Annotated in this window: 47 protein-coding genes (2 of these 47 only partly in view); 22 read left to right on the forward strand and 25 right to left on the reverse strand. The window is 71.1% G+C overall.

All coding sequences use genetic code 11. The features are described 5' to 3' along the window. The 3 genes from MYF83_RS12175 to MYF83_RS12185 all read right to left on the reverse strand — a co-directional run. Nucleotides 1-256, reverse strand: partial view of a tannase/feruloyl esterase family alpha/beta hydrolase gene (locus tag MYF83_RS12175; RefSeq protein ID WP_248960371.1) — the 5' end (the start) only. It extends 1,238 nt beyond the left edge of the window; 256 of the gene's 1,494 nt are visible here — the first part of the coding sequence; its start codon is at nt 254-256; the stop codon falls past the left edge of the window. 737 nt (nt 257-993) lie between these two features. Beyond that, entirely contained in the window at nt 994-1,095 is a 102-nt protein-coding gene (locus MYF83_RS12180) for a helix-turn-helix domain-containing protein (protein ID WP_248960372.1), read from the reverse strand. 87 nt (nt 1,096-1,182) lie between these two features. Beyond that, a complete protein-coding gene (locus MYF83_RS12185) occupies nt 1,183-2,013 on the reverse strand; it encodes an ATP-grasp domain-containing protein (RefSeq protein ID WP_248960373.1) in 831 nt (276 codons plus the stop codon). A 520-nt stretch (nt 2,014-2,533) separates the two neighbouring features. On the opposite strand from MYF83_RS12185, the gene MYF83_RS12190 reads away from it, so the two are divergent. Both MYF83_RS12190 and MYF83_RS12195 read left to right on the forward strand, forming a co-directional pair. Further along, entirely contained in the window at nt 2,534-3,871 is a 1,338-nt protein-coding gene (locus tag MYF83_RS12190) for a xylan 1,4-beta-xylosidase (protein ID WP_248960374.1), read from the forward strand. 184 nt (nt 3,872-4,055) lie between these two features. Beyond that, nucleotides 4,056-4,415 (forward strand): hypothetical protein, encoded by a 360-nt coding sequence (locus MYF83_RS12195; protein WP_248960375.1) that lies wholly within the window; start codon nt 4,056-4,058, stop codon nt 4,413-4,415. A 32-nt stretch (nt 4,416-4,447) separates the two neighbouring features. Here the strand turns inward: MYF83_RS12195 and MYF83_RS12200 are convergent, their stop codons facing one another. Further along, the gene (locus MYF83_RS12200) at nt 4,448-5,362 is read right to left on the reverse strand and encodes an SDR family oxidoreductase (RefSeq protein WP_248960376.1); all 915 of its coding nucleotides are present in this window, start codon (nt 5,360-5,362) and stop codon (nt 4,448-4,450) included. Between the two features lie 255 nt (nt 5,363-5,617). Between MYF83_RS12200 and MYF83_RS12205 the strand changes: the two genes are divergently transcribed. From MYF83_RS12205 to MYF83_RS12220, 4 genes are all read left to right on the forward strand, one after another. Continuing rightward, the gene (locus MYF83_RS12205) at nt 5,618-6,352 is read left to right on the forward strand and encodes a TetR/AcrR family transcriptional regulator (protein WP_248960377.1); all 735 of its coding nucleotides are present in this window, start codon (nt 5,618-5,620) and stop codon (nt 6,350-6,352) included. Then, a complete protein-coding gene (locus MYF83_RS12210; RefSeq protein ID WP_248960378.1) occupies nt 6,349-7,032 on the forward strand; it encodes a DNA alkylation repair protein in 684 nt (227 codons plus the stop codon). Before MYF83_RS12205 ends, MYF83_RS12210 begins: the two co-directional genes overlap by 4 nt. Before the next feature lie 153 nt (nt 7,033-7,185). After that, on the forward strand, nt 7,186-8,007 hold the full coding sequence (locus MYF83_RS12215) for an SAM-dependent methyltransferase (RefSeq protein WP_248960379.1): 822 nt from the start codon (nt 7,186-7,188) through the stop codon (nt 8,005-8,007). 33 nt (nt 8,008-8,040) lie between these two features. Next, on the forward strand, nt 8,041-8,673 hold the full coding sequence (locus tag MYF83_RS12220; protein WP_248960380.1) for a MerR family transcriptional regulator: 633 nt from the start codon (nt 8,041-8,043) through the stop codon (nt 8,671-8,673). Between the two features lie 107 nt (nt 8,674-8,780). Here the strand turns inward: MYF83_RS12220 and MYF83_RS12225 are convergent, their stop codons facing one another. Beyond that, the gene (locus MYF83_RS12225) at nt 8,781-10,052 is read right to left on the reverse strand and encodes an amidohydrolase family protein (protein ID WP_279339426.1); all 1,272 of its coding nucleotides are present in this window, start codon (nt 10,050-10,052) and stop codon (nt 8,781-8,783) included. A gap of 61 nt (nt 10,053-10,113) precedes the next feature. Between MYF83_RS12225 and MYF83_RS12230 the strand changes: the two genes are divergently transcribed. Beyond that, nucleotides 10,114-10,635 (forward strand): MarR family winged helix-turn-helix transcriptional regulator, encoded by a 522-nt coding sequence (locus tag MYF83_RS12230; protein WP_248960381.1) that lies wholly within the window; start codon nt 10,114-10,116, stop codon nt 10,633-10,635. A gap of 116 nt (nt 10,636-10,751) precedes the next feature. On the opposite strand, the gene MYF83_RS12235 is transcribed toward MYF83_RS12230, so the two are convergent. Next, the gene (locus tag MYF83_RS12235; protein ID WP_248960382.1) at nt 10,752-11,417 is read right to left on the reverse strand and encodes a ThuA domain-containing protein; all 666 of its coding nucleotides are present in this window, start codon (nt 11,415-11,417) and stop codon (nt 10,752-10,754) included. Nucleotides 11,418-11,550: 133 nt separating this feature from the next. On the opposite strand from MYF83_RS12235, the gene MYF83_RS12240 reads away from it, so the two are divergent. The 4 genes from MYF83_RS12240 to MYF83_RS12255 all read left to right on the forward strand — a co-directional run bounded on the left by MYF83_RS12240 (nt 11,551) and on the right by MYF83_RS12255 (nt 17,031). Beyond that, on the forward strand, nt 11,551-12,756 hold the full coding sequence (locus tag MYF83_RS12240; RefSeq protein WP_248960383.1) for a serine hydrolase domain-containing protein: 1,206 nt from the start codon (nt 11,551-11,553) through the stop codon (nt 12,754-12,756). A gap of 201 nt (nt 12,757-12,957) precedes the next feature. After that, on the forward strand, nt 12,958-15,438 hold the full coding sequence (locus MYF83_RS12245) for a serine/threonine-protein kinase (RefSeq protein ID WP_248960384.1): 2,481 nt from the start codon (nt 12,958-12,960) through the stop codon (nt 15,436-15,438). Nucleotides 15,439-15,868: 430 nt separating this feature from the next. Then, the gene (locus tag MYF83_RS12250; protein WP_248960385.1) at nt 15,869-16,222 is read left to right on the forward strand and encodes a VOC family protein; all 354 of its coding nucleotides are present in this window, start codon (nt 15,869-15,871) and stop codon (nt 16,220-16,222) included. Between the two features lie 59 nt (nt 16,223-16,281). Beyond that, entirely contained in the window at nt 16,282-17,031 is a 750-nt protein-coding gene (locus tag MYF83_RS12255; RefSeq protein WP_248960386.1) for a glucose 1-dehydrogenase, read from the forward strand. On the opposite strand, the gene MYF83_RS12260 is transcribed toward MYF83_RS12255, so the two are convergent. After that, entirely contained in the window at nt 16,971-17,447 is a 477-nt protein-coding gene (locus MYF83_RS12260) for an ATP-binding protein (protein WP_248960387.1), read from the reverse strand. The genes MYF83_RS12255 and MYF83_RS12260 overlap by 61 nt on opposite strands. Before the next feature lie 300 nt (nt 17,448-17,747). On the opposite strand from MYF83_RS12260, the gene MYF83_RS12265 reads away from it, so the two are divergent. After that, on the forward strand, nt 17,748-19,343 hold the full coding sequence (locus tag MYF83_RS12265) for an NsdA family TPR-like regulatory protein (RefSeq protein WP_248960388.1): 1,596 nt from the start codon (nt 17,748-17,750) through the stop codon (nt 19,341-19,343). A gap of 48 nt (nt 19,344-19,391) precedes the next feature. Here MYF83_RS12265 and mptB read toward each other — a convergent pair whose 3' ends face one another. Both mptB and MYF83_RS12275 read right to left on the reverse strand, forming a co-directional pair. Next, nucleotides 19,392-20,882: a polyprenol phosphomannose-dependent alpha 1,6 mannosyltransferase MptB gene (gene mptB, locus MYF83_RS12270; RefSeq protein WP_248960389.1), complete on the reverse strand. Its 1,491-nt coding sequence runs from the start codon at nt 20,880-20,882 to the stop codon at nt 19,392-19,394. 646 nt (nt 20,883-21,528) lie between these two features. Continuing rightward, on the reverse strand, nt 21,529-23,307 hold the full coding sequence (locus MYF83_RS12275; RefSeq protein WP_248960438.1) for a phosphatidylglycerol lysyltransferase domain-containing protein: 1,779 nt from the start codon (nt 23,305-23,307) through the stop codon (nt 21,529-21,531). A gap of 174 nt (nt 23,308-23,481) precedes the next feature. Here MYF83_RS12275 and MYF83_RS12280 point away from each other — a divergent pair, with 174 nt between their 5' ends. Beyond that, the gene (locus MYF83_RS12280) at nt 23,482-24,666 is read left to right on the forward strand and encodes an alpha/beta hydrolase (protein ID WP_248960390.1); all 1,185 of its coding nucleotides are present in this window, start codon (nt 23,482-23,484) and stop codon (nt 24,664-24,666) included. Between the two features lie 10 nt (nt 24,667-24,676). Here MYF83_RS12280 and MYF83_RS12285 read toward each other — a convergent pair whose 3' ends face one another. Next, nucleotides 24,677-25,327, reverse strand: coding sequence for a PaaI family thioesterase (locus MYF83_RS12285; protein ID WP_248960391.1), 651 nt, complete (start codon nt 25,325-25,327; stop codon nt 24,677-24,679). Nucleotides 25,328-25,612: 285 nt separating this feature from the next. On the opposite strand from MYF83_RS12285, the gene MYF83_RS12290 reads away from it, so the two are divergent. Both MYF83_RS12290 and MYF83_RS12295 read left to right on the forward strand, forming a co-directional pair. Beyond that, nucleotides 25,613-26,398 carry a CHAP domain-containing protein gene (locus MYF83_RS12290; protein ID WP_248960392.1) on the forward strand — a complete coding sequence of 262 codons (786 nt, stop codon included), beginning with the start codon at nt 25,613-25,615 and terminating at the stop codon, nt 26,396-26,398. An 81-nt stretch (nt 26,399-26,479) separates the two neighbouring features. After that, complete coding sequence (locus MYF83_RS12295; RefSeq protein WP_248960393.1) at nt 26,480-26,920, forward strand: hypothetical protein; 441 nt, start codon at nt 26,480-26,482, stop codon at nt 26,918-26,920. A 66-nt stretch (nt 26,921-26,986) separates the two neighbouring features. Here MYF83_RS12295 and MYF83_RS12300 read toward each other — a convergent pair whose 3' ends face one another. Together MYF83_RS12300 and MYF83_RS12305 are read right to left on the reverse strand one after the other, a co-directional pair. Continuing rightward, nucleotides 26,987-27,523, reverse strand: a complete 537-nt coding sequence (locus MYF83_RS12300) for an NUDIX hydrolase family protein (RefSeq protein ID WP_248960394.1) — start codon at nt 27,521-27,523, stop codon at nt 26,987-26,989. 183 nt (nt 27,524-27,706) lie between these two features. Then, nucleotides 27,707-29,923 carry an MMPL family transporter gene (locus MYF83_RS12305; RefSeq protein WP_248960395.1) on the reverse strand — a complete coding sequence of 739 codons (2,217 nt, stop codon included), beginning with the start codon at nt 29,921-29,923 and terminating at the stop codon, nt 27,707-27,709. A 189-nt stretch (nt 29,924-30,112) separates the two neighbouring features. Here MYF83_RS12305 and MYF83_RS12310 point away from each other — a divergent pair, with 189 nt between their 5' ends. From MYF83_RS12310 to MYF83_RS12325, 4 genes are all read left to right on the forward strand, one after another. Beyond that, a complete protein-coding gene (locus tag MYF83_RS12310; protein ID WP_248960396.1) occupies nt 30,113-30,667 on the forward strand; it encodes a TetR/AcrR family transcriptional regulator in 555 nt (184 codons plus the stop codon). Nucleotides 30,668-30,670: 3 nt separating this feature from the next. Further along, entirely contained in the window at nt 30,671-33,394 is a 2,724-nt protein-coding gene (locus MYF83_RS12315; RefSeq protein ID WP_248960397.1) for a helix-turn-helix transcriptional regulator, read from the forward strand. Between the two features lie 64 nt (nt 33,395-33,458). Next, complete coding sequence (locus tag MYF83_RS12320) at nt 33,459-33,611, forward strand: hypothetical protein (protein WP_248960398.1); 153 nt, start codon at nt 33,459-33,461, stop codon at nt 33,609-33,611. Between the two features lie 341 nt (nt 33,612-33,952). Then, on the forward strand, nt 33,953-35,263 hold the full coding sequence (locus MYF83_RS12325; RefSeq protein WP_248960399.1) for a glucose/sorbosone family PQQ-dependent dehydrogenase: 1,311 nt from the start codon (nt 33,953-33,955) through the stop codon (nt 35,261-35,263). Between the two features lie 52 nt (nt 35,264-35,315). Here the strand turns inward: MYF83_RS12325 and MYF83_RS12330 are convergent, their stop codons facing one another. From MYF83_RS12330 to MYF83_RS12355, 6 genes are all read right to left on the reverse strand, one after another. After that, entirely contained in the window at nt 35,316-36,980 is a 1,665-nt protein-coding gene (locus MYF83_RS12330) for a hypothetical protein (protein WP_248960400.1), read from the reverse strand. Between the two features lie 118 nt (nt 36,981-37,098). After that, nucleotides 37,099-39,798: a hypothetical protein gene (locus MYF83_RS12335; protein WP_248960401.1), complete on the reverse strand. Its 2,700-nt coding sequence runs from the start codon at nt 39,796-39,798 to the stop codon at nt 37,099-37,101. 175 nt (nt 39,799-39,973) lie between these two features. Next, nucleotides 39,974-40,507, reverse strand: a complete 534-nt coding sequence (locus tag MYF83_RS12340) for an OmpA family protein (RefSeq protein WP_248960402.1) — start codon at nt 40,505-40,507, stop codon at nt 39,974-39,976. Between the two features lie 94 nt (nt 40,508-40,601). After that, entirely contained in the window at nt 40,602-41,246 is a 645-nt protein-coding gene (locus MYF83_RS12345) for a hypothetical protein (protein ID WP_248960403.1), read from the reverse strand. A 78-nt stretch (nt 41,247-41,324) separates the two neighbouring features. Next, nucleotides 41,325-44,189: an AfsR/SARP family transcriptional regulator gene (locus tag MYF83_RS12350; protein WP_248960404.1), complete on the reverse strand. Its 2,865-nt coding sequence runs from the start codon at nt 44,187-44,189 to the stop codon at nt 41,325-41,327. Nucleotides 44,190-44,192: 3 nt separating this feature from the next. Further along, on the reverse strand, nt 44,193-45,737 hold the full coding sequence (locus tag MYF83_RS12355) for a serine/threonine-protein kinase (RefSeq protein ID WP_248960405.1): 1,545 nt from the start codon (nt 45,735-45,737) through the stop codon (nt 44,193-44,195). Nucleotides 45,738-46,017: 280 nt separating this feature from the next. Between MYF83_RS12355 and MYF83_RS12360 the strand changes: the two genes are divergently transcribed. After that, on the forward strand, nt 46,018-47,400 hold the full coding sequence (locus tag MYF83_RS12360; protein WP_248960406.1) for an alkyl sulfatase dimerization domain-containing protein: 1,383 nt from the start codon (nt 46,018-46,020) through the stop codon (nt 47,398-47,400). Between the two features lie 67 nt (nt 47,401-47,467). On the opposite strand, the gene MYF83_RS12365 is transcribed toward MYF83_RS12360, so the two are convergent. From MYF83_RS12365 to dxr, 7 genes are all read right to left on the reverse strand, one after another. Further along, on the reverse strand, nt 47,468-47,893 hold the full coding sequence (locus tag MYF83_RS12365; protein ID WP_248960407.1) for a DUF3037 domain-containing protein: 426 nt from the start codon (nt 47,891-47,893) through the stop codon (nt 47,468-47,470). After that, on the reverse strand, nt 47,890-48,642 hold the full coding sequence (locus tag MYF83_RS12370; protein WP_248960408.1) for a HipA family kinase: 753 nt from the start codon (nt 48,640-48,642) through the stop codon (nt 47,890-47,892). Before MYF83_RS12370 ends, MYF83_RS12365 begins: the two co-directional genes overlap by 4 nt. 74 nt (nt 48,643-48,716) lie before the next feature. Beyond that, nucleotides 48,717-49,559 (reverse strand): GNAT family N-acetyltransferase, encoded by an 843-nt coding sequence (locus tag MYF83_RS12375; RefSeq protein WP_248960439.1) that lies wholly within the window; start codon nt 49,557-49,559, stop codon nt 48,717-48,719. A 47-nt stretch (nt 49,560-49,606) separates the two neighbouring features. After that, nucleotides 49,607-51,187 carry an alpha/beta hydrolase gene (locus MYF83_RS12380; protein WP_248960409.1) on the reverse strand — a complete coding sequence of 527 codons (1,581 nt, stop codon included), beginning with the start codon at nt 51,185-51,187 and terminating at the stop codon, nt 49,607-49,609. Nucleotides 51,188-51,355: 168 nt separating this feature from the next. Beyond that, nucleotides 51,356-52,507, reverse strand: a complete 1,152-nt coding sequence (locus tag MYF83_RS43725; RefSeq protein WP_248960410.1) for a PP2C family protein-serine/threonine phosphatase — start codon at nt 52,505-52,507, stop codon at nt 51,356-51,358. A 138-nt stretch (nt 52,508-52,645) separates the two neighbouring features. Beyond that, nucleotides 52,646-53,815: a flavodoxin-dependent (E)-4-hydroxy-3-methylbut-2-enyl-diphosphate synthase gene (ispG, locus tag MYF83_RS12390; RefSeq protein WP_248960411.1), complete on the reverse strand. Its 1,170-nt coding sequence runs from the start codon at nt 53,813-53,815 to the stop codon at nt 52,646-52,648. An 84-nt stretch (nt 53,816-53,899) separates the two neighbouring features. Beyond that, on the reverse strand, nt 53,900-55,153 hold the full coding sequence (gene dxr / locus MYF83_RS12395; RefSeq protein ID WP_248960412.1) for a 1-deoxy-D-xylulose-5-phosphate reductoisomerase: 1,254 nt from the start codon (nt 55,151-55,153) through the stop codon (nt 53,900-53,902). 279 nt (nt 55,154-55,432) lie between these two features. Here dxr and MYF83_RS12400 point away from each other — a divergent pair, with 279 nt between their 5' ends. Both MYF83_RS12400 and MYF83_RS12405 read left to right on the forward strand, forming a co-directional pair. Next, a complete protein-coding gene (locus MYF83_RS12400; protein ID WP_248960413.1) occupies nt 55,433-56,542 on the forward strand; it encodes a trypsin-like serine peptidase in 1,110 nt (369 codons plus the stop codon). Between the two features lie 51 nt (nt 56,543-56,593). Next, nucleotides 56,594-57,671, forward strand: the 5' portion of a protein-coding gene (locus MYF83_RS12405; protein ID WP_248960414.1) for a trypsin-like serine peptidase. It continues 38 nt past the right edge of the window; only the first 1,078 of its 1,116 coding nucleotides appear in the window; its start codon is at nt 56,594-56,596; the stop codon falls past the right edge of the window.

A 57,671-nucleotide genomic window follows, 5' to 3' on the forward strand; every position in this document is an offset into this window, starting at 1 on the left:
CGACGAACCGGCCGTTCCAGCCGGTGGTGGGCAACGACACGCCGATGTTGATCTGTTCCGGGACGACGAGGTTGACACGGCAGACACCTGTGACGGTGGTGTCATCCGTAGAGGTGACCTTCGTTCCGTCGGTGAAGGTCACCTGCTGCAGGCTGGCGCAGGTCCTGACGGGAGCCGAAGTCCCGGCCGTGGCGGATGATGCGGACGCCGACGGGCCGAAGGCACCGGCTCCGATCAGCAGAAGTACTCCCAGCATGAAGGCGCCCCAGCGGGCTCTTCGGAACGGTCTCAACACAGTTCTCCCTCCTTGGGGGGTGGGCGGGGGGCGGAGAAGCGTGGATGGGTGGTGCGGAGAGACGCGTGAGCTGAAAGGTGCGAGTCGGCGGCCCATGGCGATCTGGAGGTTCTCCTCGACGGTGAGCGGCGCGAAGACCCGTCGTCCCTGCGGGACGAGCCGACTCCGCTGCGGGCGACAAGAGCCTCGATGGCCAGCAGGTCTGTCATGTCGTGCCTCCGGCGTCGAGGAGGCTGGTCCGCCACACGTAGCCGGGGCCGAGCCCCGAGCCGCCGCACCCAGTGAGCGCGAGCGTGCCCACAGCGAGGAGGGCGGCCAGTCGGGCTCTCCCTGTCGGAGGGGGGAGGGAGGAGAGGACGCCCATGGCGGCTCCTAGGGGTGGGACGGCGTTGGACGCCGGCAGTGCGCACATAATCTACATATGTGAAGTGATGCGTCAATAGTTTGTATAGATTGGAGTCATCGATCATGGCCACCACCAGGGCACAGCCCAGCACCAGAAGCCATCGCCCCGACAAAAGACAACGTCAGGCATCTGGTACGGAACCTTAACGTCGACTAATGCTGTACGTGCTGGCGCTCGACGGCCCAACCGGTCGCTGATTCGCCCGTTGAGTACCCGGCCATGGACGCCGACGAGCTCGGAGATGGTCACGAGCTGGCGGGTGGGCGCGGCCGACTTGCTCTTACCCGACCTTCTACTTGCGCACCGTGGTCTCGGTGGTGCCCAGATGCACGGCAATGCGCGCCAGCGGCCAGCGCTGCGCGGCCAGCAACACGATCCGCGCCCGCAGCACCATGACCTGCGGACTGGACGGCCGGTTGACTCGATCGACAATTCTCGCGCCTCCGATCCTCCGGGAGGCGCGAGCCGCGCTCGTTCGCGGTTACAGCAGGTCGCGGAGGGCGGTGGTGAAGCGGTCGGCGGCCGCGGGGGCGTCGGTCAGGTACAGGTAGGGCTCGGTCAGCTCAAGCTCGATGAGGGCAGGGGTGCCGTCGGCGAGGCGGACAAGGTCGACCCGGCCGTACAGGATCGGCTCGGGGACCGCGGCCAGGACGCGCTCGGCGAGGGCGAACTGGTCGGGGGCCGGGTCACGGAGATCCACCCCGATATGGCCGGCCCGAGGGGAGCGGGTGCCGTTCGCCAGCATGGGGACACGGCGCAGGCTGTGGCTGAACCGGCCGCCGAAGTACAGCAGCGAGGTCTCCCCCTCGCCTTCCACCATGTCGAGGTACGGCTGGACCATCGCGACCTTGCCCTTGGCCACCAGGTTCTTCGCGTGCAGTTCGGCCTCGGCGACGTCGGCCGTGCGGATGGTGTCCCGCGCCCCGGCCGAGACGTTCGGCTTCACGACGTAGTCCTCCCACGCGGGAAGGTCGATCGGGTCCTCCGGACCGACCCAGTGCGTCGGGACGGTCGGGATACCGAGCCGTGCCAGCTCACGGAGGTAGGTCTTGTCGGTGTTGCGCTCCAGCACCTCGGCCGGGTTCAGCAGCCGCGTCGCACTCGCCGTCCGGTGCGCCCAGTCGACGAAGTCCTGGCGGCGGTCCACGTAGTTCCACGTCGAGCGGACCACCGCCGCGTCGAAGGCCGCCCAGTCGGCGGCCGGATCGTCCCAGCGCACCGCCGCGCCCTCGATGCCCGCCCGCTCCCAGGCGGCGAGCAGCACCTCACGGTCGTCGTCCGGACCGTCATAGGTGACATAGGCGATCTTCACGGCACTCCATCCCATTCTCGACAAGTCAGTACCGTGAGCATCGTACGGACATGTCACACAAGAGGGACCACCCGCACCGGACGGCAGCCGGCCCGCAATCCCAGCGGAGCGGGATGGAGCCGCGGAACGAGGAGTCACCGCCTCACGCCGAGCTCTCAGGCGACCGCCGCGATCGCCAACTCGTCGGCGTCCAGAGCACTCCGGTCGATGGTGCCGCGTTCGTATGCGATGAGCACATTGGTATCAAGGATCAGACGTCGGCCCACGGGTCGCTGAAGGGAACCCGACCGCCGACTGGCCCGACACGTCCCGTCACCAAGACTCCGCGCAGGGACACGGACACGCGAAGCGCGGGTCGGTTCTCCTTACGGTGGCCATAACACTTGCGTGTGAATCTTGCTCCTGAATCGCCGTATTTGCGTTGCCCATGGAACGCTCTCGTCACGGCGGACGGTGAGGGTCAGGTGGGGGTTAGGTGTCATCGAGTGGCGGCGGATCGACATGGTGGCGTCCCGGTCGGATGATCTCCTCGGCTGCGGGGATCGTGATGATGGCGCTGGTCGTGGCGGCCTGCTCTTTCGGCGGCGCCGAGGACCGGGCGGCTCCTGCCGCGCAAGGGTCCACCGCCCCGTCACCGGCGGGGTCCAACACCAAGATCCAGAAAGCGCCGCCGGTGGATCCCGCGTGGCCTCGCTGGGGGTTCACCCACACAGGGATCAGCGCCAACAACGTCACCGAGCGGTTCGAGCAGGACGTGAGCCGGACGCTCGCGCGAACCCCGATGCTGCAGAACCAGCACATCATGGGGTTCGGGGCGCTCAACCCCCAACCGCGCCCGCAGGAGTTCTACTGGGAGGACCTCGACAGCCGGACGAACCTCATGAAGCAGTCCGGCGGCACGCAGATCATCACGCTCTGCTGCGCCCCCGACTGGATGAAGGGCGGCCCTGAGGGCCCGACCCAGGAGTCCGCCTGGAAGGAGCACCTGGAGGACGCCCCTTATCCGGAGCACTTCGACGACTTCGCCAAGTTGTCGGCGGCCGTCGCCGAGAAGTACCCCGATGTCAAGTACTTCATGGTCTGGAACGAGCTCAAGGGCTTCTGGAAGGACCACTCCAAGCCCGCGGACTTCAAGGGCTACACCGAGCTGTACAACAAGGTCTACGACGCGGTGAAGGCGGTCAGGCCCGACGCCCAGATCGGCGGCCCCTACATCGGCTTCGACAGTAACAAGTCCGGCAAGTCCGAGCTGCGTGGCCCGTGGGGAGTCGTCAACCAGAACGTCCTCGACGCCTTCGAGTACTGGTTCAAGAACAAGAAGGGCGCCGACTTCGTCGTGGTCGACGGCGCCTCGCTGACCGACGCCCACGAGTTGCTGCCCGACGCCTTCGGAGCGCTGAGCAAGTTCAGCGCGGTCACGACCTGGCTGCGCGCGAAGACCGGTGACCTGCCGGTCTGGTGGTCTGAGTGGTACTTCGTACCCGAGGACGGCACCACGTGGTCCCAGCCCATGCGGCTCGCCGTCCAGGCCGCCTCGATGATCGAGTTCGCCAAGAGCGGCGCCGCCACGGCACTGTACTGGAATCCGCAGGCCAAGGACGGCTCCTGCCAGGGCTGCATGTGGGACCCGCGGACCGGCGCCGCCCTGCCGGCCGGACAGCTGGTGAGCGATTTCGCCACGTGGTTCCCGGCCGGAGCCGAGCTTGAGCAGGTCCGCTCCTCCAACCCCAAGGTCCGGGTGCTGGCGCAGCCGCGGCGGCTCGTGATGGTCAACACCACCGGCGCGCAGATCGCCGCGACCGTGGACGGCAAGGAGTTCACCCTGCGGCCTTACGAGATCAAGTGGAGCGACCGCTAACCCTCTCCGCGAGTACTTCGGCTCCCCGGGAACGGACCTCCTTCCCGTCGGTCACGCGCCTTCCACACGAAGCTGAGTGCGTCAGCGGCGGCGACCGTCTCCTGAGGCGCCAGGTGTCCGATTTGCCGGGAGGGTTCTTCGAAAGGCGCTACGGCGGGTAAGAAGGTCATGACTGGGGGAAGTCATGAAAATGATCACGACGGCCGTCGTGCTCGCCACGACGACGATGTTCGGCACCGTCGCGGCCGGCGGGCCGCCGGAGCAAGATGACAGGCAGTCGGTGAGCGAGGACCAGTACAAGATCCTGGTCCGTCAGTGCCGCTACGCCGACACGGCGCAGGCCAGGCAGGACTGCCTTTCGGAGGTCGAGCGGAAGTACCGTGTCGGCGAGGAGGCGACGGATCTCGACTGCCGCACCTATTCCGGCGTCACCGTGTGCGGCGTGCTCAAGCTGAGCCCGCGAGAACGGCAGTGCGTGCAGGACTCGGTCGACAAGGGCCTTTCCTATCGCCGCGCGGAGGTGGAGTGCTACGCCTTCCTGTGACGGCGTGCCGGTTCCCGTGACGGCGGCGGCGCTCAGCCGAGCGCCGTCCCGTACACCGGGTCGGCGATGGGGGCGGAGGCCAGCAGCTTGGCGACGGCCTCGCCGATCTCCCCGACGGTCCACCGCCCGCCCTTGTCCACGCCCGGCCCGTGATGCCAGCCGGTCGCGATCGAGATCATGCCGCCCTCGACCTCGAAGACCCGCCCGGTCACGCCCGCGGACTCCGCCGAACCGAGCCACACGACCAGGGGGGCCACGTTGGCCGGGTCCATGATGTCGAACCCCGTCTCCGGCGGGGCCATCATCGAGGCGAAGACCTCCTCGGTGATCCGCGTGCGGGCGGAGGGCGCGATCGCGTTGACGGTGACGCCGTAGCGTCCGAGCTCGGCGGCGGCCGTGTGGGTGAGCGCGACGATCCCGGCCTTCGCCGCCGCGTAGTTGCTCTGCCCCACGCTGCCCAGCAGCCCGGCGCCGGATGAGGTGTTGACGACCCTCGCGTCCACGGGCTCGCCGGCCTTCGCCCGCTCCCTCCAGTACGAGGCGGCGTGCCGCAGGGGCAGGAAGTGACCCTTGAGGTGGACGCGGACGACGTCGTCCCACTCCTGCTCGGTCATCGAGACGAGCATGCGGTCGCGCAGGAAGCCCGCGTTGTTGACCAGCACGTCCAGCCGGCCGAAGGCGCTGAGGGCCGTCTTGACCAGCCGCGCCGCGCCGTCCCAGTCGGCGACGTCGTCGCAGTTGGCGACGGCCTGGCCGCCGAGGTCGCGTATCTCCGCGACGACGGCCTGTGCCGGGCCTCCGGAACGGCCCGCGCCCTGCGGCCCGGTACCGAGGTCGTTGACGACCACCTTCGCGCCCTGCCGGGCGAACTCCATGGCGTGCTCGCGCCCGATGCCGCGTCCGGCACCGGTCACGACGACGACCCGTCCCTCACAGAGACCGCTCATTCACCGTTCCCTTTTTCGGTTAGACCACCGAAACTTTCCCTAAAACTGGAGGTATATGCCCAGATGGTAAAAATCGTCGGCCGTCAGGGTCCTGGTGCTCCGCGACGCGCGCCGCCGGCGGCGCTCCCCTTTCCCGGCGGCCTGGTCCTGGTGGCTCAGCAAGCGCTTGGTCGAGCGTGGAACGTATGGTGAGCAGGTGACTCACCACAGCCGTAAAGTGAACAAGCGATTGTCCGGAGGCCCATAATGGAGGACGTGAACACGCGAAAGAACTCCGGCGGCGCGCCGGGGGTCGCGGGCGCGACCGGCGGGGTCGCCTCACGGGGCGACTCCAGGGCTAAGCGCCAGGGCACCCCGCGGCGCGCCTCCGCGACCGGCCCCGCCTCCGAGCGCCGCGAGCACCTCGTGAAGCTCGCCGCCGAGCTCTTCGCCCGCAAGGGGTTCCAGGCGACGACCGTGCGGCAGATCGCCGATGAGGCGGGCATCCTCTCAGGAAGCCTCTACCACCACTTCGACTCCAAGGAGACGATCGTCGACGAGGTCCTGTCGACGTTCCTCGAGGACCTTATCGGGCGCTACCGGAAGGTCCTGGAGAGGGAGGGCGAGGCCGACGCCCGGGCGATCCTGTCGGAGATGGTGCGCATCGGCTTCGGCACCTTGGAGCCGCACCGAGCGGCCATCACCGTGATGCAGAACGACTGGAACTACCTGCGCTCCTTGCCCGGCGACCGCTTCGACTACCTGATCCAGGCCGAGGACGAGGTCGAGCGCATGTGGATCGGGCAGATCAAGCGCGGCCAGGCCGACGGCCAGTTCCGGACCGACATCGATCCCAAGCTCACCTACCGCATGATCCGCGACAGCATCTGGGTCGCCGTGCGCTGGTTCCGCCCGGGGGGCAGGCTCGACACCGCCGCCCTCGCCGAGCACTACATCACCGTCCTGTTCGACGGTCTCGCCACGGGGGAACGGACCAGCCAGAAAGCATGACCCCGCTGCACAAGGCCGTCCGGATGGCGCTCACCGAGGTGGCCGATCCGGCCAAGGCGCCCGCCATGCAGGCGTACATGAAGTCCACCATGCCCTTCCTCGGCGTCCAGGCCGTGCCACGGCGAGCGGCGCTCAGGAAGGTCCTCGCCGAGCAGCGCATCGAGAGCGCGCCCGAGTGGCGTAAGACCGTGCTCGCCATGTGGCGCGACGCCGAGTACCGCGAGGAGCGGTACGCCGCGATGGAGCTGTCCGCCTTCCGCTACTACAAGAGTTTCCAGACTCTCTACACCGTGCCGATGTACGAGGAGATGATCGTCACCGGCGCCTGGTGGGACTACGTCGACGACCTGGCGATCAACCGCGTCGGGGCGCTGCTGCGGGCCTATCCCGACACGATGCGCCCCCTCATGCTCGAATGGGCCGGCGACGGCGACCTGTGGCGGCGGCGCACCGCCATCCTGTGCCAGAACACCTTCAAGGACCGCACCGACGCCGGCCTGCTGTACGCCTGCATCGAGCCGAGCCTCTCCGACACCGACTTCTTCGCCCGCAAGGCCATCGGCTGGGCCCTGCGCGAGTACGCCAAGACCGATCCGCGCGAGGTGGTCCGCTACGTCGACCACAAGGGGCTGACCGGGTTGAGCCGCCGCGAGGCGCTGAAGAACCTGCCGGTGACCTGACGGCGCAGGCCGCGCCCTCCTTGTGACCATTCGCCAGCAAACCAGACGAAAAATCGTCACATGATCAATGTTGTCAGAGGTTTCGTCTATATTCTGGCCCAGGAGGGTAAACCAAAGGGCGGTTGTCTCCGGACGGCGAGGCGAGGGGCTTGGATGAGCGAGCAGGACGAGGCTCCACCCGGGATCGACCCTAGTACACCCAGCGTGGCGCGCATGTACGACTACTACCTCGGCGGTAAGGACAACTTCGCCTCCGACCGCGCGGCCGCCGAGAAGGTCATGCGCATGCTGCCGAACGTCAGGCACATCGCCCGAGAGAACCGCGCCTTCCTCGGCAGGGCCGTACGCCACCTCACCGAGATGGGGATCGACCAGTTCCTCGACATCGGCACCGGGCTGCCCACCCGGGAGAACGTCCACCAGGTGGCCCTGGAAAGGTCGCCGGACGCCCGCATCGTCTACGTCGACAACGACCCCATCGTGCTCACCCACGCCCGAGCCCTGCTCGCCGACAACCCGCGGACCACCGTCATCGACGGCGACCTGCGCGACGTCAAGGCCATCACCGAGCACCCGGAGGTCCGCGCCGCCATCGACTTCGACCGGCCCTTCGCCGTCATCCTCTGCGCGATCGTGCACTTCATCGGGGACGACGACGAGGCCAGGAGCATCGTGGCGCACCTGCGCGAAGGCCTGCCGCCCGGCGGCGCCCTGGTGCTCTCCCATGGGTTCAACGGCGACCTCAGCGACCGGGCGATCGCCGACGCTGAGGCGGTCTACTCGACGACCAAGGGTGCGCTGAGGGTACGCGACCGCGAGACGATCGCGGGGTACTTCTCCGGGCTGGAGCTGGTGGAGCCCGGGCTGGTCCACGTGGGGGCGTGGCGCCCCGAGCACGATCTGGAGGAGGACCAGACCGCGGCCGGCGTCCTCGGCGCCGTGGGACTGGTGCCACCAGCCCGGCACGCTGGATAGCTTTGCTATCCAGTTCATGGGTACCATGCCTCCATGCGGATCTCCCAGCTCAGCGCCGCCTCGGGGGTGCCGATCCCGACGATCAAGTACTACCTGCGCGAGGGTCTGCTCCCCCAGGGTGAGCAGACCGCCGCGACCCGGGCGGAGTACGGCGAGACCCACCTGCGCAGGCTGCGGCTGATCCGGGCGCTGCTTGAGGTCGGCCGCCTGCCGGTCGCCTCGATCGGCAAGATCGTGGCGGCGGTGGAGGACGAGGAGACTCCGGTCCACCAGATGCTCGGCACGGCGCACTACGCCCTGGCGACACCGGTCGAAATCGACCCTGACGACACGGAGCAGCGCGCCGCACGCGAGCGCGTCGACCACCTGATCACCGGCCTCGGCTGGAACGTCGCCCCCGAGGCGCCGACCCGGGACGAGCTGGCCCAGGTGCTGGTGAGGCTGGACCAGCTCGGCATGCCGGCCACCGAGGAGAGCCTGCGCTTCTACGCGGACCTGCTGATGCGCCTGGTAGCGGAGCACGAGATGGGCAAGATCCCCCTGAACGGGCCCCGCGAGACCGCCGTCGAGTCGCTCGTGGTCGGCACCGTCCTGTACGGCAAGGTGTTCGACGTGATCAGAAGGCTCGCCCAGGAGTCGGAGTCCGCCCGCGTGCTCGGCGCCTGAGCCCCGCGGCGGCCGCACTCGCGCGGCGAGACGGGGCCGCCGCGTTCAGATGGCGAAACGAGGGCCCGTGTTCGGAAACGAGGGCCCCGCGACGGAGGCCGCTGTGTTCAGGCAGTGAGACGGGCGGCGGACTCGCCGAGGGCGGCGACCAGGGACGGCACGTCGTGGTGCACCAGCCTGCCGTCGCGCTTGACGACGCCCCCGCCGACGAGCACCGTGTCGACCGCCCGGGTGTCGGCGGACAGCACCACGGCGCCGATCGGGTCGTGGACGGGCGCGTGGCCGAGCGCGTCCATGCGGAGCACGACGATGTCGGCCTGCTTGCCCGGACGCAGCGATCCGGTCACCTCGCCCAGCCCCGCGACCTCGGCGCCCTCGATCGTCGCCATCCGCAGCACGTCCCGGGTGGTGAAGTCCATGCCCAGGCCGTCGGGGCGGGCGCGCTCCAGCGCGTACGCGACCCGCATCACGCTGAACATGTCGCCCGGGGCGCTCGCCACGGTGTCGCCGCCGAGTGCGGTCGGGATCCCGCTCGCCCGCGCGCGGCCCGTCGCCGGGTAGCCGATGCCGAGTTCGGCCTCCACGAGCGGGGACACCGAGGCCGTGCCCCCGCTGCCTGCGATGCGCTTGAGCGCGTCGCCGGTGTAGCAGTTCGGGTGGATGTAGGTCGTGCCCGGGTCGAGCAGGCCGTTCTCGTGCAGGAACGCGAGGCCGCGCTCGGCGCTCTCCGCGCCGTGCCCGCCCATGTGCACGGTGACGGGTAGATCGAGGTCGCGGGCGAGCCGCCACTCGTCGAGCGCCTGCCGCGGGCTGACGATCTCGGGGCCGAGCGCCGCCAGCGCCATCGTGAGCAGGCCGCCGGGCAGCGCCTCGCGCACCCGCCGGGCCTCGGCCGCCATGCTCTCCGGCCCGCCGTCACCTCCGTGGCAGTAGCCGAGGACGGCGCGGATCCCCGCGTGCTCCAGGGCCTCGATCACGGCATCGGTGTGCGCGGGCGTGAAGTTGATGTGGCACCAGTCGACGAGCGTCGTGATCCCCGCGTCGAGGCACTCCAGGGCGCCGGCGAGGTTGCCGAGGTAGACGTCCTCGGGCCGGTAGCGGGGAGCGAGTTCGCCCAGCACGCGTTCGAGGTATCCGGTGAAGGTGATGTCGGGGGCGGCCGAGCGGATGCCGGCCTGCCAGGTGTGCCGGTGGGTGTCGACGAAGCCGGGCATCACGATGCGGCCGGTGGCGTCGATCACCTCGGCGCCGTCGGCGGCGGGCAGATCGGGCCCCACCGCGGTGATGACGCCGTCCTCGACGAGGACGTCGCCCGGGCGGGCGGCGACGGGGTCGGTGTCGATCAGCATGCCGTTGCGGATCAGAAGGGAGTTGGCCATGGTTATTAACTTAGAAGAAAGCTTTTTAGAAAGCAATCTGGATGGACGATAGCCTTCTAACGTGCAGCAGGACGACGGACAGGAACCTCGCGACGAGGTCGACGCACTGGTCCCCGCGTGGGCGGGCCTCCCCGCCTCGCTCGTCGCCGCCTTGGAGCTCAGCAAAAGGGTCGCGCGCATCGACGGACTGTTCGGGCAGGCCACCCGGGCCGAGATAGCCCAGCTGGGCCTCACCTACGCCGAGTTCGACGTGCTCGCCGCCCTGCGCCGCGAGGGGGAGCCGTACCGTCTCAGGCCGAGCGAGCTGACCCGCTCGCTGTTCCTCACCTCGGGCGGCACCAGCAACGTGCTGCAACGGCTGGCGAAGGCAGGCTACGTCGAACGGGAGGCCGACACCGGCGACGCCCGCAGCAGGTGGGTGCGGCTCACCGCGCAAGGCCTGCGGGTCACCGACGCGGCGCTCGCGGCGTCCGGGAAGGCTCACCTGGAGGTCATCGCCGGCGTGCCCGAGGAGGATGTGCGCGAGGCGGCCGACGCCCTGCGAAAGATCCTCGCCGTCATCGGCAAGCGCCGCGTCCACTGACCGCTCCCGGCCGCCGACCGGCCTGGCCGCCGACCAGCTTGGCCGCCGACCGGCCCGACCGCCGACCGGTTCGGCCGTCGACCGGCCTGGCCGCCGAACCGTCCCGGCCGTCCGGCCTACGCCTGCGGCGGGCGGTCCAGGAGCCAGTGGGCGGCGCGGCGCAGCATCGCGCGGTGGGCGGGGCTCTCGTAGGACCGCACGTCGTGGCCGAGCGCGTCGTACACCAGGCGCCCCCTCCGGACGGGGCGCGCCCACACCAGCGGCTGCCCCATCGACGAGGCCAGGGGACGAACCTCAGGGAGGACGTCGAGGTCGCTGTAGATCTCGTCGACCAGCTCGAAGTCGTCCAGGCCGTCCACGATCGGATGGCCGCCGTGCACCTTGACCTCCGCGCGGCCGAGGGGCGGGTGGTGGGAGGTGCCCCAGACCCAGGAGGCCCCGAGCAGCCGCCGCCACGCCGGCCAGTCGTCGAAGCAGATCGACGCGGCGTGCACCGCGAGCACTCCCCCGCCCCGGTCGAGATGGTCGAGCAGCGCCGCCCGCGCGGCGCGAGGCAGCGCGAACGACGCCCCGCCCACGCTCTCCGACCAGCCGCCGTCGTCGTGGCAGCGCAGCGCGTTCACGGTGATGAGCCGGTGGCGGGGGCCGCGGCCGAGCGCCCCGGCGATGTCCTCGGTGATCCGCGACTCGACTCCGGCCTCGGCGAGGACCCCGGCGAGCGCCGCGGACGTCGCCGCGAAGTCATGTGCCACTCCCCCGGAAAGGATCATGTTCGTCGCCACGGGCCCAGCTCATCACGAAGCCGCCGCCCGCGCCACCGTTCAGGATTCGGGACGGCCGGCGCCCCCCCTGGGCCGAACGACGTTCTGGTTGCTACGCTCGACGGCCCAAGCCCCATGTCCATCGGAGGTCCGGATGAGCGCTCACGGCGACTGCGATCCACGGTTCACCAGGGTGCGGGAGGTCTTCGAGGGACACTTCGCCAAAGGTGAGGAGCTGGGCGGAGCCTTCGCCGTCTATCTCGACGGCGAGCCGGTCGTCGACCTGTGGGACGGCATCGCCGACCGGCACACCGGGCGCCCCTGGGAGCGCGACACCCCCGCGCTCGCCTACTCCTGCACCAAGGCCGTCACGGCGACCGCGCTGCTCGTCCTCGCCGAGCGGGGACTGGTCGACGTGCGCGGACCGGTGGCCGAGGTGTGGCCGGAGTTCGCGGCGAACGGCAAGGAGAAGGTGACGGTCGAGCACCTGCTCACCCACCAGGCCGGGCTGCCGGTCATCGAGCGCGAGGTGCCGGTCGAGGAGTTCGAGGACCAGCCCGCGATCGCCGCGCGGCTGGCCGAGCAGGCACCGATCTGGGAACCCGGCACCGCCCACGGCTACCACGCCCTCACCTACGGCTTCCTCGTGGGCGAGGTGATCCGCCGCGTCACCGGCAAGAGCGTGGGCGAGCTGGTCGCCGACGAGATCGCCGGGCCGCGCGGGCTGGAGCTGTGGGTGGGCGCCCCCGACGACGTCGCCGCCCGCGCCGCGCGGCTGTCGGCGGGAGAGCGAGCGGTCGCGGGGGCCGCCACGGCCACCGCCGCCACGGCCACCGCCGGCTCGTCCGCAGGCGGCGCCGCCGACCCGCTGCAGGAGATGGCGAAGGCCGCGCTCGACAAGGACAGCCTGATGAACCGGACCATGGGCAATCCCAACCCCAACAAGCTGAAGGGCGGGGCCAACAACCCGGTGATCCTGCGGGCGGGCTGGCCGGCCATGGGCGTCGTCACCACGGCGCGCGGCCTGGCCGGGTTCTACCGGGACCTGGTCGCGGGCGACATCGTCAAGCCCGCGACCTTGGAGGACGCCATGCGCCCCAGGGTGAAGGGCCCCGACCGGGTGATGTACGTCGACAGCTCCTTCGGCCTCGGCTACATGCGTCCCTCGCTGATGTTCCTCACCCCGTCGCGGGGCGCCGCCTCCGCCTTCGGCCACACCGGGCTCGGCGGCTTCCTCGGGCTCGGAGACGTACACCACGGCCTGGCCATGGCGTACACGATGAACAAAATGGCGAACACGGTGACGGGCAGTCTCCGCGCCTACCGCCTCGCCCAGGCCGTGTACGACTCCCTCGGCTGAATCTCCTACGGCGCCGCCGCACCGGAGCAAGCACTTGGTTAGTTTGCCGGAAAACCGGCCAAGACCTTGACATATGCTGAACCGGCATACCTTCCGTAATTGAATCGTCACAGTGGTGATCTACCAATCCCGTGACAACAGGCGTATCGGATGAGACCTTCGTCTGGGGAGTCATGAGCATCATCACTCCGAGGGGACAAGATGGACGCCTGGTCGGTTCCTGGATACCGGGAAGAACGCGTGCTCGGCTCCGGCGGGAGCGGCCGGGTGGTCCTGGCCACCTACAGCGGAACCGGCGCCCATGTGGCGATCAAGTACCTGAGCGATAAGCTCCGATCCGATCCGCGCTTCCTCGCCGCGTTCCGCGAAGAGGCGCGCACGATGGTCGAGATCGGCGACCCGAACATCGTGCGCTTCTACGAGTACGTCGAAGGCCCTCTCGGCGCGGCCATCGTGATGGAACTCGTCGACGGCGTCCCGCTCCGCAAGATCCTGCACGAGCACGGCTCGACCAGCCCCGAGGCCGCGCTCGTCGTGCTGAAGGGCTCGCTTCTCGGCCTGTCGGCCGCGCACGCCGCCGGCATCGTCCACCGCGACTACAAGCCGGAGAACGTCCTCGTCCAGGCCGACGGGTTCAGCAAGCTGGCGGACTTCGGCATCGCGACCCCGACCGGGCAGCCCGGCCTGCCCTCCGGCACCCCGCCGTACATGGCTCCCGAGCAGTGGAACGGCGCCCCCGCCGGTCCCGCGACCGACGTCTACGCCGCGACCTGCGTCTTCTTCGAGTGCCTGACCGGGCGAAAGCCCTACCAGGCCGACCACCCGGCCGCCCTCATGCACCAGCACCAGTCCGCGGCGATCCCCGTGGACGCCGTGCCGGGCTCGGTGCGCTCTCTCGTGGCCCGTGGCCTGGCCAAGAGCCCTTCGGACCGTCCGGCGACGGCGAGGGCGTTCGTCGGCGAGCTGGAGAACGCCGCGCTCGCCGCCTACGGGTCCGACTGGGAGCAGCGCGGCCGTCGCCACCTGGCGGAGCTGGCCGCGCTTCTGGCGTTAAGCTTCCCGCTGTCGGAGCCCGCGCCGGAGGCGAGCACCAGCCTGGCCCAGACCGTGCTGCGCGGGCCGCTGCGCTCGCTGCGCACTCCTTCTCGGATGCTCATCGGCGGCGGTGTCCTGGCGGTGGGCGTGGTGATCGCGGTGCTCGCCGCCAATCGCCACAACACACCGGTGCACGATGTGGCGCTGACCACGGGCCCCACCTCGCGGGCCGTCGTGGACGTCCCCAGCGGCGAGCCGACGAAGGCGCTGGCGAAGAAGCCGATCTCGCCGAGCCCTGATCCGGCCACCGAGACGCCGGCGTCCCCGCCATCGTCGCAGCAAGCCGCCACCACCTCGCCCGCGCCGGTCGAAAGCTCCGCCAAGGCCAGCCCCGCGGCGACCCGCAAGCCCACCCCGACCCCAACGCCCACCCGCACGCCCACCCGCACGCCCACCCCGACCCCAACGCCCACCCGCACGCCCACGCCGACCCCAACGCCGACCCCGACGCCTACTCCCACACCGACGCCCACACCCAGCCCTGTGTCGGTGCGCGACCTGGCCGTCGCCGGCTTCGACGGCCGGACGGCCACGGTGCGGGTACGCACGTCGACATCGCAGAACGTCACGCTGACCGTCCGCTTCGCCGAGGGGTCGTCGCCCTCCGACCTCTCCCCCGGCACCCCGCAGACCTACACGCTCGCGGGTTCCACCATCTACAGCCGGCAGGTCTCCGCGGGGTTCGCCGCGCCGCCCTGCGGCGAGACGGTCTACCGGCAGGTCACCGTGTCCACCACGCCCTCGGCGGCGGGCGGCGCCCAGAGCCGGACCGTGACGGTGAAGGGCGATCCCTGCCCGCCGCCCTCGGTCGACAACGTGACCGTCGGCTGGAACGGCAAGTCGGCGCGCGTCGGCGTGCGGACCGGCGGCCCTGGCGCCGTGCGCCTGGCGGCCGAGTTCACCCGCAGGGAGGGCGAGGGTTCGGCCAAGGTGGTCGACACCGCGAACCGCACCCTGTCCGGTGACACCTCCTACAGCCTCTCGGTCCCCGGTGACCTGGGCGAGGTGGCCTGCGGCACGACCGCCCTCCTCGGAGTGCGGGTCAGCACGCAGCCTGCCGCCGCGAACGGCACGCAGTTCAAGGAGGTCCGCGTCGCCGGGCCGAAGTGCGCGCCACCGACGGTCTCGATCACCTCGTGGGACGGCAGCACGCTGAAGGTCAGGGTCAAGAGCACCACGCCCGATGCGGTGAAGCTGTCAGCGGCCTTCCAGCAGACGGTCACGACCACGAGTGAGCGCACCGTGACCCGCACCGCCTCCCGCTCGGCGAGCCTGTCGGGCGACTCGGTGTACGACAAGGTGTTCACGGTCCGGTTCGCGACGCCGCGGTGCGGCTACGTGGACACCCGGAAGGTCACGGTGAGCGTCGCCTCCGGCCTCGGAACGGCGAGCGACTCGGCCCAGCGGGTCCGCAAGGGCAGGCCCTGCGCCGAGCCCAGCCCGGACCCGACCAAGGAGCCGACCCAGGAGCCCACCGAAGAGCCCACCAGGACGCCTCCCACGAAGACCCCGTCGCCCGAGCCCTCGCCCACGAGGGAGCCGACCACTCCCCCGTCCGGCGACACCGACGGCCCCATCCTGACCTGACCTGACCTGACCTGACCCCGACCGGCCCGGCGACATGCACGAACGTCCGCCGGGTCGTTCGCCGTACCCGGGCGCTGGAGTCGCCGTACCCCCTTCCCGCCGACGCGGCGCCCGATGCGCAACCACCACACGGACGGAGATGGAAGGCGACCTTGGCGCCGGGAGATCGTTCCCATGGGCCGGGGGGCGCGGCGAGGGTGGTCGAGGCACGGCGGTCCGGCCGGGGGGAGGCTCGGTTGGTGGGGTGGTTGGGCGGGGTTGTTTCGCTACCAAACGTTTGTTAGGTTTGCGGGGATCGGTGAGGGCTCGCTTGGCGAGGCTGGAGGCGTGTGTGGTGGGACCGGGCGTGGAGTGCGCATCCGAACGGGTGCGTGCCGGCATGCCCGCCCTGGACACTGGCGATCAAGCGATCTACCCAGTGGAGGCCGGCGTGAGCACGCATGTCCAGAAACTCGGCAACGTCCTGATCCCGGTGGACGACCTCGGCAAGGCCGTGACCTTCTATGCGGAGGTCCTCGGGCTGACGGTGAGGTTCCGGGACGGCGACCGCTTCGCGGCGCTCGACGGGGGCGGCACCACGATCGCGCTGGCCGCTCCGGCGGAGCAGGTCGCCGGGGCCGTCACCGCGCCCTCCTACAAGGTCGGCGACGTCACCGAGGCCGTACGGGACCTGACGGCCGCGGGCGCGGAGCTGGTCAGCGGTCCTGAGGCGGGGCCGCACGAGATGAGAGCCGTCCTGCGCGACCCTTCCGGCAACGTCCTGGTGCTGTACTCGTCCCTCTGACCCGGCCGGTGTCCGGACGACCGGCACCGAGCCTCCACCTCGAACTCCGGAGGAACACATTGGGGATGCTCGATGGGAAGGTCGCCCTCGTCACCGGCGGAGCGCGCGGCATGGGCGCCGCCCACGTCCGGCTCTTCGTCCAGGAGGGCGCGAGGGTCGTCTTCGGCGACGTGCTGGAGGAGGAGGGCAAGGCCCTGGCCGAGGAGACCGGAGCGGTGTTCGTCCGGCACGACGTGACCCGGCCGGAGGAGTGGGCGAACGCCGTGGCCACGGCCACCGGCACGTACGGCAAGCTGGACGTGCTGGTGAACAACGCGGGCATCCTGAGGTTCCGCCGCATCGCCGACATGACGCTCGAGGAGTTCGAGCGGGTCCTCGATGTGAACCTCAAGGGCACCTGGCTCGGCGTCAAGTCGGTGATCGAGCCGATGACGGCGGCCGGTGGCGGCTCGATCGTCAACATCTCCTCGATCGAGGGGTTCATCGGGGCCGCCGGGCTGTCGGCCTACTCGTCCTCGAAGTTCGGCATACGCGGGGTCACCAAGTCGGCCGCGCGTGAGCTCGCGGGAGCCGGCATCCGGGTCAACTCGGTCCATCCCGGGGCGATCAACACCTCCATGGTCACCGACCCGGAGATCGCGTCCGGGGTAGACGGCAAGGCGTTCGTGAGGGCCATGGTGATCAAGCGCTTCGCCCAGCCGGTCGAGGTCTCGCACGTGGTGGTGTTCCTGGCCTCCGACCTGTCGAGCTACTGCACCGGCAGCGAGTTCACGGTGGACGGCGGGGTGCTCACCGGCGTGGGATACTGACCGGCCCCCTCACCGGCCGGCCGCCGGGTGAGGGTGAACCAGATCGCCTTGCCGGCGCCGGCCGGGACGGGCTCGACGCCCCACCGGTCGGTCAGGGCGGCGACGATCCGCAGTCCCCGGCCATGTTCGTGTTCGGTCCCGGCCGTGCGGAGCCGGGGCCATCCGGGGCCCTGGTCGGTGACCGAGCCGGTCAGGCTGTCCCGGACCGCCGCCAGCGCGAGGTGGACGGGGGGACCTCCGTGGATGAGGGCGTTGGCGAGCAGTTCGGTGACGACGATCACCGCGTCGTCGATCAGGTCGCGCAGATCCCATTCGGTGAGCGTCTCCCGCACCACGGCGCGGCACCTCGCCGTGACCCCCGGGTCGGCGGGCAGCTCCCAGCGGGCCTCACGTGGGCGGGACGGGATGCTGATCATCACGATTCTCCCTGGCCTTTCGCTTGGGGCGCATCGGCCTCGTGACGTCCCCGCTTGCCGATCGAGAGGATCCGGGTAACAGGGCGGACCTTTACCTTCCGGTGGGCGGCGTCCGCGCCAACAGGCGTTTGGAGGGGGTGCGTCTGTAGGGCCGGGCGCCGGATCCGGCGGAACGACGGCCGGTCGTGGCAGAAACCGGCGGTCCGGCCGCCGATTCCCGGCAACCCTCCGTAGCCGCCTGGCGACTTTGGCTACTCTCGGTGTCGGCAATACGCATCCACGGGGGTCGGAGGGTACGCGATGCCACGTAAGCCACGGAGCCTCAAAGAGGAGATGGACCGCGTCACCGCCGAGCATCGCGAGCGCGGCTCGACGTGGACCGAGATCGCGCAGGAGTACCAGCGCCGCTACCGGCTCAACGCCCGCCAGGCGTTCCGCGAGGCGCATCGCTACACGCAGGAGCGCGTGGTCGAGGAGTGGAAGGCGCTGTGGCCCTCGGAGCCGTTCAGCGTCCGCAAGCTCGGCTCCTGGGAGGCGTGGCCGGGCTCGGCCGGCAACGAGCCGCCGCTGGCCGGGCTCAACCGGCTGGCCAGGATCTACGGGTGCAGGGCGTGCGACCTGGTCGACGGGGAGGACCACACGGGGTCCGACCAGAACGCGAATGTCGCCCGCAGGCGGGATATCGCGCCCCCACCGGGCGCAATTAGCCTCACATTTAGCGACATAAGGGGCATTCTTCCCGTACAGCCGCTCCCCGGGCCGATGCCTCCAGAAGAACTGCGTGATCGGGAGTACGAGCGTCTCGTCCACGCCTTCACGGATTGGGCAACGCAGATGAATCGACGTGACGTTCTCGCCCTGATCGGAGCGGCCGCCACCTCCGCCTACGCCTCGCCGCTGCTCGACCGGCTCGACGCCGACGAGTCACAGCGCCTGTCGATGGCGGGGGCCGACCCGAGCAGGGTGGACGACGCGACGCTCGGCCATATCGAGGGGGTGCTGCGCCACTGCATGAGCCAGGAGGACGCGCTCGGCCCGCAGGCGACCGTGGCGACCGTTCTCACCCAGCAGCACCTGGTCGTCTCGCTGCTCTCCAGCGGGGTGCCGGAGCACATGCGCGGCAAGACCCTGTCCCTGCTCGCCGACATCCGCCGGTGCACGGCGTGGATGCTGTTCAACCTCAACGACTTCCAGGGCGCCGACTACCACTACGCCCAGGCCAGGAACGCCGCCCACCAGGCCGACGACGACGCGATGTGCAGCATGGTGCTGGCCAACTGGAGCCAGCTCGCCACCTGGCGGGGCGATCCGCGCCTCGGCGTCGAGCACGCGCTGGGAGCCCTCGCCTGGGGGCAGCGGGCCGGCAGCAAGCTGCTGACCGCCTACGCCTGCGACGTCGGCGCCCGCGCGTACGCGGCCGTCGTGCGGCGTTCGGCCAGGGGCGAGCGCCGCAAGGACCACACGCGCTGCTTCCGCTCGGTGGACCAGGCGCAGCGCGAGCTCCACGGCGCCGGAGCCGACGACCCGGGGGCGCGGCTCGTCCCCTTCTACGGCGAAGGCCAGTATCTGTCCACCAAGACCGGCTGCCTGCTCGACACCGGTGACCCGGCGCAGGCGCTGCGGCTGGCGGCCACCGCGGCGGCCGGCATCGACCCGGCCTTCGTGCGCAACGTCGCCTACATCCGCCTGAAGACCGCCCAGGCGCACCTCCAGCTGCGCGACATCGAGGAGGCGTGCGAGCAGCTCGGCGAGGCGGCCGGCCTGGCCGGGCGCAACACCTCCCCGCGCCTGGTGCGGTCGGTCGTGGAGACGCGCGAGAGGCTCAGCCCGTGGCACCGCACCCGTAGCGTGGCGGCGCTGGACGAGCGGCTGCACGCCTTACGCCTCATCGCCTGACCACCCCACCGCCCGGCCGCCGCGGCCACCCCACGGACCGGCCGCGCCTCACCGGCCGGCCGGCTCACCGCCCGGTGCCCTCGCGCCGGGACGGAACGCGCCCGCGATCCCCAGCCCGATGACGCAGAGGATGACGAGGTCCGCGGCCAGCGGAGCGACCCACGGGCGGTAGGTCTCGGCCACCCACTGGGTGAACGGCGTGGGCCGCGCGATGACCGCGGCGCCGGGCAGGTAGATCAGGCTCGCCAGGACACCGCGGGCGATCAGCAGCCCGTCCAGGCGGCCGGCCGGCATCAGGGCGAGCAGCGGGAACAGCAGGGCGTCGTACCAGGGGTGCTGCATCGGCGAGGTGAGCAGCCAGCACAGGCACCAGGCCAGCGCGGGACGCACGGAGTCCAGACCGGGCGGGCCGGGCGGAAGCCCCCGGCACAGCAGCACGCCGATGAGGAACGCCGCGCCGAGGGCCAACTGCCCCTCCAGCGTGGACGCCTCCATGCCGAGCCCCATCGCGTCGGTGACCACGCGCCACGGGTCGGCCAGCGCGTGCGACCCGATCTTGCCCATCAGGTTGCCCAGCGCCTCCGGGCCCTGCGTGGCGTACGCGCCGACCAGGGCCGCGGCGACGCCCATGAGCATGGCCAGGAAGGTGCCCGCCGACCGCCGGGCCGCCCACGCCAGGCCCGCGCCGGCGAGGATGAACGGCGCCTTGACGGCGGCCGCCGCGCCGAGCAGCGCGCCCGCCACCAGACCCGCCAACACGCCGCCCCGGCGCAGGACGAGGATGGCGGCGACCAAGAAGACCGCTCCGAGGCCGTCGATGTGGGCGCCCAGGACCACGTGCCACAGCATCAGGGGGTTGAGGCTCCACAGCAGGTGGACGCGGATCCGCCGCTCGCGGTCACGGCCCGCCAGCCGGTCCAGCATGAGCGCCGACAGCAGGAACGCCAGGCCGGCGGCCAGCTTCAGCACGATGATGGTGCCGGCCATCGAGGCGCCGCCGAGCCGCGAGGCGGCCAGCTGCGCCCAGGTGGCGAGCGGCCCGTACACCGTCGGCGCGTGACGCCAGGCCAGCGGGGCGTACCGCCCGACGGGGTCGCCGATCTCGTGCAGCCACATAGGGGCCGTCACGTACGGGTCGCCGCCGAGAGCGGCGATGCGCCCGTACACGGCGTAGTTGAGCACGTCGGTCGACCCGGCGGGCGGCAACAGCGCGAGGACCGCCACGGTGATCACCGTGGCGGCGGGCAGCAGCCCGGGCCGGGGACGCCACCCGCGGCGCAGCGCCCACAGCGCGACGGCCAGGCCCAGCCCGCCCACGATCATGGCCGCCCAGCCGAGCTGGAGCACCAGCATGTCGGCGGGAGCCACCCGCAGTGACCACGGAGGGCCGTCCCCGCCGACGTCGGGCACCGCCGCGGACGGCCCGAGAAGGGCGATGACCGCCATGACCGCGACCGCGGCGCCGATCAGGCCGAGCCCCGCGCCCCCGGCGAGCCGCGTGCGTCGCGGAGGCCCGGCGGCACGCGCCCGCTCCGTCATCGTTGATCGCAGGACGGGTCCAACCGTCGTCGGCACCGGCAGGCCCTCCCGGGGTAGCTGTCACGATGGTCACGTCCGCGCGGCGGCCAGGCCGCGTACGGGCACCGTCTCCCCGCCCGCCCCATGATCGGCTCCTCCCGAGACTCAGCCCGATCGACGGCATCACGGTGAATGCAACGGTCAGCGACGGCTTGGTGCCCCATTCACGCGATGCTTACCTTAAGGATAGTTCGCCCCGCCTGATGACCGTACGGCCCCACGGTGCGCCACCGCTGCAGCGGGCGCCATAACCGGGCCGGACATACTTCTGATCACACCGAAAAAGCGTCATTTCGCATATCGAGCAGAACGACGATGGATCACCGGAAATAAGGGCCGGGCTTCCCTTTCTTGGCGGCCGTTCAGAAGCCGGTGATCATTCGCCTGAAACAGCGTCGATCATGACATCAGGGAAAATAGAATGCCATCTTCCGGCAAACTCGTGGCGGCGATTCACCGGGCATCTCCTGAAAGGGTGCCGTGGTACGAGAACGGCATGACCGGGAGGCCATCTCGGTATTCGCCGGGCATGGCCGGGAAGGCGGTCGCGGCACACGATGGATACGGCCGGCGCGGGAGCGACCGGCCATATCCAGGTTTTTCGTTTTTACGGGGAAACTGGCAACGGCCCCCCGGACGGGGTGGAGCCCGACGGGGTCGAATCGGAACTCCGGCGGCGCCTCCGGAAGGGCGACCGCGGCCTTCCGACGGTCAGGAACGCCTCGGCCTGCAGCGCCGAGATGCCGATGCGCGGCAGGTCGCGAGCCGTCGGGTACACAAGGAACCTCGGCTCCCAGAAGGGCCGGAACTTGGCGTTGAACTTGTAGAGCGACTCGATCTGGAACCAGCGGGACAGGAACACCAGGAAGCTCCGCCAGGCCCGCAGGACCGGCCCCGCGCCGAGCCGCTCGCCTCTGGCCAGGGCGGAGCGGAACATGGCGAAGTTCAGGGAGACCCTGGTCACCCCCAAGGCGGGAGCGGCCTGCAGCGCCTTGACGATGAGCAGCTCGTTGAGGCCGGGATCGGCGTCGCGGTCGCGGCGCATCAGGTCGAGCGAGATGCCGTGCCGGCCCCAGGGAACGAAGTGCAGGACCGCCCGGATGTCGCCGCCTGGCCGGCTTCGGCCCTCCTCGCCGGCCTTGTGCGCGGTGACGACCACGCACTCGTCGTCGGCGGGGTCGCCGAACCGGCCGAGGGCCATGGAGAAGCCGCGCTCGGTCTCGGTGCCGCGCCAGGAGTCGGCGGCGGCGCGGATCTGGTCCTTCTCCTCCTCGCTGAGGTCGGCCACCCGCCTGACCTGGCATTTGTAACCCGCCCGCTCGGTGCGGTTGACCATCTGGCGGACGTTGCGCATGGCGCGGCCCTCCAGAGTGAAGTCGGCGACCTCGACGACCGCCTCGTCCCCGATCTCGAGCGCGGACAGCCCTGCCTCGCGGGTCCAGATCTCGCCCCCGGTCTCGCTGCACCCGATGACGGCGGGCACCCAGGCGTGCCGCCTGACCTCCTCCATGAAGCGCCTGATCGCGCCGGGCCACGCCTCGGGGTCGCCGATGGGGTCGCCGCTGGCCAGCATCACCCCGGCGACGACGCGGTAGGCGATCACGGCCTTGCCCGACGGCGAGAACACCACGCTCTTGTCGCGCCGCAGCGCGAAGTAGCCCAGCGAGTCGGACTCGCCGTGCCGGGCCAGCAGCGCGCGGACCCGCCGTTCGTCGTCGGCGCTGAGGGCGGCGGCGGGCCTCTCGGGGCGCAGGGCGAGATAGAGCGTCGTGATCGCGGTGAGCGCGCCGAGCCCGGTCAGCGAGTAGTAGACCAGGTCGGCGGTACGGTCGAGGGAATACTGAACGGGGCCTTCCATGCCGAACAAGCCAAGCAGGACATGCTGGAGCCGCTCGCCGGCGGAGGGGTCTCCGACGATCGTCGCCGGATGCACGCTGACGATGACCCACCCGATCGCGAGGTCGAGGACGCCCAGCGCGAGGAAGTTCCACAGCGCGCGCCAGCGCGAGCGGGGGTCGGACAGGGCATGGAACTCGCCCCGGTTGATCACGAGCACGATGAACAGCACGAGGCTGATGGCGGCCGTAGCGGAGTGCCGCCAGCGCAGGGCCTCGACCAGGGCGCCGAGCGGCAGGAGCAGCACCACGGCGCGCCAGGCCCGCACCTTCCTGCGGCGCAGCGCGTGGGCGAGCATGACGAGCAGCACGCCCACCAGCAGCGAGGCCGCCGCCGCCAGGGTGGTGACCGTCCCGGGGAAGATGTCGGTGATGGCGCTGACCCGGCTTCTCCGGAAATGCGGCACCACGCCCCTGGTGATGTCCAGTATTCCGATGATAAGCGCGGCATATCCCGCTGCGGCCGGAATCCAGGACCGCGAGACCAGCATTCGCGAAAGGCGTGTCCATTGGTTCACGTCAGGACACACTAGAGGGTGAGGTCCGTGCTTCGAGTGTCTGAGAGGTGATACATCCTTACCTTGGCCTTATTTCGATTCGGTGGCTTTCACTGGGTACCACCTTAAAAGACGCGGGGAGCGAGACCAAGACAGGGGAGAGTTAGATTGGGCCTCACAGCAACAAAGCTGGAGCTTCTGATGTGCCTGCTCGCGGTCGCGGGCCTCGTCACGTCGGTCTGGTGGATATGGCCGCGTCTGAGCGCTCCGACCTGGCCGGCGATTCTCGGGCGCGCCGGGGTGCTCCTGGGAAACCAGGTCCTGACGTTTTTCGCGATCGCGCTCGCGGTGAACAATTACTTCGGCTTCTACGGGAGCTGGGGCGACCTCCTCGGCACCGACACCGGCGTCGCCGCCCCCATCGTCACCGACCAGGGCGACGCCGGGCAGGGCGTGCGGCCGGTCGGCGGGGTCGAGGTCATGGGCAGCTCGCGGGTGCCCATGATCCCCGAGAAGGGGCACTCGGGGGGCAAGATCCAGCAGGTCGTGATCTCGGGGGCGGCCTCGGGCCTGAGCGCTCCCGCGTATGTCTACCTGCCGCCGCAGTACTTCGAGAAGAAGTACTCCCACACGCGCTTCCCGGCGATCGTGGCGCTGACCGGCTACCCCGGCGACGCGCGCAACCTGATCACGAGAATGAACATGCCGACCGTCGCCGCCAAGGCGATCGACCAGCACGAGATGCCGCCCACGATCCTGGTGCTCATGCGCCCGACGATCGTGCCGCCTCGCGACACCGAGTGCATGGACGTGCCCAGAGGGCCGCAGGTCGAGACCTACTTCACCAAGGATCTGCGCGAGTCGATGGCGAGCGCCTTCCGGGTCGGGACCGACGCCGCCTCCTGGGGCATCCTCGGCGGGTCCACCGGAGGTTACTGCGCGCTGAAGATGAGCATGCGTCACCCGGAGGCGTTCTCGGCGGCGGTGTCCCTGTCGGGCTACTTCAAGGCGCCGATCGACGCCACCACGGGCGACCTGTTCGGCGGCAGCCAAAAGCTCCAGGACGAGAACGACCTGATGTGGCGTCTCGCCAACCTGCCGCACCCGCCGATCTCGGTGCTGGTGACCAGCAGCAAGAAGGGCGAGTCGAACTACCGGACGACGCTGGACTTCCTCGCGGCCGTGAAGGCCCCGATGCAGGCGTCCTCGCTGATCCTGCCGAGCGGCGGGCACAACTTCAACACCTGGAACCGCGAGCTCCCGCAGGCGCTCCCCTGGCTGGCCGACCAGCTGCACGAGCCGGCCGGCCCGCCCGCCGCCTCGCCCAGCGACCGGCCGTCACCCCGGTCCTGACCGGTCCGCCTCAGCCGGCGGCCCCCTCCTCGAGGGCGGCCGCCCACTGGACGGGCGTGATGAACAGGCCGGTGGCCTGCACCAGCACTGTGCCGTCCGGTGCCGCGATCACGCCGTCGGCCCAGGTCTTGCGTCCCTCGCTGCGGGAGACGGCCGCGGAGGCCACCAGCGGCTCGCCGAACGGCAAGGGCCGCCGGTACTTCAGGCTGAGCGTGCCCGTCATGGCCGCCTTGCCCGCCCAGGCGACGGCCTCTCCCAGCAGGTGGTCGAGGATCATCGCGCTCACGCCGCCGTGCACGAAGCCGGGCGGGCCTTCGTGGGCGGGGCGGAAGGCGAGCTCGGCCCGGACGCCGCCCTCGGCGCGCCGCTCGACGACGAGCGGGAGCGCGTGCGGGTTGCACGCGCCGACGACGGCGTTGCCGAGCTGGCGATAGCGGCTGTCGGGCCCGATGCCGGGGGGCAGCGGAGCCGTGCGCCGCGCGGCCTCCAGCCGCTCGGTCAGCGCCACAAGCTCGGCGGTCACCGCCGTCAGCTCCTGCTCGGGCACGTCGGTCAGCACCACCGCGTCAAGGAGATCGCGCGTCTGCTGGGCGAGCACGGCGAGCGCCGCGAGACGGGGGTCGCCGCCGGATTCCTGGGGCATAGCGAGCTCGGGCATCATGGCGACGATTCTAGACCGAACGGTCAAACAGCCTTTACCCTGACCGGTTTAGTCATATTTGAGTAAAGAAATCCCATTCAGGACTAGCTCCCCGCAGCCCGGCGCGCGTGTGAAAACCCCGACGGCCACGGGGTTCCCGGCATGCCGGACACCACCGCACGCCGGCGCAGGACCCGACTTGGCATGCTTTTGACCTGGGCTTTTCCTGACTAACGTCCTGCCTCACACGAACAACCTGGCGTGCCCCAGCGTCAGTCGCACGAAGCGGAAGGTCCCTCACTTCCTATGTCGCCTGATTTGCAGAAGCTCATCGACCTCCTCCACACCCAGCTCGGCTACAGCGAGCAGAGCGGCGGTTACACCAAGTTCGGAGACTGGTACGGCAAGAACGTCGAGTTCGACTCCGACTACTCGGCACAACCCTGGTGCGACATGTTCCTGTCGTGGGCGGCGCACCAGCTCGGTTACGAGAAGTGGTTCGGCCAGTTCGCGTACGCCCCCTTCCACGCCGAGTGGTTCGCCGACCGAGGGGCGTGGGGCACCACCCCCGAGCCCGGCGCCGTGGTCTTCTTCGACTGGGGCGGCTCGAACGTGATCGAGAACATCGACCACGTCGGCATCGTGACCTCCGTCGACGGGGACACGATCCACACGATCGAAGGCAACATCGACGGCCAGTACGCCCGGGAGAAGGTCAGGGACCAGACCTACGTGGTGGGCTACGGCTACCCCGAGAAGGTCAAGGCCCAGCTGGAGGCGCATTCTCAGGCGAGCAAGACCTCCACGGGCGCCGCCACGCCCGCGATGAAGCCGGCCGCGGCGGAGTTCGCGCTCCCCGCCGCCACGGTGGGCGTGCCGGCCGGCGGTCCCGTGCCGGGCCAGGCCGCACCCGGAGCCGGGGCCCTGGTGATCCCGGTGCTGATCGCCGTCATGGTGATGATCGCCTACTTCAAGGTCAAGCAGGCCTCCGCGCGCCTGGCGCTCGCCGCGCCCCGGACGCGGCGTACGCGGACAACGGGTGGTCGTACGGCTACTATCAGCGATGATCATCTGCGTCCTCCGAGGCCGTGACGAGCGCTGATCCCGCCTGGGCGCCTGGCGTTCCCCCGAGGTCACGGCCGTCGAGGACCGCTCTCTATCGAAGGGGAACGCATGTCCGTCAAGATGAGGACCATCGCTCTGTCCGTGGCCCTGGCGGCCGGTACGACGCTGGTGACGGGGTTGAGCGCGCACGCCGACCAGCGACCGGCGACCGGTCGCCCGGCGGTCGCATCGCACCCGCCCGTGCAGGGCAGCACCCGGATCGGCGCCGGTACCACCGTCCCCGGACAGGGTTGGGCCCCCTACGGGGACAACGGCCTGTACATCGACGTCGACACCAGCACGGGGCACTTCACCTCCACCCCGGTGTACACGGCCTCCGTCGGCGGCCTCAGCGGCCAGTGGACGCTGACGGGCACCAGCACCGTGTACGACCCCACGCCCACAGGGTTCCGCATCTACGTGCGGCAGCACGCCGGCGGCCCGCTGACCACCTTCACCGCGCAGAGCTCCAAGTGGTACGTCAACTGGATCGGCATCGAGAACCCGTAGGTTCCGCTCACACCGGGTCGTGGGGGCACGGGCCGCGCCCCCACGGCGACCTCGCCGCCGCGGTCGTCAGGGCAGGCGGCCGACGGACGCGAGGGCCTGCTTGAGCAGGACGCCTTGGCCGCCGGTCATCTCCTGCTGCACCATCGGGGAGGCCGCCTCCTCCGGCGTGAACCAGACGAGGTCCAGAGCGTCCTGGCGGGGACGGCAGTCGCCCGCGACGGGGACGATGTAGGCCAGGGACACGGCGTGCTGACGCGGGTCGTGGTACGGGGTGACGCCGGCCGCCGGGAAGTACTCGGCGATCGTGAACGGCTGCGGAGAGGCCGGGATGTTCGGGAGCGCCACGGGGCCGAGGTCCTTCTCCAGATGGCGCAGCAGCGCGTCGCGGACGCGTTCGTGGAGCAGCACCCGCCCGGAGACCAGGGCGCGGCTGACCGCCCCGTCCGAGCCGATGCGCAGCAGCAGGCCGACGCGGGTAACCACGCCGGTCTCGTCCACCCGCACCGGAACGGCGTCGACGTAGAGGATCGGCATCCGGCCCCGCACCGACTCCAGCTCATCCGGAGCGAGCCATCCAGGTGCGGTTTCGGTCTTTTCGGTCATTCGCTGATCGTACTTCTTCGCGTGCTCCCCACGCCGTAACGGTCCACCCGGCGGACAGATGTCCTGCCGCCGCCCCGTCGTGCCCGAGGTGTACATGATCAGGCACGGGTCGTCCAGGCCGACCGGCTCGTCGGCGTCATCCACTCGCGCCCGGGCCGGGCGCTGCGGGCCCTCGCCTCCCGCTCAGCTCTGACCGGTGGTGACCAGGCTCTTCACCTGGCCGGGGGGTACCGGCTCCTCTTCCTCGTCGTCGTCGGCGTGCCCGGCGATGGACAGGTCCGGCAGGATCCGGTCGAGCCAGGCCGGGCACCACCAGTTGAGCCTGCCCAGCAGCACCATCGTGGCCGGCACGAGCAGGCCGCGGATGATGGTCGCGTCCACGGCGATGGCCACCGCCAGCCCCACGCCGAACACCTTGACCAGCGGATCCGGATAGGCGATGAAGGCGACGAACACCACCACCATGATCAGCGCGGCCGAGGTGATGACCCGCCCGGTGGCGCCGAGCCCTTCGGCGACCGCGCGCCGGTTGTCGCCGGAGCGCAGGTACGCCTGGCGCACCGAGGTAAGCAGGAAGACCTCATAGTCCATGGACAGCCCGAACAGCACGGCGAACAGCATGAGCGGCACGTAGGAGTCGATCGGCACGCTGAAGAACAGCGTCGTCAGGTACGAGCCCTGCGCCGAGACGGGCGGATCCAGGCCGACCAGTCCGCTGCCGAGCCCGTAGGAGAAGACGATGGCCAGCGCGCCGAACGCGGCGCCGAGCGAGACGAGGTTCATCAGCGCCGCCTTGATCGCGACGATCGGCGCCCGGAAGGCGAGCAGCAGGAGCAGCGCGCTGAGCAGGACGACGACGCCGATGACGGCCGGGGTCCGCTCGGCGATGCGGTCGCTCGCGTCGGCCATGCCCGCGACCTCCCCGCCCACGTGCAGCCGCACGCCGGGCACCTCCAGGGCGCGCACCGCGCGCACGACGTCGCCTGCGCGCGGGTCGCTCGGGGCGTACTCGGGCACGACCTGGAGCAGGACGGACCTGCCGGAGGTGTTGACCTTCGCGGGCGTCACGTGCGCGACCCCCGGCACGTCCGCCAGGCGGTCCTGGACGCGCTCGACCACGGGGGCGGGCGGGTCTCCGGCGGCGACCTTGGCGTCCAGTTCGCCGACCACGATCAGCGGCCCGTTGCTGCCCGGCCCGAACCCGGTCTGCATCAGCTCGTACGCCCGCCGGGCGTCCTGCCCGCGATCGGCGTACCCGTCGTCGGTGGGGCCGAGTTTGAGGCCGAGGGCCGGTGCGGCGAGGGCGCCCAGCACGGCGACGGCCACCGCGAGCACCCGCCACGGCCGCCGGGCGACCCAGGTGCCGAGCCCGGCCCAGCCGCTCGCCGCCGAGTGGGCCGCCGGACGGGCCGCCCGGCGCCGGGGGCCGACGAACGGGATCCGCAGCGCGTTGATCCGGTGGCCGAGGATGCCGAGCAGCGCGGGCACCAGCGTGAGCGAGGTGAGCACCGCGCAGACGACAGAGATGCCGGTGACCCAGCCGAGCGTGCGCAGCAGCGGGAACCCGCCGAGCATCAGCGCGCTGAGCGCGATGACGACCGTGCCCCCGGCGAACAGGACGGCCCCGCCGGCGCCCGCGGCCGTACGGCGGACCGACTCCTGGACGGGCACCCCTTCGGCCAGGAGCTTGCGGTACCGCGACAGCAGGAACAGGGCGTAGTCGATGCCCACGCCGAGACCGATCATGGAGGCCATCACCGACGCCTGCTTGGGCACGTCGACCAGGTGGCCGAGCAGCCCGATCACGCCGAGCCCGACGCCCAGGCTGATGATCGCGGTGAACACGGGCACCAGCGCGGCGACCAGCGTGCCGAACGCCAGGAGCAGCACCAGCAGGGCGCAGAGCACGCCGATGATCTCGCTGCTCCCCGTCTTGATCTCCTTGTCCGCGGGGGTCCCGTTGTCGGCGGCGACGGCCTCGAGGCCGATCTGCCGCACGGGCTCGGCCGCCGCGGAGAGCCGCGCGGAGGTCTCCGCGAGCTTGGCGGGGTCCTGGCCGGAGAGCCGGACGGTGATGACGCCGATCATGAGGCTGCGGGAGATGCCGCCCACGCGGTAGGGCGTGTCCACCTGCACGACGTGCGGGACCTCGCGGATCTCCACCATGGCCCGCTCGACCGCGCGCTTGCGCTCTGCGGTGATCAGCGGCCCGTCCTTGGAGTACAGGATGATCTGGAAGGTGCCGCCGGGGTCGTACCCGGGGCCGAAGCCGTCGCGCATGAGGTCGTGCGCGCGCTGGGCGTCGGTGCCGGGGATGGACACGTTGTTGCTGACCGGGCGCCCGAACACCAGCGTCCCCGCGGTCAGCGCTCCGGCGAGGATCATCCACACCGCGAGCACGACGCGGCCGTGTCTCGCGCACCAACCACCCAATCGACCGAGCAAGCTAGCCATTGGAGACCGTCCCAGACACTATTGAAGAATTGGAAACCTACCCAAAACACCGTTCTGTACGACCGTTCAGGACGTACGTTCAACAGCTTAGGCGCGCATACCGTGAAAGGCCGGACCGCGCTGAGAAATGAGACGATGACCACAATCGACGGTGACAGCGACACCCGCAGCCGCATCCTCGCCGCCGCACGCCAGCTCTTCGCCGAGCGGGGCTACGCCGCCACGTCCCTGGCCGACATCGCCGCCCGGGTCGGCCTGACCAAGACGGCCGTGGCCTACCACTTCCACCCGAAGAACCGCCTGGCCGCGGAGCTCATCGCGCCGGCGGCGGACGACGTCCTCGCGCTGCTCGGCGGAGAATACGGCGGCGACCCGCGCCGGTTCATCGAACCGCTGACCGACTTCCTGGTGCGCCACCGCGCCGTCATCAGGCTCCTCATGGAGGACATCGGCACAGCCGACGAGGCCCCGCCCGGTTCCCGCGGCGAGACCATCCGGGCCTTCCGCGACGAGATGCACTCAAGGCTCGCCGGACCGGCTCCCGACGACGCCGCCCGGCTCAGGGCCTGGGCGGTCATGGGGGCGCTGCAGGTCGCCGTGGTGAGGACCATGGACCTCCCGCCGGAGACCGTGCGGGAACTGCTGCTCACCGCCGCCCTCGCCGTCCACGACGCGAGCCGGGGACGGTGACGGATGGGTAACCCGCCCGAAGACGCGCACCACTTACCCTCCCATGTCACCCCCACCGACCAGGCCGGCCAGACCGGCGTCCCACGCCGCCCGGCGGCCACCGCGTCGCCTCCCGCGGACCGGCCGGCGATCCTTCGCCGGTTCGAGTCCGCCCTGCTCGACCCGCCCCTGACCCTGCTGATCCACGGCGAGGCCGGCATCGGCAAGACCCACCTGCTGGCCGAGACCGAGACGCTGGCCAGGTCCATGGGCTACCGGGTGCTCCACGGCCAGGCGCGCGACTTCGGCAGCGGCCTCGCCTACGCCTCGCTCGCCGACGCGCTCGGCTCACTCCACACCGAGCGGGCGGCCCGCGAACCCCTCAAGGAACTGCTGGACGCCATCGACCAGGCCGCGCTCGGCATCATGGGGGCGGCCCCGGCCGTGCGCACCGCCAACCTGCTGGAAGCGCTGCCCGGCCGCACCTTCCTGGCCATCGACGACCTGCACCTGGCCGACGCCGACACCCTCGGCGCGCTGTCCTACCTCCCTCGCCGCGTGCGGAACCTGGTCGTCGCCGGCACCGCGAGACGGCTTCCCCCGATGGACGCCGACCTGGTGGTCCGGCTCAGCCCCCTGTCGCCGGCGGAGGTGGGCGACCTGGTGACCGGCCTGCTCGGCCGCACCCCGAGCCCGTCGGTCGTACAGCGGGTCCACGAGGAGAGCCGGGGCAACCCGTGGTTCGTCCGCGAGGCCGTGCTGACCCTCGTCCAGGGCGGCGCCGTGCAGTCGGCGTCCCCCGTCCCGCGCAGAGGCGCCATCCTCAGCCGGCTGTTCCAGCGCGACCAGGGCGGCCGCGATCTCGCCAGGGTGCTCGCCGCGCTGCGCCGCACCCGGCCCGCCGCCATGGCCGACCTGCCCGCGCTGGCCGAGGTCGCCGGCCTCGACGGGGAGGTGGCCGAACGCGCCTTCGACGGGCTGGTCAGGGATGGTCTGGTCGAGCCCACCGGCGACGGCGCGTACGAGTTCGCCCACCCGCTGGTCGCCGAGGCGCTGTACGCCGACCTCGGGCCGGCCGAGCGGCGCCGGGTCCACACCCGCATCGCCGAGTTGCTCCACCGCCAGGGCCTTGACGGGACCCGCCGGGTATTGGAGTGGGCCACCCACCTCGCCGAGGGCGGCACGAGCACCGAGGCGCTGGCCGCCATGCTCCGCGCCGCCGAGCTGACCCGCTGGACGGCGCCGCTCTCGGCCGGCCACTGGTACGGCAGGGCGGCCGAACTGGCCCCCGCCGAGGACCGCGGCGTGCTGCTCTCCCGGCAGGCGCTGTCGTACTGGAAGGGCTCGCGGCCGGCGGACGCGCTACGCGCCGGGCAGGCCGCCCTCGCCGTGCTGCCGCCCGGACGCCGGCACACCCGCACCGCCCAGACGATGGTCAACGCCGCGCACGCCATGGGGCGGTACGAGGCGGCGGTGTCCATCGCCGCCGGGCAACTCCCCTCCGCCGACGACCCGACCGCCCTGCTGGCCCAGCAGGCCGTGGTGAGCACCCAACTCGGCATCGACTCGGCCGGCCTGGCGAACGCGGCATGGGACGCCCTGCCGGGATGCCCGCCGGAGGACCTGGTGATCGCCCTCAGCGCCCTGGCCGGGGACGCGATCATCAAGGCGCGGTGGGAGGAGACTGAGCGGGCGCTGGACACCCTCCTTTCGGCCTCGGCCGCGCTGCCGCCCGCCGGCCGGCTGGCCGCGCTGGAGTCCTGCGCGCACATCCTGGCCAGCGCGGGCGCGCGCACCCGGGCCCTGGACCTGCTCTCCCAGGCCGAGCAGATCTACCGCGGCCTCGGCTGGCACAACATCGCCGGGCAGCACGTCCGGACCATGGCCGTGGTGCGCCGCCTCGGCGGCGAATGGGAGCACGCCCTGCGCGACATCCGCTCCGACGCCGTCGCCCTCACCGACGCCGGCCTGTGGGAGAACGTGGCACTGCTGCGCAATATCGAGCTGGACATCCTGCTCGACCAGGGACGCTTCGACGAAGCCGAACGGCTGCTCGCCGACCCGCCGCCCAACTGCGTGCTCCAGCAGTCGCTGCGCGCCATGTTCGCGGCCCGCCGCGCGCTCGGTCTCGGCGACCGCGCGACGACCATGCGGCTCCTGGACGAAGCCCTCGCCATCGGCCCACCGGACGTCGTCCACCGCGTGCTGACCGTCCGCGTGACCATGCACAGCATCGCCCGGGAGTGGGAGGCCGCGCGCGCCGCCGCCACCGAACTGGCCGAGGTGGCCCGCACCGGCACCCCGCGCGCCCGCATGAGCAGCGAGCTGGCGGCGGCCACCGTCTACGCGGACGCCGCGAGGGCCGAGGCGGCACTGGAGACCGCCAGGGCGGACGGCCTGAAGTTCGAGGAGGGCAAGGCCCGCCTCATCCTCGGCGCGCTCGGGGACGGCACCCAGATGGTCCGGGCTCATGCGATCTTCACCGATCTCGGCGCCGAGCCGTGGCGCGTGCGGGCGGCGGCCTTCCTGAAGGACGCCGGCCTCGCCCCGGCGCCCGCCGCCGGCCTCACCCCCGTCGAACGGCGCGTCGTCGAACTGGTCGCCGGCGGCCTGTCCAACCCCCAGATCGCCGACGAACTCCACTACAGCCGCAAGACGGTGGAGGTCTACCTGTCCCGCGTCTACGCCAAAACCGGCCTGCGCTCCCGCGTCGAACTGGCCCTCGCCCACGAACGCGGCGAAGTCTGACGGCCACGGCCCGGCGTGCGCGAGGCATCACCGTCTAATACAGCTGGACCCAGATGATGACGCAGTGCGGTTCGGGTGCCTCCGCGACGACGACATACTCGGCGACGCCCAAGGCGCCATCACGGTCGCCGCCGCGGTGATGTTCTTGCTGAGACTCGCGACGCGGAACAGCGAGGTCGGCTGCACGGTCGGGACGGCCGTGTCGCTGCTGGCTTAAGCCGTCCTCCCCGGCAGGACTCCGCCTGGGCTTTCGCCTAGCCATGCGGCCCATGGCCGAGACAGTGGCCGTTTGGTGGAGGGATGAGGAGAGGCCGGCCGTGGCGCTGTCGGGCCTTTACAACCTGTCGCTTGTCTGCAAACTTACTTCTGCGCTTAAATTTCGAGCAGCAACCATGCAAATTCTTGCAGCAGGAGTAACGTATGCCTCTCGGAGTCCGCAGATACGGTGCCCGGCGCCTAGTTGTCACATCGGCTGCGGTGCTATTTGCTCTGACCGCTTGTACCGGTGGTCCGCCCTCGGCCCCCCGGGCATCGACGCCGCCGCCGCCGCGTTTGTCGATGCGGGTACTGGCCACAGGGCTGGCCAACCCATGGGAGGTCACCTGGGGCCCGGACGGCATGCTGTGGATCACCGAGAAGGAGGCCGGACGGGTTACTCGGATGTCGCCCAGCGACGGGACGTCGTCTACCGCATTGGAGCTTCCAGATCTATACGCCGACACCGGCGCCCAGGACGGGCTGCTCGGCATGGCGCTGCACCCGGGCCTACTCAAGCAGGACACGGATCAGTATGTGTACCTGGCCTACACGTACAATGCCGCCGACTCGGCCGCGCCGGTTGACAGGCGGATGAAGATCGTGAGGTACGAGTACGACCGCGGCATACAGAAGCTGGTCCGTCCCAACGATCTCCTTACCGGTCTGCCGGCCGGGATCGACCACGACTCCGGGCGACTCGCGTACAGCCCGGACAACAAGCTCTACTTTTCCATCGGCGACATGGGGCACAACCAGTTCGACAGCACATGCCGCAAAATCCAGTCGCAGACCCTGCCGACGGCCGCCCAGGTGCAGGCCCGCGACTGGTCGGCGTATCAGGGCAAGGTGCTGCGGCTGAACCTGGACGGGTCGATCCCCACCGACAATCCAGTGCTGGCCGGCGTGCGTAGCCATGTCTACTCGTACGGGCACCGCAACGCTCAGGGCCTCGTCTTCGGCTCGGATGGAACGTTGTACTCCTCCGAGCAGGGACCAAAAACCGACGATGAGCTCAACGTGATCGTGGCCGGAGGCAATTACGGGTGGCCCCGAGTGGCGGGGTACAAGGATGACCGGTCCTATGCGTACGGTAACTGGTCTGCCTCGCAGCCCCTACCCTGCAGCGCGCTTACCTACAGCGACTTCTCCATCCCGGAGTCCGTCCCGCTGCAGCGTGAGTCCACATTCGATGACCCGGCCTTCGTCCCTCCACGGCGGACGTTCTCGACGGTGCCGGAAGGCTACGACTTCCGCCCGCCCGCCTGCTCCGACACCTACTTCGTCTGCTGGCCGACCGTAGCTCCGTCCAGTTTGGACTATTACCCGGCTACGGGAACCATCCCAGGCTGGGGGCCGAGCCTGCTGATGCCGTCCCTGAAGAACGGGACGGTCTACCGGCTACCGCTGAACCCCGACGGGGTCACCATCGGCGAACCGCTGGAGCTGTGGCGCACCGTCAACCGTTACAGGGACATCGCCATCGCCCCGGATAGCCGGACGTTCTACGTGGCCACGGACCCAGGCGGGCTCGCGCGCGACGCCAACGGGTTGCCGACGGACGTGCTAGCGAACCCGGCCGCCATCCTCGAGTTCCGCTACACCAGCAGCTGAGGCATTGGCGTCGCGGATCGTCCGGCCGGTGCCGGCGCACCATTGGAGCTCTCTAGCGCGCGGGCCGGGCGGCGGCGTAGCCGACCCCGAACTCATACACCTTGTTGTGCGACCGTTCGGCATCGTCCGAGGGCGGGCCGAATTCCGGCCGGATGCCCTTTGGATTCTGCGCGGGATCGGCGCGCAGATACGTATAGGCCATGTGCAGCCAGCGCACCCGCCCATCGGCCGCTTCCTCGATCCTCCCCGCCTTCCCCGAACGCGCGGCCGGCCGCGAAACCAATTCCGGCGCGACGAGTCCGCCGAGCCCCGACGGCGTGTACACCATCACCATCCGCCTGCCTCCCCGCCGCAGCCAAGCCGCCCACGTCTGCGCCGCCGGCCCGCCCGGGCTGGGAATTCCGATACCACCCGGGGTGGCGACCCCGTCGATCACCCAGAGGTTCGTCCAGCTCTGGTCGCAGTACACGTTCCGCCCGCCCCACAAGGCTTCCGGGAAATCGGCCGGGAACTTCGGGCGCGCCAGGTTGCGGGCCAAGCTCAGCACCGGGACCACCCCCGCGCTATGGCACAACACCGTCGTCAGCGTCTGCTTCGGTATTCCGATCGGCCCACCGGCCGGCCGCACCCCGCCGATTCTCACCTCCGACCCCTGGAACCGCAGGTGGAGCCCCCCTGCCGACATCGGGAGCGTCAGTCTGCGCGCATACAGGAACCGCAGCACTTCGGCGACCATGCGGCCCATGCCATCTGGATGCTCGAAGGGCGCGCGCAATGGTCCCGCTCCGGCGATGAGCGCGGGTGAGGGCGTGATGACGATCGGCCCGTTCGGGCCGTCGAACAAGTCCGGCCGCGCCGCATAGAGCTGATAGATGATCTTGTACTGCCCCAGGCACCGGTTCGCCGGCAATTCGGCGTAGGCCTGCCGGCTGGACCGCAGCTCGACGGTTTTCGTCTTCTTGTCGACCACCGCGTTTTGCGCGGCCACACAACCATATGGGTAGGCACCGGTGAACGGACGTTTGTCCGGCGGGTAGAACGGGGTGCGCGTGTTCGGCGTCACTTGCACGACCACCGGCGGCGCCATGCCCGCGAAGCTGTGCGGCGCCCACACCCCGAGCAGATGCCGCATCGCGTCCGGCCGTCCCGACGTGTCGCCATACTCGAGTAGCAGCCAGTTCCCGCGCCCGGCGAGCTTCACGGGCCGCTCACTCCATCGGAACCGGTCCCAGCCCGGCGAATCCGGGTCTCCCGTCGCGACCGGCGCCAGGACGCGCATGCGCTCTTCCGGGTCGAGGTTGATCGTGCGATAACCCTGCTGATTCGCCAGCACCGCTCCCGGAAGGAACGTCGTAGGGACCCGCATGTCGTCGGGCAGCATCACGATCGGGGCGAAGCGGATGCGGCCGAGGACGACGGCCAGCGTCGCGATCTGCCCGGTCTCGGCGAGAGCACACGCGGGATTCGTCGTCTCCCAATGGTGGCCGTCCGACCTGAAGGTCATGATCACGCGCTCGTCGTAGTAGTCGGGCGCCCGCACGGCGACCTCGATCTGAATGAATCCGGCCCGCAGTGGCACCGTCGCCGGAACCGCCAGCCCTTTGTGTTCCTCGCGCCATTCGACGCCCCGGCGCACCACGACATCGGCCGTGGCGCCGCTGATCGGCGCGCCGACGGCATTCTGGACGAGAATCTTGAGACTCGTGGGATCGGCCACAATGACCCGCCTCACCCATCACAAGATTCGGGACGTGGCCGCCTTCGACGGCCGGTCATGCTCTGCCGATGCTGGACGAGCGCGGCGTCAGGTCGCGGTACCTGCCTGTCGCTCGCCATTACGGCTGCTGGCCGGTCTTCGGGTCGTACTCCACCTCGACGGCCACGACCTGGTCGGTCGGAAGGACTTCGCGCCACTGATCGAAGACCTCATACGGCCCCGCCGGCCGGAAGCCTCCTTCGAGCGGGTCGAAGCCCTTCTCGAATACCTTCTCCACGGCGAGGGTGTTCTTGAAGTCGGCGCTCGCGGCCTTCAGCTCGGCGGCGAGGAGCTCGAGCACCTGACCGACCGTCTTCCCCTGGTACTCGGGTGGATCGCCGGCTTGGAAGGGATAGGGCAGGCCGAGTCCCGCCTCGCCCTCCACGTTCGCCTGTTTGAGCCATTCGAGCGCCTCCAGCTCGTGACCGGGCCGGATGGGCAGGACGGCTTTCACCCACGCCGCATTCAGGAACTGATTACGCCGCTCGTCGCCGTCTATCTGGATGAGCCAGCCCAGCGAGCTGCCCAGCGGAGCGGGCAACCCATCTTCGGCGATCGGATAATTGATGCGCCACTCGTCTCTGAGCACCAGATTCTGTGACGTCACGTCGAGCACCAGAGCGTTGTTCTTGGACGTATGCGAATAGCTGCTCGTGACGATCGTGCCCGCGAGGTGGTCCGCCGCTATGTCCGCGGCGGAGGCCGGCTTCGGAGCGGGGTAACGGCCTTTGGAGGTCTCGCCGAGCGGAGGGAGATTTCCAGGTCGCCAATATTCGGGTGCGACGAAGTACAACATCTCGTCGACGTCGAAGATCTGCCGGAGCAGCTCGGCGCCCAAGTGGGCGTCGTCGAACAGTTTGAGCTTGCGGATCAGGTATCCGTAGACGGTGTGGCGTTCCTCGCGCCGCAGGTCTTCGGAGCGCCTTTGCGGTATGCCGCGGACGAGCTTCGCGCGATCGCGCACCGCTTTCGCGTAAGCCGTGCGCTGCAGTTCGGCCACCTCCGCGTCGTAGAGCTTCTTCTCGGCCGCATAGCGCTCGTGGGCATCGTTGGTGGCCGGCGGATCCCACGTGAGGTCGAAATTCAGAGCGATCGGGCTGAGATCGCCGGTATTGACGAAGATCGGGAAGACCGCGAAGCCCGTCTTCTCCGGGTTGACACGGATCAAATGCGGGACGAAACCTCGCCCCGGCGCGGCGGAGAGGAACCGGACGTCCTGCAGTTTGTATCCCTGCTCAGGAGGCGATGGCGTGTAGTCCATCCGGGCCACGATGTGTTTCGAATTGTCGTGGCTGGTGATCCCGTCGGCGTCCGGAGGGCTGTGGTGGACGAACTCCATATTGACTTCGGGTGGATCCTGCGTGCCCGGCTTCTTCCGAATGGGGAACGCACCGGTGAACTGGGCGTTCTTGACCACGAGCGGCGGCGGCGCGTCCGGCTTTCTGATCGAGGTGAGGTCCGGCGCAGGGACTACGTGGATCAGTTCCCCGAGCCCGAGCTCCTTCCCAGGATCATTCATGAAGGCCTGCCACGAAAGATTGGTCCCGATGTGCTGGACCTGAACGCCGACCTTACGCATCTTGCGCCGCAACTCGTAGTTGACCAGCTTGGTCGTCGTGTTCTGCACCACGTAGCGCCGGCTGGTCGTGTCCGTCGACTCGGTCACCGTCTTGAACGTGGTCTTGAAGTTCCGGCGGATCTCACTCGTGACCTTGGCGCTCTGGTTGCGACTGTGCTTGTGGGTTTCCTCCGAGCTTCGTTTGACCGAGCTTCCCGCACTGAAGCTCACGCTCGCGTCGGCGTGGTAGATGCCGGCGAAGTTCGCACCACCGGATGCGCTGGCCCCCAGTTTGGTGTCGTTGGCGTTGTCCTCTTTGACGGCGTCGGCGAGATCCTCTTGAGTGGTGAGAGACTCCTCCGTTCTCAACGTCGATTCATCGAACAGCTCGGTCGTCTTTTCGACGACCGTCTTCCGGGTGCTGGACTCGACGACTTCGACCGTCCCGCCGGGGCTGATCCACAAGTGACCGACCGGCGTGCCGAGAAATGTGTCGAACTCGAAGAAGTACTGCCGGAACAGATTGACGAGGCCGACCGGCGACAGCACCCCCTGCGCCTCGTCCGCCACCAGGTCACGCACCCGCGTCAACGCATTGTTGGTCAGGTCGCGTGCGGCGGCGCCGGAGAATACCTCGCCATCGGACAGTTCGTCATCGATGCCGATCGCCGAACCCATCCGCAGGGTGTTGGCACGACCGAACCATCCGGCGAGGGGCTTGTACACGCCGAAGAGCTCGCTCGCGTAGGGCAACGAGCCGGTGAAGTCCGTCAACGGACGGCCGTTGAACACAGCGGGGGCCGTCATCGGTGCCGGCAGCAGTTGCACCGTGTGCGCCGTCCCACCCGGACCGGTGATGAAGGGCACCGAGGCCAGGTCCTGACCCGGAGAGCTCTTGGCGAGGAGTACCTCGTAGCTCGTCTCATAGGCCGGCGCGACGAACGAGATGACCTGGGAACCCGTCGTTGAGATCTGGCGACCGGCGTACTGGCGGCTCAGGCCGGCATCCCGTTGAAGGAAGCCGCCTTGCAGTTGGGGCACCCCGGGGAACAGCGCCGGACTGCGCACGTCCACACCGCTGGGCAGTCCGATCGCGACCCGCTGCCCCGCCGGCAACTCACCGGGACTGGTCGGCTCGACCCGGTAGGACCAGATGCTGAGCCCCACCTCCGCGCCTGGAGTGGTTATGGCCGTCTTACCCAAGAAGGTAACTGTCAGCATGGAATCTCCCGGGGGGTGCGCACATGGCGTGATCCGACTGTAACTCAGCGCAATGTGCGCCCGCCAGCGCCCGACGAGACCGGATGATGACTCTACGTTGAAGCCCGTTCGTGATCGCAGGCTTCCCCTCCATCGGCCCTCGTCGTGGGCGTCTCTGGAGGAGGCGCGGGTGTCATCACTGCTTGGCGGTGAAGACGATCTCCACTCGGCGGTTTCTCGCCTGGTTCTGCTTTACCGGGCGTCCCTCGATGATGTTGGGGACCTTGGGGCGGCTTTCTCCGAAGCCTCTGACCTGGAGGTTCACGCCCGGTAGCCGGGTCTGGAGGTCCTGGCGCACGGCCTGCGCGCGCCTGAGGGAGAGCGCGCGGTTGTAGGCGTCGCTTCCCTGGTCGTCGGTGTGCCCGTCAACCCTGACCACCCCGCCCGCCGACTCCGACCGGATCCTCTCGGCCAGCCGCCGCAGCCGCTGCCGGGCCTGCGACGTCAGCACGGCCTTGTCCAGGGCGAACAGCACGTCGCCCGCGAGCGCCACCGTGACCTGCTCGCCCTGCTTGGACTCGCTCTCGGCGCCGTCGAGGGACTCCACCTCGGCGACGACGTTCTCGACGGGCGCGATGATGTCCTCCACGGCGGCCGTGACGTCCCCCGGGTCCGCCCACGCGACCGCCGGAGGACCGGCCGCGACCAGGGCGAGTGCGAGCACTAGCACCGTCAGGCGCTCACGAGATCGGGACGTCCGCTCAGGAGATCCGGCCGTCCGCTCCCCGGATCCGGCCGTCCGCTCCCGAGATCCGGACGTCCGCTCAGGAGATCGGGACATCGGTGAACACACCCAGCACCTTGAGGTCTACGTTGATCTTCGTGACGTCCGGCGGCGGCGCGGCGAACGTCGCGTGCAGCGGCAGCACCTCGTCCGGCTCGGTGAACACGTCATAGTCGGAGCACAGGCACTTGGCGTGGGGGTACTGCCCTGTGCGCGCGACGGTGTACCGCTTGCCGTTGACCGGGTCGACGAGGCTGATCCCTGCCACGGTCAGGCCGAGGCCGCCGGGCGTGTCGCCCATGTCGCTGCTCATCTGCCATTTCTCGAGGCCCTTGTTGGTGACCGTCCAGGTCAGGGTGGACAGCCGGCCCTGCCGCTTGAGGCCGGTGATCTGCACGGTCAGGTCGGCGCCGCCCGCTTTGACCTCCCTGGTGGCGATGACCTCGCCCTGCTCGGCGGGCGCGCTCTGCTGCTCCGCGGGTGCGATCTCCTGCTCGGCGGGCCCGGTGGAGCCGGTGGCGCCGTCGGGCTTGGTGGGCCCCGACGGGTCGGTGGCCTGCTCCGCCTGTGCGGCCGGCTGCTTCTCCTCGCCGCCGCCACCCTGCTGCCCTGGAAGCATCCCGCAGCCGGTCAGCACGGCCGCCAGCACGGCCACCGCGACCGCCGGTGTGATCCCTCTTCGCATTCCGTCCTGCCTCCGCCTGTCGTGGATCGAATCGAGCCCCGACCGTAGACGGACGACCTTCAGGATCCGCATAGCGCGCTATATGCGCAGGCCACGGCGCCGCCGCGCCTCAGCGGCGAGCGTTTCCGCCTCGGCGAGGCCCCGCTTGTCACCGAGAACGTGAAACTCTCCCATAACACTTGTTAAGTCATCAACCGCACCATCTACCTCGTCAAGGTCCAGAAGGGCCGCGGCCAGGACCAGCCGCGCCCGTGCGGCGCCTCCGCGGTCCGCGTACTCGCGGAACGTCGCGAGCGCCTCCTCCACCGAGCCGAGGGCGGCGTCGGGCCGGCCCTCCGCCAGGGCCACCCTGGCCAGGACCAGCAGTCCCGCCGCCTCGGGCAGCCGATCTCCGAGGCGCCTGACCAGGCCGAGTCCTCGCTCGGCCCGTTCGCGCGCCTCGGAGGGCCGCCGCTGCTCCAGGTGAAGCCCCGCGAGGTCCAGCGAGACCGCCGCCTCGCCGCGCGGATCGCCCAGCTCCTGGTAGGCCGCGAGGCTCCTGACGAGCAGGTCCTCGGCGCGGCGCAGCCCGCCGAGAGCACGCAGCGCGTCGGCCCTGCCGCGCTGGTCGCCCGCCGCCGAGAACGCGGTCAGGCAGGACACGAAACAGGCCTCCGCCTCCGGCAGCGCACCCTGGGCCAGATGGACCAGGCCGAGCCGGTGCCTGGTGCGGGCCACCTCGCCCGCCTCCGCCAGCGCGAGCGCTCGCTGGAGCGCGTCGGCCGCCTCCGCCAGGCGGCCCTCCGTACGGTGCAGGTCTGCCAGCGACCGCAGCAGCAGCGCCTCTCCATGGCGGTCGCCCATGCGCCGCGCGGCCCGCAGGCCGACCTCCACGGCCGCGCCCCAGTCCGCGCGGTGCCCCCCGAGCTCGAAGAAGGGCGTCAGGTAGAAGGCCAGTCGCCAGGCCGCCTCGTCCAGGCCGCTCTGATGGAAGTCGGCGACGGTCGCGACCAGGAAGCCCCGCTCGGCGGCCAGCCAGCGGGCCGAATCCCTGAGCCGCGTGGTCGAAAGCTCGATGGCCAGTTCCTCGGTCCGGACCAGGGTCAGGCCCGATCCCGGCTCGGCGGGCAGGAGCAGCGCCCTGGCCCGCCGCGTCCGATCGAGGATCTCCTGTGCGGCGGCGGCGAGCACGCCGGCGGGCGGACCCTCTTCACCGGCCAGGCGCTCGGCGGCGTAGAGCCTGGTCAGGTCGTGCCGGCCGTACCGTTCCTGGCCGGTCGCGTCGAGCCCGCGCGCCTGCAGCAGGCCCGCCTCGGCCAGCGCCTCCAGCAGCCGGTCGGCGGGCGCGCCGAGGACGGCGGCGGCCGCCCAGGGCGCGAAGTCGGGCGCGGACAGCGCGCCGAGGCGGCGTAGCAGCCGTCGTTCGGGCTCCGAGAGCGCGCGGTAGCCGAGCGCCAGGCTGCCGCGCACGGCCAGATCGCCCGCGCTGAGCTCGTCCAGGCGACTCCGCTCGTCCGCGAGGCGTCCGGCCAGGTGCTCCAGCGTCCAGTCCGGCCGCCGCGCCAGCCTGGAGCCGGCGATCCTGAGCGCGAGCGGCAGCCCGCCGCACAACGCCGCGATCCGCGCGGCCGCCTGCGGCTCGGCGTGTACGCGCCGCTCCCCCACCACCTTGGCGAGCAACGACACCGACTCGCCGGGGTCGAGCAGCTCGAGCTCGAACGCGCGCGCCGCCTCCAGCCCGGCCAGCGGCGAGCGGCTGGTCACCAGCGTCAGGCAGCCGGGTCCGGTGGGCAGCAGCGGGCGAACCTGGGCCTCGCCGGCCGCGTCGTCCAGCACCACCAGCGACCGCCGTCCGCTGACCATGCTGCGGTACAGGCGAACCCGCTCGGCGAGGTCGGCCGGCACTGCCCCCTCCGGACAGCCGAGCGAGCGCAGCAGGTCCTCCAGCACCGCGCCCGGCGCCCTGTCCCTGAGCGAGGCGTACAGGCGCCCGTCGGGGAAGTCGAGCGTGGTGGCCGCGTGGACGGCCACCGCGGACTTGCCCACCCCCGCCGGGCCGTACAGCACCAGATGGACCGGCGCGGTACCCGAAGAGGGCACCGACCCGCGGATCCACTCCAGCACGCGCTCGCGCCCGGTGAAGTCGGCGACGTCGGGCGGCGTCTCGTTCGGCACGGCACGGACGGCCGTCGCGTTCGGCCAGGCACCGGCGGCCGTCCCGTCCGGCCGGGCACGGGACGGCGCGTCTCCCGCCAGCACGCGCTCGTGCGCCTGCCGGAGCTCGGGACCGGGCTCCAGTCCGAGCTCGCCGACCAGCAGCCGCCGCGCCTCCTGGTAGGCGCTCAACGCCTCCGACCTGCGTCCCGCCTGGTCGAGCGCCAGCATGAGCAGCCCCCACGCCCGCTCCCGCAGCGGGTGCCCGGCCACGAGAGCGCGCAGTTCCCCCACCACCTCCGCGCCACGGCCGAGCGCCAGGTCCAGCTCGACACGCTCTTCCAGCACGGTCAGCCGCAGCTCCTCCAGCGGTACGGCATACGCCCGCCGCAGCTCGCCCGAGTCGACGCCGGCGAGCGCGGGCCCCCGCCAGAGCGCCAGGGCGGCACGCAGACCGGCCGCCGCCTCGGCGGTGCCGCCCACGTCCCTGGCCCGCCTGCCCGAGGCCACCAGACGCTCGAACCTGTGCGCGTCCACCTGGTCTGGATCGACGTCGAGGAGGTAGCCGCCGGGCACGGTGCGGATGCCGTCCACGACCTTGCGCAGCGCGCTCACGTACACCCGCAGCACCGGCTCGGCCGAGACGGGCGGGCTCTCGCCCCACACTTCGGCGATCAGCCGGTCGACGGTCAGCAACCGTCCCGGCCGCAGCAGCAGAGCGGCCAGCAGCGCGCGCTGCTTGGCGGGGCCGGGTGTCAGGTCGCGCTCGCCCTCGAGCACCCGCAGTGAACCCAGCAGGCCGAACCGCACCGTTCAGCCCTTCGCCGGCCGGACGTCGAACGAGGCGAACCTGACCTGGACGGGCTTGGCCGTGTCCGGCGCCGCGTAGACTCCGGCGCCCCCCGGACCGTACGGGTCACGGGTGTCGGCGGCCTCGCCCACCAGGGCGTCGTTGAGCCACATGCTCAAGGTGACCTTGCCGCCCCGCTGCGCGCACTGGGCGACGACGCGGTAGTCGGCCGACCTGCTCACCCGCACGGGGCCGTGCAGGACGGTGCTCCGCCCGGCGTGCCGTTTGCCGATGGACGCCTCGCCCGAGCCGGTGACCGCGAACTCGTAGCGGTCACCGGTGCCGGCGTCGCCCCGGCACCACACGCCGAACTCTCCGGAGCCCCGCACCAGCCGGGCCCTGGAGCTGACCACGATGCCCTCGGCGGGCTCGCCCGAAAGGGGGGCCGACTTCCACAGCCGCCAGCCGGGATTCGCCGTCAGCAGGTAGGCCCCGCCTTCCTGCTCGGTCCTGCCGCCGTCGGACGCGCCGATGGCCCAGGAGGCGGCGAAGTCCGCGTGGTAGGGCAGCGCCGGCGTGCCGAGGGCGGTGTAGGCGGCCAAGCCGCCCGCCAGGGCCGCCGCGAGCACGGCCGTGCCCGCGACCCACGGCCACCGCCGCCGCGCCTTCCCGGGCCGTGCCTCGGACCCGGCCGGCCCGACCGGAGCAATCGGCCTCTCGGGCGAGGGCGGGGGCGGTGCGCCGGTGCCCGCCCAGGTGCGTTCGACCACCTGGGTGGCCATCGCCGGGGTGGACCGGCCGCCGATCAGCTCGTCCAGCAGCCGCTGGGCGCTCGGCCGCTTGGCGGGGTCCTTGGCCATGGCCCGCTCGACGACGGCGCGCATGTGCTCGTCGAGGCCGGCGAGGTTCGGCCCTTCGTTGACGATCCGGTAGAGGACCTCCGGCGGCGAGCCGCCACCGAACGGCAGCCGTCCCGTGCCGGCGAACGCGATCACCCCGCCCCACGCGTAGACGTCGGCGGCGGGGGTCAGCGGCTCGCCGCGCACCTGCTCGGGCGCCATGAACGCGGGCGTGCCCAGGATCTCCTGGCCGGGCAGGGTCTGGCTGTCGACGAGCTGCGCGATGCCGAAGTCGATCACGCGCGGGCCGAGCGGCGACAGCAGCACGTTCGACGGCTTGAGGTCGCGGTGGATGACGCCTGCCTCGTGGATGGCGTGCAGCGCCGTGGCGATCCCGACCGCGAGCGCCTCCAGGTTGGCGCCGGCCGGCGGGCCCTGCTCGCGCACGGCCTGCGCCAGGTCGGGCCCCTTCACGTACTCCGTGACGAGGTAGGCGACGCCGTCCTCGATCCCCGCGTCGAGCACGGGAGCGGTGCAGAACCTGGCCACGCGCCGCGCCGCGGCCACCTCGCGGTCGAAGCGCCGCCGGAAGGCCGGGTCGCGGGCCAGCTCCGGATGGATCACCTTCACCACGGCCAGGCCGCCGGTCGGGGTGGTGGCGAGGTGCACCACGCCCATGCCGCCCCGGCCCAGCTCACGCCTGAGCGCGTACCCGCCGATCACGTTCATCGGAGTCACCCTACGGTCATACGCTCACCGCCAGACGCGACGGCCCTCATGCGTGAAGGGCCGCCGGACGGCCGCCGCCCTCAGATGCGAGCCTCAGGTGCGGGTGCTGAGGGCGAAGACCTTGAGGTCGGCCGTCGCGGGACTGGTGAACGAGGCGGTAACAACATCAACTTCCCGGCTGTAGGCGGCCGCGCGGTGCCGGGCGACACCAGAGGCAAAGATCTCGGATGTAGGGAACTCCCTACTGCTGCCGCCGCTGCCCTGCGGGCATGCTTGACGCATGACATCGCCGATCCTCGAGCACGCGGACAGTGTCTGGCGCGGGTCGGTGCCCCCGCAGGAGGTGCCGCTGCGGGACCTGCGCTCGAGGGGGGTGCAGGAGGTGGCCGAGGGTGTGGTCATGTGGCCGGCCTTCGGCAACGTCTACGGCATCCGGGGCGATGGCGGCCTGGCTCTGTTCGACTCGGGCAACAACGTGGACGCGGGGACGATGCACGCGGCCATGCGCGCCTGGTCGGACGAGCCAGTCCGCTACGCGGTCTTCTCCCACGGCCACTTCGACCACGTCGCGGGCATGGAGCCCTTCGACGGCGAAAGCGGCCCGCGCCCGTGCGTGATCGCGCATGAGAACGTCGCCGCCCGCTTCACCCGCTATGCCAGGACGGCCGGCTACAACACCGTGATCAACCAGCGCCAGTTCGGCTTCACCCGGATGACCTGGCCCACGGCCTACCGGCAGCCCGACCTCACCTACCGCGACCAGATGCGCCTCTCGCTCGGCGACGTCACCTTGGACATGCGGCACGCCCGCGGCGAGACCGACGACGCCACCTGGGCGTACCTGCCCGAACGCGGCGTGCTGCTGACCGGCGACCTGTTCATCTGGGTCACGCCGAACGCCGGAAACCCGCAGAAGGTGCAGCGCTACCCCGACGAGTGGGCCGTCGCGCTGCGCAAGATGGCCGCCCTGTCCGCCGAGGTGCTGCTCCCGGGCCACGGCCTGCCCATCGTCGGGGCGGACCGCGTGCGGCAGGCCCTGACCGACACCGCGGACTACCTGGACAGCCTGGTCGAGCAGACGCTGGACATGATGAACGCCGGGGCCCGGCTGGACGAGATCGTCCATGCGGTCCGGCCGCCGGAGGCGCTGACCCGCCGGCCCTACCTGCAACCGCACTACGACGAGCCGGAGTTCGTGGTGCGCAACATCTGGCGGCTCTACGGCGGCTGGCACGACGGCAACCCCGCCCATCTCAAGCCCGCGCCCGACGAGGTCCTCGCCCGCGCGCTCGCCGACCTCGCCGGTGGCGCCCCCATCCTGGCCACCCGCGCAGCCACGGCCGCGGCCGAGGGCGACCTGCGCCTGGCCTGCCAGCTCGCCGAGCTGGCGACGCAGGCCGACCCCGCGGACCGCAAGGTGCACGAGATCCGGGCACGCGTCTACACGCTGCGGGTGCGCCAGGAGGACTCCACCATGTCGCGTGGCGTCTACACCTGGGCCGCCGCCGAGTCGCGAAGCGTCACCACCGGCAAGGACCTGCTGGACGTCTACCACGAGATCGCGGGCGGCGAGATGTGGTGGGTGCCACCGTCGTCAGCCGCCGGCCGCCGATCGGGCGACCTGGAACCGTCCGCCTCCGAAGCGCCCGCCTCGGAGGCATGACCGGCTCGCCGGGCCGCACCGGGCCGGCTCATCGGACGGGCTCATCGCACCGAGTCGCCGGACCGGCTCATCGGGCGGAGGCGGCCCTGCGGACGAACCGGTCGAGGAGGCGCTCCAGCTCGGCGGCCGGGTCTGCGGTCAGGCCGGCGTGGACCGGCCCGGTCTGCACGACCGTGCTGCGCGGGGCGGTGAGCCAGCGGAACCGGCTGCCGGGCGACTCGCCGCGCAGCGGCCCGGAGTCCTCCGAGCACGCCCGCTCGTAGGCCGCCAGCGCCTTCCTGACGCCCTCGACGTCCACGCCGTCGTCGATGGCGCGCAGCCGGACCTCGTCCAGCTCCACCCGGGCGCACAGGTAGCCGCGTGGCTGGGAGTAGACGATCACCCCGGCGTTGATGAGCTCGCCCCGGACCACGCAGGGCACGACCCGGATCACCGCGTACTCGTACACGACGGTCATCGCGCTCGCCCCGCTCATCGCGTTCCCTCCGCTCATCGCGCGACCTCCGGGAGCCAGGCGCGCGGGCCGTGGGCGCGGGCGAGCAGGTGGTCGACATACGCCTCGCGGACGGCGCGCGCATCGGGGAAGCCGGGCTCGTCCTCCAGCCACTCGTCGGGCACCAGGCCGACGACCGCGCGGAGCAACTCCTCGGTGACCAGCCCGGGAAGCTCGGCGTCGGCCTCCTCGATGCGGGTCGCGAAGGGCGCGAGCACGTGGTCTCGGGCGTCGAAGCGGCGTTGCGGGTCGGCCGTCGGCCAGTTGTGGTGGAACCACAGCGCGGCGCCGTGGTCGATCAGCCAGATGTCGCCGTGCCAGACCAGCAGGTTCGGGTTGCGCCAGCTGCGGTCGACGTTGTGGACGAGCGCGTCGAACCAGAGCACGCGGGAGGCGAACGCGGCGTCGGGGGTCCACGCGAGCGGGTCGAAGCCGAGGGATCCGGGCAGGAAGTCGACCCCGAGGTTGTGGCCCTCGCTGGCCCTGAGCAGGTCCTGGATCTCCTGGTCGGGCTCGCGCGCGCCGATCTGGGGGTCCAGGTCGACGATCTTCAGCTCCGGGGTTCGCAGCTCGAGACGCCGCGCCAGCTCCGCGCAGATGATCTCGGCGACCAGGACCCGCCGCCCCTGCCCCGCACCACGAAATTTCACGACATACGTACCAAGGTCGTCTGCCTCGACGACGCCCGGCAGCGAACCCCCTTCGCGAAGGGGGGTCACATAGCGCGTCGCGGTCACCTGTTCGAGCACCCGCCAAGGGTACCGGCGCCGCCCGGCCGCCCCGAGGCCGCCAGGAGACCGGGAACCACCGGGAAGAGGATGGGTCAGAACAGGACGGACATGAACGTGTCCACCTCTTTGAAACCCACCCTCCGGTAGGCCGCCCGAGCGGGCACGTTGAAGTCGTTGACGTACAGCGACACCACCGGCGCGAAATGCCGCAGGGTCTGGTCGACGATCGCCGCCATGCCCGACACGGCGTGCCCGCGCCCGCGCAGGTCCGGATGCACCCACACGCCCTGGATCTGGCAGACCTGCGGCGTCACCGCCCCGACCTCCGCCTTGAAGACGACCTGGCCGTCCTCGATGCGGGCGAAGGAGCGGCCGACGCGGATCAGTTCGGCGACCCGTGACCGGTAGAGCGCGCCGCCGTCCCCGAGATCGGGCGAGATGCCGACCTCCTCGGTGAACATCGCCACGCATGCGGGCAGCAGCGTGGCGAATTCCTCCGGGCGTACCTGCCGTACGAGCGGATCGGGCGGGACCGGCGACGGCGAGGAGGTGGCCATGACCGGCTGGGCCCAGCGGATCGCCCGCGCCGGGCCCCAGTAGGGCTCCAGCCGTTCCCAGAGCTTCTCCACGGCGTCCGCGGGCCCGACGATCGACGAGCAGCGCCGGCCCTGCTTGCGGGCACGGTCGGCGAAGGCCTGGACGGCCTCGGGCCCGGCGTTGACCGGCACCAGGTTGGCGCCGGCGTAGCACAGTGAGGTCAGCCCGCCCCGCGGGCCGAACCCCCACATCTGTCCGCCGAGCCTGGCCGGGCTGAGCCCGACGGACCTGACCCGGGAGGCGACGAAGACGTTGGCGACAGGGTCCGCGTCGAGGATCGTGAGCACCTCTTCGCGGTCCTGATCGTCCAGCACGCGCGACGCCGATGTTCGCAGCATCACGGGCTTAGCCTACGCGACCGCCCCGATTTTGGAACGAACCGACCCTACTGGCCGGCAATCACCTTCGACAGCCGCAGGTGGCCCGGGCTCGCCGCCATCGCCGGCAGCGGCCGGGGGTCCGGCGTGGCGGCGCAGACGCCGTCCGGCCGGCTGCCGGTGCGCTGCTCCGCGCCGCCGGGAACGGCCCCGTCCCGGAGGTAGTCGGCCAGATGCCGGTCGACGCAGGCGTTGTCCCCCAGCGACAGGCCGTGGTTGCCCCCGGCCTCCAGCAGCAGCCGGGCGCTCGGGAACCGGTCGCGCACCCGAAGCGCGCCCGGGTACGGCGTGGCGGCGTCGTGCCTGGACTGGATGAGCAGGATCGGCGGCACGTGGGCGACATCGCCGACGTGCACCGGCGTCCCGCCCTTCACCGGCCAGAAGGCGCAGGGCGCGTTGTACCAGGCGTTGGCCCAGGCCATGAACGGCGCCTTGGCGTTCACCTTCTTCGTGTCGGCCTCCCAGCGGGCCCAGTCGCGCGGCCACTCGGCGTCGCGGCACTGGACCGCCAGGTAGACCGCGTAGTTGTTCTCGGCGGCGGCGTCGTGGTCCACGTGGCGGCGGTAAGCGTTCACCAGGCCGTCAGCCCGCCCCTTCTTGGCGTAGCCGGCGAACGCGGCGGCGAGCTGCGGCCACACGGCGTTGGTGTACCCGCCGACGGTGAAGATGTCGTCCAGCTCGCTCGGCCCGACGAGCCCGCCCGCGGGCCGGGCCCCGAGCCGATGCCGCAGGGAGTACCACGCATTGGACACCTCGGTCTCGGTGCGGCCCAGGCGGTAGACGTCGTTGTGCTTGGCCACCCAGGCCAGGAAGTCGTGGTGCCGCCGGTCGAAGGCGTAGTCCTGCGCGATGTTCGCGTCGTACCACACCCCCTCGGGGTCGACCACGCTGTCGAGCACCAGCCGCTTCACATGGGCCGGGAACAGCGTCGCGTACACGGCGCCGAGGTAGGTGCCGTACGAGTAGCCGAGGTAGCTGATCTTCTCCTCGCCGAGCGCCTGCCTGATCGCGTCCATGTCGCGGGCGGAGTTCTCCGTGGTCATGTGCGGCAGCAGCCACGACCAGCGGCTCCCGCACGCCGCGGCGTACTCCTTGGCCCGGGCGAGCAGCGCGGACTCGGCGGCGTCGTTGCCCGGCACCTGGTCCAGGCGCGGGGCGGCGAAGTGCTTCTTGGGGTCGGCGCAGTGGATCGCCGGCTCGCTGGCCCCGACGCCCCGCGGGTCGAAGCCGATCACGTCGTACCGTGCGGCGATGTCCTTGGGCAGGGCGGCGGCGACGTACCGGGCGAGGTTCACTCCCGGCGCCCCGGGACCGCCGGGGTTGACCAGGAGCACGCCGAGACCGCGGTGGTCGTGGGACGCCGAGCCCTTCACGCGGCTGAGCGCCAGGGCGATGGTCGGCCCGTCCGGCCGGGTGTGGTCCACCGGCACGTTCACGGTCGCGCACTCGACCGTGACCACCGCCTTCGGCCCCGGGCACGCGGCCCACGCGGGGCCGTCGTGCGGGTCGGCGGCCGCTCCTCGCGCCCCTCCCGTCAGCCCTGTGACCAGCACGGTCACACCCGCCATGACACAGAAAAACCGCTTCACCCGTTACTCCCTCTGCTGCTGTGGCAGAGGTGATGCTTCCCGATGGGACCGTGCGGCGACCGCCGACCCGGCCCAATGTTTACCGATCTGTAGTCATTCGATTGCGGTGAGTAGCCCCTTGCGGGTGCCCGTGGGGAGGGTCCGGCCGGTCCGCGCGGGCGGCTCGGTTCAGTCGTCCGCGCCGGAGCCGGGGCCGGTCACGGCCACCACGCCGGCGGCCGAGCGCTGAATCGCGATCATGGCGGCGTCGTCGCCGAGACGCCCGCCGACGTAGGCGAGCAGGTCGTCCCTGACGTGCTCGACGAGCGTCTCGGGGCCGCCGCCCCGCCAGCTCCTCAGCCGATCGGCCAGCGGGTAGAACCCGCCGCCCGGGCCCCTGGCCTCGATGACGCCGTCGGTGTAGAGCAGGAGGGTGTCGCCCTCCTCGAAGGCGAACGTCTCCACCGCGTAGGTCGGTTCGGCGAGCTCGCCGAGGCCGAGCGGGGGCGCCGGGTGGGCCACGTGCAGCGTCATCACCTGGTGGTCGCGCACCAGCAGCGGCGGCGGATGCCCGCAGTCGATCAAGTGGACCACCGGCCGGTCGTGCGGGATCTCCAGCACCACCGCGGTGATGAAGTTCTCCTCGGCCTCCGCCAGGTCCTGGGCGTGCTCGGCGAGTTCGACGCGCACGCTCTCGTCCAGGTGACGTGCCACGTCGGGCAGGGTGGCGTGCCGGCGGGAGGCCTCGCGGAAGGCGCCGAGCAGCAGGGCGGCGTCGGACACCGAGGGAAGCCCCTTGCCGCGGACGTCCCCGATGAGGATGCGCGCCCAGTCGTCCGTGCGCGCCGCGGCGTACAGGTCGCCGCCGATCTGGGCCTCCTCCTCGGCGGCGAGGTACATGGAGGCGAGGTCCAGCGCCCCGAGCCGAGGAGGGAGGGGACGCAGCAGGGCCCGCTGCGCGGCCTCGGAGACCGAGCGGACCCGCGTGAGGACCCTCTCGTGCCGGTCACGCAGGTAGGAGAACACCACGAGGAGCACCGAGACCACGAGCAGGGCGGCCAGCTGCGACTGCATGTCTCGCGAGCCGAGCAGGCCGGCCTCCAGGTCGAGGAGCAGCCGGACGACGATGGTGATGACGACGATCACCGCGGTGCGCCGGGGACCGGCGAACGACGCCGTGATGGCCGGAGCGGTGATCAGCAGGGGGCTGAGCGAGATGTCGTGCGGGGTCAGGAGGTCCGCGATGGTGATGACGACGATCACCGTCAGTGGGATCAGCACCAGCGCGGTCCCCGACCGCCACGGCCGGTCGGGGATCCATGGCCACTGCCTGTCTCGCACCCTTCATGCATACACCAGTGCGGGCGGGCCCGATGAAGGTGGCCAACCTGCGGCGATGCCTGCCAGGGCGCGCATCCGGCCGGCGCCCCTCGCGTGGGCGCACAGCCAACCGCATCACCGCGGACGGCGAGCGCGGCGTCAGCGCACGACGACCTGCGGGCCGGGAGCGTCGTCGTCGTCGAGGTCGACGTCCACGCCCATCTCCTCGGCCAGGCGCAGCGCCTCCTCGATCAGCACCTCGACGATCTGCGACTCGGGAACCGTCTTGATGACCTCGCCCTTGACGAAGATCTGGCCCTTGCCGTTGCCCGAGGCGACGCCCAGGTCGGCCTCGCGGGCCTCGCCGGGACCGTTCACCACGCAGCCCATCACGGCGACCCGCAGGGGGACCTTCAGCCCGTCGAGCCCGGCGTGGACCTGCTCGGCCAAGGTGTACACGTCCACCTGGGCGCGGCCACAGGAGGGGCAGGAGACGATCTCCAGCCCGCGCTCCTTCAGGTTCAGCGACTCCAGGATGCCGATGCCGACCTTGACCTCCTCGACCGGGGGCGCCGACAGCGAGACCCGGATCGTGTCGCCGATGCCCTCGGCCAGCAGCGCGCCGAAGGCCACCGCCGACTTGATCGTGCCCTGGAACGCCGGGCCCGCCTCGGTCACGCCGAGGTGCAGCGGGTAGTCGCACTTCTCCGCGAGCAGGCGGTACGCCTGGACCATCACGACCGGGTCGTGGTGCTTCACCGAGATCTTGATGTCGCGGAAGCCGTGCTCCTCGAACAGCGAGCACTCCCACAGCGCCGACTCCACCAGCGCCTCGGGGGTCGCCTTGCCGTACTTCGCCAGCAGACGCGGGTCCAGCGAGCCGGCGTTCACGCCGATGCGGATCGGGGTGCCGGTGTCGGCGGCGGCTCTGGCGATCTCACCGATCTTGTCGTCGAACTTCTTGATGTTGCCCGGGTTGACCCGGACCGCCGCGCACCCGGCCTCGATGGCCGCGAAGACGTACTTCGGCTGGAAGTGGATGTCGGCGATCACCGGGATCTGCGACTTGCGGGCGATGGCCGGCAGCGCGTCCGCGTCGTCCTGCGAGGGCACGGCCACGCGGACGATCTGGCAGCCCGACGCGGTCAGCTCGGCGATCTGCTGCAGCGTGGCGTTCACGTCGGCGGTGAGCGTCGTGGTCATGGACTGCACCGAGACCGGCGCGCCACCGCCCACCGGCACCGACCCGACCATGATCTGCCGCGACACCCGCCGCTCGGCGATCGGCTTGTTCCGTACCGAGGGAATCCCCAGATCAACAGATGTCATCTTTTCCAGCACCTTGGTCTTCGGCGACGCGCTCACGACGCCCCCCAGTCTAAGGAACCCCGCGGACCGCGGCGTTCCGTAGGGCTACCTGGCCGCCAACTCTCGTGCCCTGGCCCGGGCCCAGGCGTCCGCGGCGAGCACCTCCTCAACCGAATCGGCCGGCGTGACCACGTGCTCGCCCACCACCGCCGCGATGGTGTCGACGATGCCGAGGAACGGCAGCCGCCCGGCGAGGAACGCCTCCACGCACACCTCGTTGGCCGCGTTGTACACCGCCGGGGCCGTGCCGCCCTGCGAGCCGACGTGCCGGGCCAGCGCCACAGCCGGGAACGCCTCGTCGTCCAGCGGCTCGAAGGTCCAGGTGTGGGCCTTGGTCCAGTCGACGGCCCTGGCCGCGCCCGGCACCCGTGAGGGCCAGCCGAGGGTCAGCGAGATCGGCAGCCGCATGTCGGGCGGGCTGGCCTGGGCGATGGTCGACCCGTCGACGAACTCCACCATCGAGTGGACGACCGACTGCGGGTGGACGACCACGGTGATCCGGTCGAAGGGGATGTCGAACAGCAGGCTGGCCTCGATGACCTCCAGGCCCTTGTTGACCAGCGTCGCCGAGTTGAGCGTGATCACCGTCCCCATGTCCCAGGTCGGGTGCTTCAGCGCCTGCTCGGGGGTCACCTCGGTCAGCTCCGCGCGCGTCCGGCCGCGGAAGGGCCCGCCGCTCGCCGTGACGACGAGCCGCCGCACCGCCTCGGGGTCGTGGCCGGAGGGCCCGGCCGCCCACAGGCACTGCGCGAGGGCCGAGTGCTCGGAGTCGACCGGCAGGATGCGGCCCGGCCCGGCCAGCCGCTTGACCAGCGGGCCGCCGATGATGAGCGACTCTTTGTTGGCGAGCGCGAGCACCCGTCCCGCCGAGAGCGCGGCGAGGGTGGAGGTGAGCCCCACCGCTCCGGTGATGCCGTTGAGGACGATGTCGCAGGGCCAGGAGGCGGCCTCGGCGACCCCCTCGGCGCCCGCGAGGATCGGCACCGGCCCGATGGCCTCGCGCAGCGCCGGGACGGCGCGCTCGTCGGCGACGGCGACGACCTCGGGGCGGAACCGCTTCACCTGGCGGGCGAGCAGGTCGACCTGGCCGCCGCCCGCGACGAGCCCGGCGACCCTGAAGCTGCCGGGGTCGCGCTCGATGACCTCCAGCGCCTGGGTGCCCACCGATCCTGTGGAGCCGAGCACGACGATCGAGCGCGGCGCGGCCGAGCCGGGCGGGCCGGTGGGGGCGGCGAGATCGGCGGGGCCCGCCGGAGCGGCGCCCGCCAGACCCGCGGGGCCGGCGAGAGGGGTCTGCATGCCCCCATTATCGCGGCCCCCCGTTCCGGCCTTCGCGTGCCCGGTTTCCCGTCACCAGAGCGACGGATGAGAAACCAGCAGCTCAATGCCCGAATCCCGCCATACCCGTCTCGGTGAATCGCGAGAAATGCCGCATTCGGCCGCACTACGTTCCCGCGTCAGGACCCGGCACCCCCGATCACGCGGGAGCCGGGCACGAGGATGCGCCGCGCGCCGGCCCCAATGGCGCGCGCCCGCCGATCCGTGCCCGGCGAGCGCGACCACAGCATGGAGGACCGCATGCATCGCACGGCACGACGTCTCATCCCCATCCTCGCGATCTCGCCCGTGGCGGCGGCGGGGATCCTGCTGACCGCCTCCACCGCCGAGGCCGCCAAGCCGTCCGCCGCACCACGGCCCATCGTCCACAACGCGGCCGACAGCACCAGCGAGCAGCGCGTCGTCAAGCAGTTCTGGACCCCGGCCAAGATGGCCGCCGCCAAGCCGCTCGACCTCGTCAGGTCGCGGAACGGGCGCACGACCACCGCGCCTAGCGGCGGGAAGGGCGGGACGGCGATCGTCCCGCAGGCTCCGGGCTCCCACGCCGCCAAGCCCGCCGCCGCGCCCGTCACCCCCACCACGCCCCCGCCGCCCCCGGCGACGCCCAGCGCCTCGCCCTCCGCGACCGCCACCCCGGCCACCCCCTCGTCCGTGCTCGCGGCCCGCTCCTCGGGGGCCGCCTGGACGACGGGCGGCACGATCGTCAAGACCGAGGGACGGGTCTTCTTCACCTACCAGGGACGCAGCGCCTCCTGCTCGGGCACCGCGGTCACCAGCGCCAACAAGAGCGTCGTCGTCACCGCCGGGCACTGCGTGAAGCTCGGCGGCGCGTTCCACACCAACTGGGCCTTCGTGCCCGGCTACAGCGCCGGCAGCCGCCCCTACGGCACCTGGGTCGCCACCAGCCTGCTCACCACGCCCCAGTGGAACTCCAGTGAGGACATGAACTACGACATGGCCGCGGCCGTCGTCGCCCCGCTCAACGGCCAGCGTCTGGTCGACGTCGTCGGCGGCCAGGGGGTGGCCTTCAACCAGCCGCGCGGGCGGCAGATGTACGCCTTCGGGTACCCGGCCGCGAGCCCGTACGACGGCTCGAAGCTGATCTACTGCAGCGGCAGGGTGTTCAACGACTTCCTCATCTCGACCGACCAGGGCCTCACCTGCGACATGACCGGAGGCGCGAGCGGCGGCGGATGGTTCCTGAGCTTCGACGAGAGCACCGGCGCGGGCACGCTGAACTCGGTGAACAGCTTCAAGTACAACTTCGCCTCGTACTGGATGTTCGGCCCGTACTTCGGCCCGGAGGCGCAGGCCGTCTACACCGCGGCGCAGAACCAGGACGCCACCTGATTTACCGAAAGTATCCGCAAGGCGACCATCCGTAGTCCAAACTCGGGAGCCATGACCCCGATCCTCCCCCTGGTCGCCGCCGTGTCGCTCGTCGCCGGGCTGGTGGGCACCGCGCCCGCCGCTTCCACGCGGGTCGTTCCGCCGGCGGGTTCCCGCCCGCCGGCCACGTCCTCCTCACCCGTCACCTCGGCGGGCGTCGTCCAGCACGTGGCCGCCCTCACCGGGGCCGAGCAGCGCCGCGTGCTGGACTACTGGACTCCCCGGCGCATGGGGCGGGCGCTGCCCGGAGGGCTGCTCGGCTCGGTCGCCAAGATCGGCAGGCTGGGCTCCGGCGCGCTGCCCCTGGGCATCGCCGCCGCCCGGCCGCCGTCGCCCGCGCCGGCCCGCCCCGCCGCCCCGCCCCGCGAGTACCCCGCGAGCCCGGCCACGGCCACCCCGTCCGCGCCCGCCGCCGCGCAGTCGGGAGCGAGCGCGCCCAGCGTCAACACCAGCGGCGCACGGTGGGCGGCCGGAGGCACGGTGACGCGCACCACCGGCCGGGTGTTCCTCACCCTGCGCGGCGTCGACTACGTCTGCTCGGCCGGCGCCGTGCGCAGCCGCAACCTGGACGTCGTCATCACGGCGGGCCACTGCGTCAAGGACGGCGCGGGCGCCTGGGCGGAGAACTGGACGTTCGTCCCCGGCTACGACACGGGCAGCCACCCGTACGGCGTCTTCACGGCGCGGCGGATGTTCGTCCCCGAGCCCTGGTCGCGGCACGCCGACGACAGCCACGACCTCGCCATGATCGCCGTCAACCCCTCCGGCGGCCGGCACCTCGGCGAGGCGGTCGGCGGGCAGCAGATCAAATTCGACGTGCCGCGCGGCACGCGGGCCTTCGGGTTCGGCTTTCCCGCCGACCCGCCCTACGACGGCGAGCACCTGGTCTACTGCTCGGGCGCGATGCACGGCGACCCGCACGGCCAGACCCGCGACCAGGGCATGCGCTGCGACCTGACCGCCGGGTCCAGCGGCGGCCCGTGGCTCAGCTCCTTCGACCCCGCCACCGGGGAGGGCGTGGTGACCTCGGTCAGCAGCTTCAAGTACAGCGACGACCCGGGCACCATGTACGGCCCCTACTTCGGCGACC

This window comes from Sphaerisporangium perillae (genome assembly GCF_023276435.1).
GTDB lineage: Bacteria > Actinomycetota > Actinomycetes > Streptosporangiales > Streptosporangiaceae > Sphaerisporangium > Sphaerisporangium perillae.

Excerpts from the sequence above, each read along its gene's own strand:
- MYF83_RS12180 (WP_248960372.1), bottom strand. The coding sequence starts at position 1,095 with ATGGTGCTGCGGGCGCGGATCGTGTTGCTGGCCGCGCAGCGCTGGCCG.
- MYF83_RS12190 (WP_248960374.1), top strand. The coding sequence starts at position 2,534 with ATGATCTCCTCGGCTGCGGGGATCGTGATGATGGCGCTGGTCGTGGCG.
- MYF83_RS12195 (WP_248960375.1), top strand. The coding sequence starts at position 4,056 with ATGAAAATGATCACGACGGCCGTCGTGCTCGCCACGACGACGATGTTC.
- MYF83_RS12200 (WP_248960376.1), bottom strand. The coding sequence starts at position 5,362 with ATGAGCGGTCTCTGTGAGGGACGGGTCGTCGTCGTGACCGGTGCCGGA.
- MYF83_RS12210 (WP_248960378.1), top strand. The coding sequence starts at position 6,349 with ATGACCCCGCTGCACAAGGCCGTCCGGATGGCGCTCACCGAGGTGGCC.
- MYF83_RS12215 (WP_248960379.1), top strand. The coding sequence starts at position 7,186 with ATGAGCGAGCAGGACGAGGCTCCACCCGGGATCGACCCTAGTACACCC.
- MYF83_RS12220 (WP_248960380.1), top strand. The coding sequence starts at position 8,041 with ATGCGGATCTCCCAGCTCAGCGCCGCCTCGGGGGTGCCGATCCCGACG.
- MYF83_RS12225 (WP_279339426.1), bottom strand. The coding sequence starts at position 10,052 with ATGGCCAACTCCCTTCTGATCCGCAACGGCATGCTGATCGACACCGAC.
- MYF83_RS12240 (WP_248960383.1), top strand. The coding sequence starts at position 11,551 with ATGAGCGCTCACGGCGACTGCGATCCACGGTTCACCAGGGTGCGGGAG.
- MYF83_RS12245 (WP_248960384.1), top strand. The coding sequence starts at position 12,958 with ATGGACGCCTGGTCGGTTCCTGGATACCGGGAAGAACGCGTGCTCGGC.
- MYF83_RS12260 (WP_248960387.1), bottom strand. The coding sequence starts at position 17,447 with ATGATCAGCATCCCGTCCCGCCCACGTGAGGCCCGCTGGGAGCTGCCC.
- MYF83_RS12265 (WP_248960388.1), top strand. The coding sequence starts at position 17,748 with ATGCCACGTAAGCCACGGAGCCTCAAAGAGGAGATGGACCGCGTCACC.
- mptB (WP_248960389.1), bottom strand. The coding sequence starts at position 20,882 with ATGACGGAGCGGGCGCGTGCCGCCGGGCCTCCGCGACGCACGCGGCTC.
- MYF83_RS12275 (WP_248960438.1), bottom strand. The coding sequence starts at position 23,307 with ATGCTGGTCTCGCGGTCCTGGATTCCGGCCGCAGCGGGATATGCCGCG.
- MYF83_RS12285 (WP_248960391.1), bottom strand. The coding sequence starts at position 25,327 with ATGATGCCCGAGCTCGCTATGCCCCAGGAATCCGGCGGCGACCCCCGT.
- MYF83_RS12290 (WP_248960392.1), top strand. The coding sequence starts at position 25,613 with ATGTCGCCTGATTTGCAGAAGCTCATCGACCTCCTCCACACCCAGCTC.
- MYF83_RS12295 (WP_248960393.1), top strand. The coding sequence starts at position 26,480 with ATGTCCGTCAAGATGAGGACCATCGCTCTGTCCGTGGCCCTGGCGGCC.
- MYF83_RS12300 (WP_248960394.1), bottom strand. The coding sequence starts at position 27,523 with ATGACCGAAAAGACCGAAACCGCACCTGGATGGCTCGCTCCGGATGAG.
- MYF83_RS12310 (WP_248960396.1), top strand. The coding sequence starts at position 30,113 with ATGACCACAATCGACGGTGACAGCGACACCCGCAGCCGCATCCTCGCC.
- MYF83_RS12315 (WP_248960397.1), top strand. The coding sequence starts at position 30,671 with ATGGGTAACCCGCCCGAAGACGCGCACCACTTACCCTCCCATGTCACC.
- MYF83_RS12325 (WP_248960399.1), top strand. The coding sequence starts at position 33,953 with ATGCGGGTACTGGCCACAGGGCTGGCCAACCCATGGGAGGTCACCTGG.
- MYF83_RS12335 (WP_248960401.1), bottom strand. The coding sequence starts at position 39,798 with ATGCTGACAGTTACCTTCTTGGGTAAGACGGCCATAACCACTCCAGGC.
- MYF83_RS12345 (WP_248960403.1), bottom strand. The coding sequence starts at position 41,246 with ATGCGAAGAGGGATCACACCGGCGGTCGCGGTGGCCGTGCTGGCGGCC.
- MYF83_RS12355 (WP_248960405.1), bottom strand. The coding sequence starts at position 45,737 with ATGAACGTGATCGGCGGGTACGCGCTCAGGCGTGAGCTGGGCCGGGGC.
- MYF83_RS12360 (WP_248960406.1), top strand. The coding sequence starts at position 46,018 with ATGACATCGCCGATCCTCGAGCACGCGGACAGTGTCTGGCGCGGGTCG.
- MYF83_RS12365 (WP_248960407.1), bottom strand. The coding sequence starts at position 47,893 with ATGAGCGGAGGGAACGCGATGAGCGGGGCGAGCGCGATGACCGTCGTG.
- MYF83_RS12375 (WP_248960439.1), bottom strand. The coding sequence starts at position 49,559 with ATGCTGCGAACATCGGCGTCGCGCGTGCTGGACGATCAGGACCGCGAA.
- ispG (WP_248960411.1), bottom strand. The coding sequence starts at position 53,815 with ATGACATCTGTTGATCTGGGGATTCCCTCGGTACGGAACAAGCCGATC.
- dxr (WP_248960412.1), bottom strand. The coding sequence starts at position 55,153 with ATGCAGACCCCTCTCGCCGGCCCCGCGGGTCTGGCGGGCGCCGCTCCG.
- MYF83_RS12400 (WP_248960413.1), top strand. The coding sequence starts at position 55,433 with ATGCATCGCACGGCACGACGTCTCATCCCCATCCTCGCGATCTCGCCC.